The organism is Methylosinus sp. RM1 (assembly GCF_011378635.1).
In the GTDB taxonomy this organism is placed as follows: Bacteria; Pseudomonadota; Alphaproteobacteria; order Rhizobiales; family Beijerinckiaceae; genus Methylosinus; species Methylosinus sporium.
This window is the reverse complement of the sequence record NZ_WOVC01000024.1, coordinates 1-54741: the sequence shown is the minus strand read 5'-3', so window position 1 is coordinate 54741 and position 54741 is coordinate 1. Positions and strand designations below refer to the sequence as shown.

At 65.2% G+C, this 54741-nt stretch carries 57 protein-coding genes and 1 riboswitch (1 of these 58 only partly in view); of the genes, 29 read left to right on the top strand and 28 right to left on the bottom strand.

Annotated elements, in window-relative coordinates:
- On the top strand, positions 1-128 hold the 3' portion of the coding sequence (locus tag FMZ75_RS15495) for an SRPBCC family protein (RefSeq protein ID WP_108916498.1). The gene continues 418 nt to the left of window position 1, outside the view; 128 of the gene's 546 nt are visible here — the last part of the coding sequence; the start codon falls outside the window, past its left edge; the stop codon is at positions 126-128.
- Positions 125-1081 carry a YncE family protein gene (locus FMZ75_RS15490; protein ID WP_142863471.1) on the top strand — a complete coding sequence of 319 codons (957 nt, stop codon included), beginning with the start codon at positions 125-127 and terminating at the stop codon, positions 1079-1081. Before FMZ75_RS15495 ends, FMZ75_RS15490 begins: the two co-directional genes overlap by 4 nt.
- Here FMZ75_RS15490 and FMZ75_RS15485 read toward each other — a convergent pair.
- Together FMZ75_RS15485 and pstS are read right to left on the bottom strand one after the other, a co-directional pair.
- Positions 1062-2279, bottom strand: a complete 1218-nt coding sequence (locus FMZ75_RS15485; protein WP_166144026.1) for an FAD-dependent oxidoreductase — start codon at positions 2277-2279, stop codon at positions 1062-1064. The genes FMZ75_RS15490 and FMZ75_RS15485 overlap by 20 nt on opposite strands.
- A gap of 50 nt (positions 2280-2329) precedes the next feature.
- Positions 2330-3376 carry a phosphate ABC transporter substrate-binding protein PstS gene (gene pstS / locus FMZ75_RS15480; protein ID WP_166144024.1) on the bottom strand — a complete coding sequence of 349 codons (1047 nt, stop codon included), beginning with the start codon at positions 3374-3376 and terminating at the stop codon, positions 2330-2332.
- A gap of 249 nt (positions 3377-3625) precedes the next feature.
- On the opposite strand from pstS, the gene FMZ75_RS15475 reads away from it, so the two are divergent.
- Together FMZ75_RS15475 and FMZ75_RS15470 are read left to right on the top strand one after the other, a co-directional pair.
- Positions 3626-4033, top strand: coding sequence for an NADH:ubiquinone oxidoreductase subunit NDUFA12 (locus tag FMZ75_RS15475; RefSeq protein WP_108916561.1), 408 nt, complete (start codon positions 3626-3628; stop codon positions 4031-4033).
- Positions 4034-4150: 117 nt separating this feature from the next.
- A complete protein-coding gene (locus FMZ75_RS15470; protein WP_207783459.1) occupies positions 4151-4828 on the top strand; it encodes a DUF2155 domain-containing protein in 678 nt (225 codons plus the stop codon).
- On the opposite strand, the gene aat is transcribed toward FMZ75_RS15470, so the two are convergent.
- Together aat and FMZ75_RS15460 are read right to left on the bottom strand one after the other, a co-directional pair.
- Complete coding sequence (aat, locus tag FMZ75_RS15465; protein WP_166144022.1) at positions 4800-5507, bottom strand: leucyl/phenylalanyl-tRNA--protein transferase; 708 nt, start codon at positions 5505-5507, stop codon at positions 4800-4802. The two genes, FMZ75_RS15470 and aat, sit on opposite strands and share 29 nt — an antisense overlap.
- Positions 5508-5687: 180 nt before the next feature.
- Positions 5688-7637, bottom strand: coding sequence for an acyl CoA:acetate/3-ketoacid CoA transferase (locus FMZ75_RS15460; protein ID WP_108916504.1), 1950 nt, complete (start codon positions 7635-7637; stop codon positions 5688-5690).
- A 349-nt stretch (positions 7638-7986) separates the two neighbouring features.
- On the opposite strand from FMZ75_RS15460, the gene FMZ75_RS15455 reads away from it, so the two are divergent.
- Complete coding sequence (locus FMZ75_RS15455; protein WP_142863466.1) at positions 7987-8475, top strand: cupin domain-containing protein; 489 nt, start codon at positions 7987-7989, stop codon at positions 8473-8475.
- Here FMZ75_RS15455 and FMZ75_RS15450 read toward each other — a convergent pair.
- Positions 8454-8777: a hypothetical protein gene (locus FMZ75_RS15450; protein ID WP_166144020.1), complete on the bottom strand. Its 324-nt coding sequence runs from the start codon at positions 8775-8777 to the stop codon at positions 8454-8456. The genes FMZ75_RS15455 and FMZ75_RS15450 overlap by 22 nt on opposite strands.
- Positions 8778-8793: 16 nt before the next feature.
- A complete protein-coding gene (gene mdoH / locus FMZ75_RS15445; protein ID WP_166144018.1) occupies positions 8794-10587 on the bottom strand; it encodes a glucans biosynthesis glucosyltransferase MdoH in 1794 nt (597 codons plus the stop codon).
- A 106-nt stretch (positions 10588-10693) separates the two neighbouring features.
- Here mdoH and FMZ75_RS15440 point away from each other — a divergent pair, with 106 nt between their 5' ends.
- The 5 genes from FMZ75_RS15440 to FMZ75_RS15420 all read left to right on the top strand — a co-directional run bounded on the left by FMZ75_RS15440 (position 10694) and on the right by FMZ75_RS15420 (position 14891).
- The gene (locus FMZ75_RS15440) at positions 10694-11698 is read left to right on the top strand and encodes a zinc-binding alcohol dehydrogenase (RefSeq protein WP_207783458.1); all 1005 of its coding nucleotides are present in this window, start codon (positions 10694-10696) and stop codon (positions 11696-11698) included.
- 12 nt (positions 11699-11710) lie between these two features.
- Positions 11711-12109, top strand: a complete 399-nt coding sequence (locus tag FMZ75_RS15435; protein WP_142863463.1) for a 6-carboxytetrahydropterin synthase — start codon at positions 11711-11713, stop codon at positions 12107-12109.
- Positions 12106-13152: a glycosyltransferase family 4 protein gene (locus tag FMZ75_RS15430; RefSeq protein WP_166144016.1), complete on the top strand. Its 1047-nt coding sequence runs from the start codon at positions 12106-12108 to the stop codon at positions 13150-13152. Before FMZ75_RS15435 ends, FMZ75_RS15430 begins: the two co-directional genes overlap by 4 nt.
- A complete protein-coding gene (locus tag FMZ75_RS15425; protein ID WP_166144014.1) occupies positions 13149-13991 on the top strand; it encodes a methyltransferase domain-containing protein in 843 nt (280 codons plus the stop codon). The genes FMZ75_RS15430 and FMZ75_RS15425 overlap by 4 nt, the downstream gene beginning before the upstream one ends.
- A gap of 126 nt (positions 13992-14117) precedes the next feature.
- Positions 14118-14891 carry a DUF4261 domain-containing protein gene (locus FMZ75_RS15420; protein ID WP_108916510.1) on the top strand — a complete coding sequence of 258 codons (774 nt, stop codon included), beginning with the start codon at positions 14118-14120 and terminating at the stop codon, positions 14889-14891.
- 46 nt (positions 14892-14937) lie between these two features.
- Here FMZ75_RS15420 and FMZ75_RS15415 read toward each other — a convergent pair whose 3' ends face one another.
- Complete coding sequence (locus FMZ75_RS15415) at positions 14938-15477, bottom strand: cytochrome b (protein ID WP_142862976.1); 540 nt, start codon at positions 15475-15477, stop codon at positions 14938-14940.
- A 254-nt stretch (positions 15478-15731) separates the two neighbouring features.
- On the opposite strand from FMZ75_RS15415, the gene FMZ75_RS15410 reads away from it, so the two are divergent.
- Positions 15732-17231 carry a phosphomannomutase/phosphoglucomutase gene (locus tag FMZ75_RS15410; RefSeq protein WP_166144012.1) on the top strand — a complete coding sequence of 500 codons (1500 nt, stop codon included), beginning with the start codon at positions 15732-15734 and terminating at the stop codon, positions 17229-17231.
- 4 nt (positions 17232-17235) lie between these two features.
- On the opposite strand, the gene FMZ75_RS15405 is transcribed toward FMZ75_RS15410, so the two are convergent.
- The 3 genes from FMZ75_RS15405 to FMZ75_RS15395 all read right to left on the bottom strand — a co-directional run bounded on the left by FMZ75_RS15405 (position 17236) and on the right by FMZ75_RS15395 (position 19129).
- Positions 17236-17991, bottom strand: a complete 756-nt coding sequence (locus FMZ75_RS15405) for a TadE/TadG family type IV pilus assembly protein (RefSeq protein WP_142862978.1) — start codon at positions 17989-17991, stop codon at positions 17236-17238.
- Positions 17988-18584 carry a TadE/TadG family type IV pilus assembly protein gene (locus FMZ75_RS15400; RefSeq protein ID WP_246728997.1) on the bottom strand — a complete coding sequence of 199 codons (597 nt, stop codon included), beginning with the start codon at positions 18582-18584 and terminating at the stop codon, positions 17988-17990. Before FMZ75_RS15400 ends, FMZ75_RS15405 begins: the two co-directional genes overlap by 4 nt.
- A 77-nt stretch (positions 18585-18661) precedes the next feature.
- Complete coding sequence (locus tag FMZ75_RS15395) at positions 18662-19129, bottom strand: pilus assembly protein N-terminal domain-containing protein (RefSeq protein WP_142862980.1); 468 nt, start codon at positions 19127-19129, stop codon at positions 18662-18664.
- 226 nt (positions 19130-19355) lie between these two features.
- On the opposite strand from FMZ75_RS15395, the gene FMZ75_RS15390 reads away from it, so the two are divergent.
- The 10 genes from FMZ75_RS15390 (at position 19356) to FMZ75_RS15345 (ending at position 28359) form a co-directional block, all read left to right on the top strand.
- Positions 19356-19520: a Flp family type IVb pilin gene (locus tag FMZ75_RS15390; protein ID WP_018265749.1), complete on the top strand. Its 165-nt coding sequence runs from the start codon at positions 19356-19358 to the stop codon at positions 19518-19520.
- A gap of 139 nt (positions 19521-19659) precedes the next feature.
- Entirely contained in the window at positions 19660-19824 is a 165-nt protein-coding gene (locus tag FMZ75_RS15385) for a Flp family type IVb pilin (protein ID WP_142862981.1), read from the top strand.
- A 137-nt stretch (positions 19825-19961) separates the two neighbouring features.
- A complete protein-coding gene (locus FMZ75_RS15380; RefSeq protein ID WP_166144008.1) occupies positions 19962-20468 on the top strand; it encodes a prepilin peptidase in 507 nt (168 codons plus the stop codon).
- Between the two features lie 139 nt (positions 20469-20607).
- Positions 20608-21393: a Flp pilus assembly protein CpaB gene (cpaB, locus tag FMZ75_RS15375; protein WP_166144006.1), complete on the top strand. Its 786-nt coding sequence runs from the start codon at positions 20608-20610 to the stop codon at positions 21391-21393.
- 31 nt (positions 21394-21424) lie between these two features.
- On the top strand, positions 21425-22906 hold the full coding sequence (locus FMZ75_RS15370; RefSeq protein WP_246728996.1) for a type II and III secretion system protein family protein: 1482 nt from the start codon (positions 21425-21427) through the stop codon (positions 22904-22906).
- A gap of 23 nt (positions 22907-22929) precedes the next feature.
- Positions 22930-23655 (top strand): CpaD family pilus assembly protein, encoded by a 726-nt coding sequence (locus tag FMZ75_RS15365; protein WP_142862985.1) that lies wholly within the window; start codon positions 22930-22932, stop codon positions 23653-23655.
- On the top strand, positions 23655-24905 hold the full coding sequence (locus tag FMZ75_RS15360; protein ID WP_166144002.1) for a CtpF protein: 1251 nt from the start codon (positions 23655-23657) through the stop codon (positions 24903-24905). Before FMZ75_RS15365 ends, FMZ75_RS15360 begins: the two co-directional genes overlap by 1 nt.
- Positions 24906-24937: 32 nt before the next feature.
- Positions 24938-26371, top strand: coding sequence for a CpaF family protein (locus FMZ75_RS15355; protein WP_166144000.1), 1434 nt, complete (start codon positions 24938-24940; stop codon positions 26369-26371).
- 15 nt (positions 26372-26386) lie between these two features.
- Positions 26387-27358 (top strand): type II secretion system F family protein, encoded by a 972-nt coding sequence (locus tag FMZ75_RS15350; RefSeq protein ID WP_166143998.1) that lies wholly within the window; start codon positions 26387-26389, stop codon positions 27356-27358.
- A 29-nt stretch (positions 27359-27387) separates the two neighbouring features.
- Positions 27388-28359: a type II secretion system F family protein gene (locus FMZ75_RS15345; protein ID WP_166143996.1), complete on the top strand. Its 972-nt coding sequence runs from the start codon at positions 27388-27390 to the stop codon at positions 28357-28359.
- Here the strand turns inward: FMZ75_RS15345 and FMZ75_RS15340 are convergent.
- Positions 28331-29227 (bottom strand): tetratricopeptide repeat protein, encoded by an 897-nt coding sequence (locus FMZ75_RS15340; RefSeq protein ID WP_108916525.1) that lies wholly within the window; start codon positions 29225-29227, stop codon positions 28331-28333. The two genes, FMZ75_RS15345 and FMZ75_RS15340, sit on opposite strands and share 29 nt — an antisense overlap.
- Positions 29228-29293: 66 nt before the next feature.
- Complete coding sequence (locus FMZ75_RS15335; RefSeq protein ID WP_166143994.1) at positions 29294-30361, bottom strand: FUSC family protein; 1068 nt, start codon at positions 30359-30361, stop codon at positions 29294-29296.
- An 86-nt stretch (positions 30362-30447) separates the two neighbouring features.
- Between FMZ75_RS15335 and FMZ75_RS15330 the strand changes: the two genes are divergently transcribed.
- From FMZ75_RS15330 to FMZ75_RS15320, 3 genes are read left to right on the top strand one after another with little or no spacing between them, the layout of a single operon-like run.
- On the top strand, positions 30448-31842 hold the full coding sequence (locus FMZ75_RS15330; protein WP_166143992.1) for a M17 family metallopeptidase: 1395 nt from the start codon (positions 30448-30450) through the stop codon (positions 31840-31842).
- Entirely contained in the window at positions 31839-32687 is an 849-nt protein-coding gene (locus tag FMZ75_RS15325) for a C40 family peptidase (protein WP_166143990.1), read from the top strand. The genes FMZ75_RS15330 and FMZ75_RS15325 overlap by 4 nt, the downstream gene beginning before the upstream one ends.
- Before the next feature lie 18 nt (positions 32688-32705).
- Positions 32706-33158 carry a MaoC family dehydratase gene (locus tag FMZ75_RS15320; protein ID WP_166143988.1) on the top strand — a complete coding sequence of 151 codons (453 nt, stop codon included), beginning with the start codon at positions 32706-32708 and terminating at the stop codon, positions 33156-33158.
- A gap of 19 nt (positions 33159-33177) precedes the next feature.
- On the opposite strand, the gene FMZ75_RS15315 is transcribed toward FMZ75_RS15320, so the two are convergent.
- From FMZ75_RS15315 to FMZ75_RS15295, 5 genes are all read right to left on the bottom strand, one after another.
- Entirely contained in the window at positions 33178-33960 is a 783-nt protein-coding gene (locus FMZ75_RS15315; protein ID WP_108916530.1) for a phosphorylase, read from the bottom strand.
- Positions 33961-34063: 103 nt separating this feature from the next.
- Complete coding sequence (locus FMZ75_RS15310) at positions 34064-35692, bottom strand: ABC transporter ATP-binding protein (protein ID WP_166144036.1); 1629 nt, start codon at positions 35690-35692, stop codon at positions 34064-34066.
- Positions 35693-35700: 8 nt separating this feature from the next.
- Complete coding sequence (locus tag FMZ75_RS15305) at positions 35701-36843, bottom strand: ABC transporter permease (RefSeq protein ID WP_370464728.1); 1143 nt, start codon at positions 36841-36843, stop codon at positions 35701-35703.
- A 33-nt stretch (positions 36844-36876) separates the two neighbouring features.
- Positions 36877-37986 (bottom strand): microcin C ABC transporter permease YejB, encoded by a 1110-nt coding sequence (locus tag FMZ75_RS15300; RefSeq protein ID WP_108916533.1) that lies wholly within the window; start codon positions 37984-37986, stop codon positions 36877-36879.
- A 6-nt stretch (positions 37987-37992) separates the two neighbouring features.
- A complete protein-coding gene (locus tag FMZ75_RS15295) occupies positions 37993-39882 on the bottom strand; it encodes an extracellular solute-binding protein (protein WP_207783457.1) in 1890 nt (629 codons plus the stop codon).
- Between the two features lie 310 nt (positions 39883-40192).
- Between FMZ75_RS15295 and FMZ75_RS15290 the strand changes: the two genes are divergently transcribed.
- Positions 40193-41644 (top strand): NAD-dependent succinate-semialdehyde dehydrogenase, encoded by a 1452-nt coding sequence (locus tag FMZ75_RS15290; RefSeq protein WP_166143984.1) that lies wholly within the window; start codon positions 40193-40195, stop codon positions 41642-41644.
- Between the two features lie 5 nt (positions 41645-41649).
- Here the strand turns inward: FMZ75_RS15290 and FMZ75_RS15285 are convergent, their stop codons facing one another.
- Positions 41650-42081 carry a cupin domain-containing protein gene (locus FMZ75_RS15285; RefSeq protein ID WP_024879797.1) on the bottom strand — a complete coding sequence of 144 codons (432 nt, stop codon included), beginning with the start codon at positions 42079-42081 and terminating at the stop codon, positions 41650-41652.
- A gap of 137 nt (positions 42082-42218) precedes the next feature.
- Positions 42219-42424: riboswitch (cobalamin riboswitch) on the top strand.
- Positions 42425-42534: 110 nt separating this feature from the next.
- Between FMZ75_RS15285 and FMZ75_RS15280 the strand changes: the two genes are divergently transcribed.
- The 3 genes from FMZ75_RS15280 (at position 42535) to FMZ75_RS15270 (ending at position 45747) form a co-directional block, all read left to right on the top strand.
- Positions 42535-44559 (top strand): TonB-dependent siderophore receptor, encoded by a 2025-nt coding sequence (locus FMZ75_RS15280; protein ID WP_166143982.1) that lies wholly within the window; start codon positions 42535-42537, stop codon positions 44557-44559.
- A 24-nt stretch (positions 44560-44583) separates the two neighbouring features.
- Complete coding sequence (locus FMZ75_RS15275) at positions 44584-45147, top strand: hypothetical protein (RefSeq protein WP_166143980.1); 564 nt, start codon at positions 44584-44586, stop codon at positions 45145-45147.
- Positions 45148-45210: 63 nt separating this feature from the next.
- The gene (locus FMZ75_RS15270; RefSeq protein ID WP_166143978.1) at positions 45211-45747 is read left to right on the top strand and encodes a hypothetical protein; all 537 of its coding nucleotides are present in this window, start codon (positions 45211-45213) and stop codon (positions 45745-45747) included.
- A gap of 74 nt (positions 45748-45821) precedes the next feature.
- Here the strand turns inward: FMZ75_RS15270 and FMZ75_RS15265 are convergent, their stop codons facing one another.
- From FMZ75_RS15265 to FMZ75_RS15220, 10 genes are all read right to left on the bottom strand, one after another.
- A complete protein-coding gene (locus FMZ75_RS15265; protein ID WP_166143976.1) occupies positions 45822-46775 on the bottom strand; it encodes a hemolysin family protein in 954 nt (317 codons plus the stop codon).
- Positions 46768-47286 (bottom strand): rRNA maturation RNase YbeY, encoded by a 519-nt coding sequence (gene ybeY, locus FMZ75_RS15260; RefSeq protein WP_142862702.1) that lies wholly within the window; start codon positions 47284-47286, stop codon positions 46768-46770. Before ybeY ends, FMZ75_RS15265 begins: the two co-directional genes overlap by 8 nt.
- The gene (locus FMZ75_RS15255; protein WP_108916540.1) at positions 47283-48329 is read right to left on the bottom strand and encodes a PhoH family protein; all 1047 of its coding nucleotides are present in this window, start codon (positions 48327-48329) and stop codon (positions 47283-47285) included. The genes ybeY and FMZ75_RS15255 overlap by 4 nt, the downstream gene beginning before the upstream one ends.
- Positions 48326-49747 carry a tRNA (N6-isopentenyl adenosine(37)-C2)-methylthiotransferase MiaB gene (gene miaB, locus FMZ75_RS15250; RefSeq protein ID WP_166144034.1) on the bottom strand — a complete coding sequence of 474 codons (1422 nt, stop codon included), beginning with the start codon at positions 49745-49747 and terminating at the stop codon, positions 48326-48328. The genes FMZ75_RS15255 and miaB overlap by 4 nt, the downstream gene beginning before the upstream one ends.
- A 116-nt stretch (positions 49748-49863) precedes the next feature.
- Positions 49864-50652 (bottom strand): 1-acyl-sn-glycerol-3-phosphate acyltransferase, encoded by a 789-nt coding sequence (locus FMZ75_RS15245; protein WP_166143974.1) that lies wholly within the window; start codon positions 50650-50652, stop codon positions 49864-49866.
- Between the two features lie 57 nt (positions 50653-50709).
- The gene (locus FMZ75_RS15240; RefSeq protein ID WP_166143968.1) at positions 50710-51072 is read right to left on the bottom strand and encodes a hypothetical protein; all 363 of its coding nucleotides are present in this window, start codon (positions 51070-51072) and stop codon (positions 50710-50712) included.
- 149 nt (positions 51073-51221) lie between these two features.
- The gene (locus tag FMZ75_RS15235) at positions 51222-51728 is read right to left on the bottom strand and encodes a GNAT family N-acetyltransferase (protein WP_166143972.1); all 507 of its coding nucleotides are present in this window, start codon (positions 51726-51728) and stop codon (positions 51222-51224) included.
- Positions 51725-52420: a tRNA (adenosine(37)-N6)-threonylcarbamoyltransferase complex dimerization subunit type 1 TsaB gene (gene tsaB / locus FMZ75_RS15230; protein ID WP_142864709.1), complete on the bottom strand. Its 696-nt coding sequence runs from the start codon at positions 52418-52420 to the stop codon at positions 51725-51727. The genes FMZ75_RS15235 and tsaB overlap by 4 nt, the downstream gene beginning before the upstream one ends.
- 46 nt (positions 52421-52466) lie before the next feature.
- The gene (locus FMZ75_RS15225; RefSeq protein ID WP_108916544.1) at positions 52467-53018 is read right to left on the bottom strand and encodes a NifU family protein; all 552 of its coding nucleotides are present in this window, start codon (positions 53016-53018) and stop codon (positions 52467-52469) included.
- 128 nt (positions 53019-53146) lie between these two features.
- Positions 53147-53539, bottom strand: coding sequence for a hypothetical protein (locus tag FMZ75_RS15220; protein WP_142864711.1), 393 nt, complete (start codon positions 53537-53539; stop codon positions 53147-53149).
- Between the two features lie 408 nt (positions 53540-53947).
- On the opposite strand from FMZ75_RS15220, the gene fixJ reads away from it, so the two are divergent.
- The gene (fixJ, locus tag FMZ75_RS15215; protein WP_166143970.1) at positions 53948-54571 is read left to right on the top strand and encodes a response regulator FixJ; all 624 of its coding nucleotides are present in this window, start codon (positions 53948-53950) and stop codon (positions 54569-54571) included.
- The last annotated feature ends 170 nt before the right edge of the window (positions 54572-54741 follow it).

Genomic DNA, 54741 nt, shown 5'->3' with positions numbered 1-54741 from the left:
CCTTCTACCGCGGCTTCCCTAACAACGACCCGCCGCCGGAACTCTCCGACGAGGCGGCTCTGAAGGCCGTGACCGATCTCTACAAGGCTGGCCTCGCCTCGCTGAAGGCCAAGGTCGAAGGCAAGTGATCGTCAAATCCTGGGGCAGGGCGGCGCGCGCCGCCCTTCTCGGGCTCGCTCTCGCTTCGCCCGCGGGAGCGGACGAGGCTTTCGTCACCAATCAGGGCAGCGGCGATCTCACCATCGTCGATCTTTCGACCATGGCGCCCGTCGCGACCCTGCCGATCGGCGGCAAGCCGGCCGGCGTCGCCGTCTCGGCGGATGGCGCGCGCGCCTATGTGACCAGCCCGGAAGGCAAATATCTCTCCGTCGTCGACACGCGCGAGCGGCGCGTCCTGCGCAAGATCCCGCTCGAGGGCGGTCCGCTCGGCCTCGCCGTCGCGCCGGACGGCAAGCGCGTCTATGTCGCCGATATGTACGAGCAGCGGCTCTTTTCGGTCGATCCGGAGTCGGGCGTCGTCGCCACGGCGCAAGTCGGCGTCACGCCCTCGGGCGTCGCGGTGACGCCGGACGGCAGGACGATCCTCGTCGCGATTCGCGACGCCAATAAAATCGCCTTCGTCGATGCGGCGTCCTTTCAAAAGCTCGGCGAGCTCGAGGTTGGCCGCCATCCTTTCGGCGTCACCATCGACGCGGACGGAAAGCGCGCCTATTCCGCCAATGTCGAATCGGACGATATCAGCGTCATCGATCTTTCGAGCCGGCGCGTCATCGCCAGGGTGAAGGTCGGCAAGCGGCCCTATTGCGTGGCGCTGGCGCAGGGCAGGGGCTTCGTCACCGACCAATATGCGGAATCGGTCAGCGTCTTCGATCTTTCGACCTTCGCGCCGGTGGCGCAGGTGAAGGTCGGCGAATATCCAGAGGGCATCGGCGCGAGCCGGGACGGCAAGACCATCTATGTCGCCAACTGGTTCACCAATGAGTTCTGGTCGATCGCCGCCGACAGTTTGAAGGTGATCGCCAAGGCCAAGACCGGCGACGGCCCGCGCGCCTTCGGGGCTTTCATCCGCGCGATGAATTGACATGCTCCGGCCGCACGCCGAGGCCGACCAGCCGCGCCGGAATTTGCCGTAGGACCGGGAAGACGTCCAGAAGCCGCAGCGCCAATGGCGGGTCGAAAGGCTTGTCCGCGGCGAGCACATTGCTGATCACGCGATTTTGAATGAAGAGCTGCAGCCGCTGCGTCATCCGCGCCGGAAATTCCCGGCGCTTCTGCACGGCGCCGACATCTGCGTCGGTCAGCGTTCCATCGCGCAGCTTTTCGGCGAGCAGATTGGCGGTCGCCACGGCGTCCTGAATCGCCAGATTGACGCCCACGCCGCCGACGGGCGACATCGCATGGGCGGCGTCGCCGATGCAGAGCAGGCCCGGCCGGCTCCAATTCTTCAAGCGATCGACCTGCACGGTCAGCAGATTCACATCCTCCCAATCGCGCAAATCCTCGACGCGATCGGCGAGAAAGGGAACGCAATCGGCGATGGCGTGACGAAATTCGTCGATCCGGCGGCCGCGCAGCGCCTGCGCTCGGCCCTTGGGGATCACATAGCCGATCTGCCAATAGGCGCCGCGCTCGATCATCGCCACCATGCGCCCGGGCGCGATGCGGCCGAATGTCTCCTCCGGGTCGTCCGCCTCGCGCCGCAGCTTGAACCACAGCACATCCATCGGCGCGCCGAAATCCTCGACCTCGAGGCCCGCCGATTCGCGCATTCGCGACGTCCGCCCATCCGCGGCGATGGTGAGATCGGCTCGGATCTCGAGCGGCCCCTCCGGCCCCGTGGCGCGCACGCCGACGATGCGGCCGTCCTCCTCGACGAGGCCCTCGGCGGCGGTCTGCATCAGCAAGCGGAAATTTTGCAGCTTCTTCGCCTCGCCGGCGATGAAGTCCAGAAAATCCCACTGCGGCATGAAGGCGACGAATTTGCACAAGGTCGGCAGGCCGCGGAAATCTGCGATGACGAATTTGCGGTCCCCCAGAAAGGCCGAGAGCTGAAACGCCTTGCGATGCGGCAGTTTCAGAAACTCCTGCAGCAGGCCGAGCTCGAAGACGAGCTGAAGCGTCGAGGGGTGGATCGTGTCGCCGCGAAAATCACGCAGGAAATCCGCGTGCTTTTCGAGGACGATCGTCTCGACGCCGGCGCGGGCGAGCAGAAAACCCGCCATCAGCCCCGCCGGGCCGCCGCCGACGACACAGCATTTCGCGGAAATCGTCGCCGCCATCGGCCGCTCCCCGAATCGAAGGCCGCCAGCGGGCCCCTTCGCCTTTATGGTCAGTTCAGCAGCGGTTTTCCATTCGCATCCTTCACATTGGCCGCCCAGCTCTTGCGGATGAGAGTCACAACGGAGGGCGGCATGGGCTCGAAATCGAGCTCTTCGGCCGCCGCTGCGCCTTTGGCGAAGGCCCAGTCGAAGAATTTCAGGGCCTCCAGCGCCGCCGCCGAATCCTGCGGCTGCTTGGGCAGCAGAATGAAGGTCGCCGCCGCGATCGGCCAGGAGGCGGCGCCCGGCTGCCCGGTGAGCAGGCGGAAAAAGCCCGGCGCGCTCGCCCAATCGGCGTTGGCGGCGGCGGCCTCGAAGCTCTCCTTGCCCGGCGCGACGATCTTGCCGTCGCTGTTCACCAGGCTGACGGTGGTGAGCCGGTTCTGCCTGGCGTAGGCGAATTCCACATAGCCGATGGCGCCCTTCGTCGTGGCGACATTATTGGCGACGCCTTCATTTCCCTTGGCGCCGAGGCCGAGCGGCCATTCCACGGCGACGTTCTCGCCGACCTTCTCCTTCCAATCGGCGGAGACGCGGGAGAGATAATCGGTGAAGCAGAAAGTGGTGCCGGAGCCGTCGGAGCGATGCACGACGACGATCGGCTTCGCCGGCAGAGTGAGCTTCGGATTGCGGGCGCGGATCGCCGGATCGTCCCAAAGCTTGATCTCGCCGAGGTAGATGCGGGCGAGGAGCGGCCCGTCGAGGACGAGTTCATTGGCTCCGATCCCATCCAAATTGACGACGGGGGTGACGCCGCCCACCACTTGCGGCCATTGGATGAGCCCGGCGGCGTCGAGCTCCTTGGCCGTCAGCGGCTGGTCGGAGGCGCCGAAAGTGACGGTGCGCGCCTTGATCTGCCGTATGCCGCCGCCCGAGCCGATCGATTGATAATTGACGCGATTGCCGGTTTCCTTCGAATAGCTCTGCGCCCATTTGGCGTAGACGGGCAGGGGAAAAGTCGCGCCGGCGCCGGAAATATCGAGGGCGCGCGCGCTCCCCACGGAAAGGATCGCCGCCAGAGCGGCGTGAACAATGAGCCTCGAAGCCTTGGAAATCATGCAGCCATCCCTGGAATTCGACGCGAGCTTTTTTTCCGCGCGAGCCGAAAACCAATAGTCTCAGCTCCGTGCGGCGCGCCTTCGAGGGCGCGGCGGCTGTCGTCTTTCTGTCACACTCCTCCTTTTCCACGACTCGCGGTCAAAAGCAAAGCTCGCGTATCGGCGCATCGGGAAGTGGCGCGCCCGACTGGACATTGCGCCGTCTTGACGCAATAAGGAGCCACGCAAACATTCTTGGACGCTTCCGACATGTCCTACATCATTCGCTTCTTCACCTGGTGGAACCGGGCGACGCTCAGCACGGGCCTGTGGACGCTGCTCTATGGTGAGCGCGTCGGGACGGATGAGTTCGGCAACGTCTATTACCGCCGCCGCGGCGGCAAGAAGGACAAGGCGCTCGGCTTCGAGCGCCGCTGGGTCATCTATAAGGGCTATGCCGAGGGCTCGGCGACGCCGCCCGGCTGGTATGGCTGGCTGCACCACACGGTCGACACGCCGCCCACCCAGGAGAAATACGCGCCGAAGGAATGGGAGCTTCCCTATCGCCCCAATCTGACCGGCACTTCTGCCGCTTATCATCCGCCTGGTTCGATCCTGGCGGAGGGCCGCCGCGCTCCCGCCGGCGGCGACTATCAGGCCTGGACCCCAGAGGCTTGAGGCGAGGCGGCCGCGGCTTCGCCCGGACCATCGATCCGCCACGCTCTTCCTATTCAACGACGGCGCATGAGGCGCGGGCGGCCGGCCCGAGCCAGAGATCGGAAACGAGACCCGATTATGATCTCCCGCTGCTTCCGCCTGCGTTTCGCTCTGTCCGGGGCCGCCTTGCTCATTGGCCTCGGCGCGGCGGCCGCCGATCCGATCCGCAATCCGACCGCTATATTCGCCGGGCTCGACAAGACGACCGGCCGAATCATCAACTTCGACGTCGCTATAGACGAGACCGTGCAATTCGGCTCGCTGCAGGTGACGCCCCGCGTCTGCAACACGCGTCCCCAGACCGAAGCCCCGCAGACTACCGGCTTCGTCGAGGTCGACGAGCAGGATACGGGGAAGAACGAGGCCAAGCGGATTTTCTCCGGCTGGATGTTCGCCGCGAGCCCCGGCCTGCATGGCGTCGAGCATCCCGTCTATGACGTCTGGCTGGTCGATTGCCGCGGCGGCAAGGAGACGGTTCAGGCTCCCGCGAGCGAGCCCGCCGCTGCGGCGGCCCCGGCCGCTCCGCAGGAGAAGAAGCGCTCCCGCTCGCGCAAGGTGGAGCCAATCGCCCCCGTTCCGGTCGAGGCGGCGCCGATCGGGCCGCGCGATTCGGTTCCGCCAGAGGGCGCGAAGGCCACGGAGAGCGCCGAGCCCGCGGCCGCGGCGCCGGCCGAAAAGCCCAAGAAGAAGAAAAAGAAGCCGTCGGCTCAGCAGGCTCCGGCGCCCGCTACGGCTCCATCGCCTTTTCCGTTCTGATCTCCGGCTCCCGCCGCAATATGGCGACGATCTCGCGTCCGGGCACGGGCGAATCGTCCGGCCAAGCGGCGAAGCGGGCCGGAGCCGACAAAGCCTCTTCCAAAAGCCCATGATAGGCGTCGCGGCCGATCTCGATCGCCCCGAGCGAGGCCAGATGCGTGGTCATGAATTGCGTGTCGAGCAGGCGGAAACCGCCTTTGACCAGCCGCGCGACGAGATGCGCCAGCGCCACCTTGGAGGCGTCGGTCTCGACGTGGAACATGCTCTCGCCGAAAAAAGCGGCGCGCATGGAGACGCCATAGAGGCCGCCGACCAGCCGTCCCTCCCGCCAGCACTCGACCGTATGGGCGAAGCCCATGTCGAACAGCTTGCGATAGAGCCGCTTGATCTCGGAATTGATCCAAGTGTTCTCGCGCTTGGGCGCAGAGGCGGCGCAAGCCTCGATGACGGCGTCGAAATCCGTATCGACCCGGACCTCGAAATGGTCCGAGCGAATGGTTTTGGCGAGCGAACGCGAGACCTTGAACGCATCCAGCGGGAAAATGGCGCGCTCCTGGGGGTCGACCCAGAAAAGCTGCTCTTCGTCGGCGCTTTCCGCCATAGGGAAAAGGCCGATCGAATAGGCGCGCAGCAGGATCTGCGGCGTGATGGCGTAATCTGCGTGTGAAGGGCGCGACATTTCGCAGATTGTAGCGCAATGCGCGCCGGAATCGAGAGCGTTCCACTCCGGGGTGAACGGAGATCGAGCGCGAATGCGCTCGGCCCCCTCGTCTTCGTCGTTGCCCCCCGTCCAGCTATCGCTGGCCGACCCTCCCCCAGAAGGGGAGGGTGGATAGGCCCCGCCGCTCCTTCGGCGTCGTCAGCCCTCGCCGATCACCTCGAGGAAGCTGTGCGCATCCTCCTTGCGCTCGAAGACATGGGGAGCGATGCCGCGCTTGCTCAGCGCTTCCTTGAGCTTCAAGCGCAGGAAGGCGCTGGTCGTATAGCGCGTCGTCGTCAGATAATAGTTCTCCAGCATATATTGGATCATCTCTGCATAGTAATCATAGAGATGCTCGCTGATGCGGAAATTGTCGAGATTGACGACCTGATTGACGCGCTTGTCGATCTTCTGGCAGGCGTCGATCAGCATTTTGCGCAGATCGTCGATATCGCGCTTGGAGCGCGCGCTCCAGCCCTCGAGATTGAGGAACTGAATATTGCGATCGGCGTCATAGCTCACGCGATCCTGCAGATCGAGATTGAGCAGATCGGAGATCAGCCCCATCGGCTCGTCGATGAAGATGCGCCTGTCCATAGGGATCGGATGCTTGACGATGGGCTTGAAGTCCATATGCGGGAGAATGTCCCGCTCTATGTCTATGCCCGGCGCCACCTCGATCAGCTCTAGGCCTTCCTTCTTCAGCTGGAAGACGCAGCGCTCGGTGACATAGATCACCGGCTGCTCGCGCTTTTGCGCATATTTGCCGCTGAACGTCACCTGCTCGACGAATTTCAGGAACTTTCTCGCACGGCCTTCCTTGAGGATTTTCACCTCGCCGTCTTGAATCGCGATCTCGAGCCCGCCGGCCGTGAAAGTGCCGGCGAAGACGACGCTGCGCGCGTTCTGGCTGATGTTGATGAAGCCGCCGCAGCCGTTGAGGCGGCCGCCGAAACGGCTGGTGTTCACATTGCCCTGCTCGTCGCATTCGGCCATGCCGAGGCAGGTCATGTCGAGACCGCCGCCGTCATAGAAGTCGAATTGCGTGTTCTGATCGATGATCGAATCGGCGTTGGTGGCCGAGCCGAAGGAGGAGCCCGAGGCGAGCACGCCGCCAATGGCGCCGGCTTCCGTCGTCAGAGTGATGAAGGGCGTGAGCTTCTCTTCATTGGCGACTGCGGCTATGCCCTCCGGCGCCCCGACGCCGAGATTGACGACGCCATTGGGCGGCAGCTCGAAGGCGGCGCGGCGCGCGATGATCTTGCGCGCGTCGAGCGGCATTTTCGCCATGCTCTCGACCGGGACGCGGATCTCGCCGGCCAGCGCCGGATTGTACATGACGCCGTAATTCATGCGGTGCAGTTCGGGCTGATCGGCGACGACCACGCAATCCACCAGAATGCCCGGAACCTTCACATCCTTCGGGCGGATGGAGCCGGCCTCGACGATGCGCTCGACCTGGGCGATGACGATGCCGCCATTATTATGCGCGGCCATGGCCTGGGCGAGCACGTCCAGCGTCAGCGCCTCCTTCTCCATGCTGATATTGCCGGAAGGGTCGGCGCTGGTGCCGCGGATGAAGGCCACGTCGATCTTGGTCGCCGTGTAGAACAGCCATTCTTCTTCGTCGATGACGACATGCTTGACGATCTCTTCCGTCGTCACTTCATTGACGCGGCCGCCGCCGAAGCGCGGATCGACATAAGTATAGAGGCCGACCTTGGAGAAGAGGCCGGGCTGGCCGGCGGCGCAGGCGCGATAGAGCTGGGAAATGACGCCCTGCGGCAGGTTGTAGCCGAGAATCTTGTTCTCGGCGGCGGCCTGGGCGACCTTGGGCATACGGCCGAAATTGCCGGCGATGACCCGGCGCAGCAGGCCCTCGTGGTGCAGGCGGCCAGTGCCGAGCCCTTTGCTGTCGCCGGCGCCGGCGGTCATGATGAGCGTGAGGCCGCGCGGCCCGCCGGTCTCGACGAAGCGCTTCTCCAGCGCGGCATGCAGCGCCTCCGGAATGCAGCTCTGAACAAAGCCGGTCGTGGTCAGAACGTCATTTTCGCTGATGAGCGCAATCGCTTCGTCGGCGGTAATGACCTTGTTGTTCTTGTTGTTCATTTCCCTCTGGTTTCCTCCTCGCGGCCCGGCAGGGCGAAGGCCGCGGGCGCTCGTCTTTTCCCGCATCGCCATTCATGGGCGCCCGGTGTCGAACCGGCGCCGACACTAGAGTTTGCGACAGGGTTTCGCAATAGCGCCAGGAAACGGCCGCAGTCGCGAAAGCGCGCCAAATCCGTCCGGCGACTGGGTCTCGGCGTCGCAGCGAGGCGAGCGCATTGCGGCGCCGGAAAGCGCGTCTTCCGCGGATAAAATAACATTTATCTTATAGATTTTGGTGATTATGCTCCAGCCTTGGGCGGCGAGGCGCGGCCGCGCCATGCGATTTCCTACGGCGTCGACAGAGCAGACTATGAGCAAGCTCAGATTTCTCCTGGCGGGCGCCGCAGCGGCGACGCTCATCGCCCAGTCTTCCCGCATCGGCGCCGAGCCGGAAAAGAGTTTCGTCTATACGCCCGCCGACGAGGTCCCGTTCAAGAGCCCGCTCGGCCTCGGACCCGCCCAGGCGGTGCTCGCCGGCGATCCGTCCAAGCCCGGCCTCTATGTGGTGCGCGTGCGTTTTCCGCCCGGCCATCATTCCAACCCGCACTTCCATTCGCGCGATCGTTACGCCGTGGTGGTGAAGGGCACATGGTGGAACGGCGTCGGCGAGGAACTGGATTTCAAAAAGGCGCGGCCGGTGACGGCGGGCTCCTATGTGCTGCATCCGGCCGGCGGCGTGCATTGGGATGGCGCGGGCGAGGAGGAGGTCGTCATTCAGATCTCCGGCGAAGGGCCGGTGGAGACGACGCAAGTGGGGGCGCCGGGCGCTCCGCAGGGCTATTGGCCGAAGCCGAAGTGAGAGCGGCTGGTATCCAGCGAGGCGATGGAGCGTCGCTCCATCGCATTCATGGCGTGCGCCGCGGCGTCGGAAAGCGCCGAGACGCCCAATAGCAGAACGGCGGCGAGCGAGGCCGATACGAGAATGCGGAGCGCCGCGGGCAGAGGTTCGTCTGCGGCCGGCTGCGGCGCCACGACGACGAGGCGCGGCGCGATGCGCGGGGGGAGACGCCGGCCGTCCGCGCCCTTCGAGCGCAGCACGCGCAGCGAGGCGCGGAGCTCTTTTCTGAGCGCTTCGTCTTTTGCTCGAGCGTTCGCTTCCATCGGCCCTCATGCAGAATTAGCGATCGAACGCCGCGGGCGTCGCAACCGCTTCCGCCTCTTCTTTTCGCTCGGGTCGGCGCTGCAGCCGGCCGAAGATCGCGGGAGGCGCGAATTCTTCCGGGACGCCGCAGAGTCCCATGCGGGCGAACCAAGCTCCGAGATTAGGCGAAGCGCTGGCCAGCGCAAAGGGAATTGCGACGATATATCCGAAGGTCGAGGGCGCCGACCAGAGCGCCAGCGCCGGCGCCGAAACGGCGGCGAGCGAGAGAACCAGCGCGCCGAACAGGAATGCAGGGCGCAGCGCGCGCGCCGTCTCTCCTGCGTCCAGACCATGCGCGTCGCGTGTTTGCGCATCCCAGCCGGCCGAGCCGCCGCGCAGAATCATGCGCGCCAGCAGCAGAGTGACGCTGAAGCTCGTGACCGCGCCGATGACGAAGGAGGCGGCGATCTCCAGCCCTGCGCCGAGCGTCAGCCGCGCCGCGCCGCCATAGCGTCGCGCGCCGTCCGGCGTCAGCGCTATATCGGCGTAGCCGGCGAGCTTGGGCGCGAGATAGAGCAGGAGAAAGAGAAGATAGAGAGTCGCCGCCGACTGCGAAGGAAAATTCGAGACGTCCTGAACGAGCGGCAGCAGCGCGCCGAGCAGAATGATCGCCGTCCAGGCCGGCGCGCCGATGAACATGGCGATCGCCCAGACGAGCTGAAAGCGGCTCATCGGCAGGAGCCCGGGCAGAGCGAGCAGCTCGATATATTGCATATTGCCCCGGCACCAGCGCAGATCGCGGCGCAGGAATTCGAGCAGCGTCGGCGGATTTTCCTCATAGCTGCCGCTCTCCGCCGGCAGCACGCGCACCTCATAGCCGGCGCGCCGCATCAGCGCCGCCTCGATCTGGTCGTGCGAGAGAATATGGCCCCCGTCGGAGAGGCGCGGCAGGGCGCAATAGGCTGTGAAAGGCGCGATGCGCACCAGCGCATTATGGCCCCAGAAGGGGCCGCAATCGGCGCCCCACCAGGCCGCGCCCATCGTATAGGTCCGCATTCCGGCGCGCATCCCGAATTGAAAGATGCGCGCGAAGGCCGAGCGCGACGGCGCGCCGACGACGAGGCTCTGAATGATTCCGATGCGCGGATAGGCCTCGCCGATCCGCATGAGCCGCAAAATCGTCGCGCCGTCCATGAGGCTGTCGGCGTCGAGCGGGATCATGAATTCGTAAGCGCCGCCGAAGCGCTCGCAAAAGTCGCGGATATTGCCGGCCTTGTAGCCGATATTGTCGGCGCGCCGGCGATAATGCAGCTTCGGCGCGTCGGCGTCTTCCCTCTCGCGCCAGCGGGCGAATTCGGTCTCCTCCTGCGCGGCGATGCGCGCATCGGTGGTGTCGCTCAGCACGAACCAATCGAAGCGCGCGCCTTCGCCGGTCGCGTCGAGATCGGCCTTCATGGCGGCGAGGCGCGTCAGGGCGCGCGCTGCGTCCTCATTGCGGATCGTCAGCGTGATCGCGGCGCGCGTGCGGAGCCGGCGCCGCGTCTCCCCGGCGCGGGCGAAAGGCGCGACGCTGTCGAGCGGATGCAGACGAAAATGCAGCAGCCAGAAGCCGAGCGCCGCGTTGCAGACGCCGAGCACGCTCCACGGCGCGGCGATGCCGAAGGCGAGGAAGAGCGCCGCCTCGATGAGGCTCCAGCCGCCTTGTCCGAGAATATCGGCGAGCCAGATCAGCAGAGCGACATAGACGGCGGCGTTGATCGCGGCGACGATCAGGCGGCGTCGGAAGAGTTGGGCGCGGCTCTGAAGGCCGGCGGGGGCGGCGGCGGACATTCTCGTCGTCGTTTCCTATGCGAGCGCAGGAAAATCGGATGGAAAATCGGCTGGCGCGTCGGGCCGCCGTGCTCTAGCAATAGCGGCGCAGCATGAGGTTTGTAAATTGGGCGATTCACAAAAATCCTATCTAAATGGTGGGAATGATGCCCGCGCTCTGTGGATCGAGGCGCCGCGCGAGGCGCGCCTTCGCGCCGTTCCGCTGGCGCCGCCGGGGCAGGACGAGGCGCTGGTCGAAACGCTGTGGAGCGCCGTCAGCCGCGGCACCGAGCGGCTCGTCTTCGAAGGGCGAACGCCGCGTTCGGAATGGGAGCGGATGCGCGCGCCGTTTCAGGAGGGCGCTTTCTCCTTCCCGGTGAAATATGGCTATTGCGCCGTCGGTCGCGTGGCGGCGGGGCCGGCCGAGCTTTTGGGCCGCATCGTCTTCTGCCTCTATCCCCATCAGGACCGTTTCATCGCGCCCATCGCCATGTTGCGGCCGGTTCCCGAGGCGACGCCGGCGCGGCGCGCCACGCTGGCCGCCAATATGGAGACGGCGTTGAACGCTCTGTGGGATTCGGGCGCGGGGCCCGGCGACCGCATCGTCGTCATCGGCGCCGGGGTCGTGGGGATGCTCGTCGCCGCTCTGGCTGCGCGCCTGCCGGGCGCCGAGGTTCTGGCGTATGATCGCGAGACGTCCCGCGCGCAGATTTTGGAGAGTCTGGGCGCGCGATTCGTCGGCGCCGAGGCGCTGGAGGGGCAGGGGGCCGATGTCGTGTTCCACGCCAGCGCCTCGCCGGAGGGGCTGGCGCTGTCGCTCGCCGCGGCCGGACTGGAAGCGACGATCATCGAATTGAGCTGGTATGGCGAGGGTCAGGTGGCCGCGCCGCTCGGCGGCGCTTTTCACGCCAACCGGCTGCGGCTCGTCTCGTCCCAGGTGGGGCAGGTCGCGCCCTCGCGGCGGCCGCGCTGGACCTATGCCCGCCGACTCGACAAAGCGCTGGAGCTGCTCGCCGATCCGCGCCTCGACGCGCTCATCGCCGAGGAAATCGCCTTCGCCGACGCGCCGCGCGAGATCGCGCGTGTCCTCGCGCCCGGGGCGAGCGGCCTCGCGACCTTGTTTCGCTATTGAACGGAGAAGAAAATGTACGCAGTCGAAGTCCGCGACCACATTATGATCGCCCATAGTTTCAAGGGCGAACTGTTCGGCCCGGCGCAGCGTCTGCACGGCGCGACCTTCGTCGTCGACGTCGCCTTTTTCCGCGAGACGCTGACCGCCGACGAAGTAGTCGTCGACATAGGCCGCGCCCATGACGCGCTGAAGGCGACGCTGGCGCCGCTGAACTATCAGAATCTCGACGAGATCGAGCAGTTCGAGGGCCGGCAGACGACGACCGAATTTCTCTCGCGGCATATTTTCGACGCCATGGCCGCCGCTGCTCGCTCGGGCGCGCTGGGGCCGGGCGGCGAGGGGATTTCGCGCATTCGCGTGACCTTGCACGAATCCCATGTCGCCCGCGCCTGGTTCGAGGGGCCCGTGTGAGGCGAATCGTCTTCGCCATTCCCGGAGATTTGCGAGCCAGAACCGGCGGCTATGGCTATGACCGCCGCCTGCTGGCGGAGTTTGCGCGTCGAGGCGTCGCGGCCGTCCATCTCGCGCTGCCGGGCGGTTTTCCGCATCCGACAGCGGCGGAGGAGGCCGCCGTCGCCGAGATTTTCGAGCGAGAGCTCACCGTCGACGACGTCGCGCTCATCGACGGCCTCGCCTATGGCGCGCTCTCCGAGACGGCGATCGCGGCCATCGCCGCGCCGATCGTCGCTCTCTGCCACCATCCGCTCTGCCTCGAGGCGGGACTGTCGCCCGCCCGCGCGGCGGCTCTGCGCGAGAGCGAGCGCCGGGCGCTGGCGCTCGCCGCCCATGTGATCGCCACGAGTCCGCACACAGGCGAGACGCTGATTCGCAATTTCGGCGCGCCGGAGCGCAAGGTGACCATCGCTCGGCCGGGAACAGATCCGGCCGCGCGCGCAAGGGGCTCGGGCGGCGCGCCGGCGCTGCTCGCCGTCGGCTCGCTCATTCCGCGCAAGGGTTTCGATGTCTTGGTCGAGGCGTTGAGCGGCCTTGCCGATCTCGACTGGCGTCTCGCCATTGTCGGAGGCGCCGGCCATTCGCCGCGGACGGCGGCCGATCTCGCGCGGCTCATAGAGGCGAAAGGGCTCTACACGAGGGTCGCGCTCGTCGGCGAGCTCTCGGGGGAGGCGCTGGAGGCGGCCTATCGCGGCGCCGATGTCTTCGTCTCCTCCTCGCTGCATGAGGGTTACGGCATGGCGCTCGCCGAAGCGCTGGCGCGCGGATTGCCGATCGTCGCCGCGACCGGCGGGGCGGCGGGAGAAACCATCGCCGATTCCGCCGCGCTGAAAATTCCGTCGGGCGATGTGGCCGCGCTGCGCGAGGCGCTGCGCGCGATCGTCTCCGATCCGGCCTTGCGGGCGCGTCTCGGCGAGGCGTCCTGGCGGGCCGGACAGGCGTTGCCGCGCTGGGACGAGACGGCGCGCATCGTCGCCTCTGTCATAAAGGGGATCGCATGAGCGGCTTTTCGGCCGAATGGCTCGATCTGCGCGAGGGCGCCGATCACGCTGCGCGCAATTCCGCTCTGCGCGAGAGCGTCGCCCGCGCCTTCGCGGATCGCGAATCTTTGACCATCGTCGATCTCGGCTGTGGCGCCGGCTCCAATCTGCGCGGTCTCGCGGAACATTTGCCGGCGCGGCAGAAATGGCTCCTCGTCGATCACGATCCGGCGCTGCTGGCCGCCGCCCGCGCGCGCCTCGCCGCCTGGGCGGATGTGGCCGAGGGGGGAGACATTCTGTGTCTCGCCAAAGGCGCTCGGCGTCTCGAGGCAGAATTTCGAATCGCCGATCTCTCTGGCGGCGCGGGGGCGGCGCTGGCGGGGGAAGCCGACCTCGTGACCTCGGCGGCCTTTCTCGATCTCGTCTCGCCGCAATGGCTCGACAGATTTGCAGAGCAGATCGCGGCGCGCCGGCTGCCGCTCTATGCGATATTGAGCTATTCCGGCGAAGAGCGCTGGACGCCGCCCCACGCCGCCGATGCGCGGATGTTGGCTGCTTTCCATCGCCATCAGGCGGGCGACAAAGGTTTCGGCCCTGCGGCCGGGCCTCGCGCGGCGGGGCTTTTGGCGAAAGCGCTGGAGCGTCGGGGTTATGAGGTCGAGACCGCGCCGAGCCCCTGGCGTCTCGGCGCGGCGGAGGCGGCGCTGATCGCGGCTCTGGCAGAAGGTTCGGCGGCGGCCGTCGCCGAGACCGGCGAGGTTTCAGCGGAAACGATCGAGGATTGGCGCCGGGCTCGCCGAAAAGCGGCGGAATGCGAAATCGGCCATTCGGACATGTTCGCGCGGCCGAAGGGCGGATGAAGCCGTCGGTCGGAACCTCTGGAGCCTGCGCTCCAGGATGGCGCCATCTGTGCTAGAAATTCGCTGTTCCAGACGGCCGCTTCCGGCCTCTCGCAAGACCTGTCACCTTTCACCCGGAGCCCGGCAATGGCCGCCCCCAATGACACAATGCTCGCGCTTGTTCTCTCGAAGGACGGGCGGCTTCCCGAGGGGGAGGCGCTCGGCTCCGCGATCCGCCGCCATCTGCCGCAGGCGCAGACTCCCGAAAAAGACGTGCCCGGCGACACGAGCGTGTTTCTCGTCGATGGCGCGATAGCGGCGATCGGCGGCGTCACAGAGCCGGCGCCCATCGCCAAGGACGACCCCTGCGTCGCCTATGCCTGGCATTGGCAGGACGTCTGGCCAGCGATCGAAGGCCATGCCGGCCATGTGGTGGTGGCCGCGACCGGCGGCGCCGACGCCAAAGCGCGCGCGCGCCTGCTCGGCCGCGCCGTCGCGGCGGTGATCGAGGCGACGCCTTCCGCCTGCGCGGTGCATTTCGCCGGCTCAGACGCGCTTTGGCCGGCCGCGCTCGTCGCCGAGGCGGTGTCGAAGAGCGGCGACGAGCCGCCGGTTCCCTTCTGCGTGGCGGTGGCGCTCGGCCGCGATCCCGAGGGCGGCGTTTCGGCGATCACCAAAGGGCTGAACGCTTTCGGCCTGATGGAGATCGAGACCCGCGGCTATCGCGACGATCCGCGCGAGCTCAACGGCTTTTTGATCGATCTCGCGGCGTTTCTGATCGAGTCCGGGGATGTGCTGGGCGACGGCGACACCATCGGCCCCGACGCCGACACCAAAATCGTCGTGCGCCGGGAGGCCTCGGTCGTCGCGCCGGGACAGAATGTGTATCGGCTGTATTTCCCGACCCAAGGCCACGCCTGACGCCGACAGGGCGGGGCGAACGAACTCCGTCGCCCCGCCGCTTTCGCTATTTGCGCCACGAATCGGGAAGCATTCGCCAAATCACATCGTCGCCCGCCAGGCGGTGGCGGACCGCGCCGGCGATGTGCAGAACGATCAGCGCCACAATGGCCCAGCCCATGATTTCATGGAGCGAGAACAGCTGCTTCGACAAGGGCTCGTCCTTGGGCGCGAGCGCCGGAAGATGGCCGAGCCAGAAGAAGCTCGGCCGGAGCCCATAGGCCGACAGCGCCAGCCAGCCGACGAGCGGCGCCGCGAACATCAGCAGATACAACGTCAGATGCGTGGCGTTCGAGACGAGGCGCTCGACCGGAGCGATATTCCGGCCCGCTTCCGCCCGGCTGCGCAGCCGCGCGGAGAGGCGCGGAACCATCAGCGCCAGCACGAGGAGGCCCGCCGATTCGTGCAGCACGAACAAATCATCCTGCAACGGCCCTTTGTCGAGATCGGCCATGACGACGCCGATCGGCAGCAAAATCAGCAATAGAGCCGCGATGATCCAATGCAGCGCTTTGGCGAGCGGCGAGTAGAGCGGTGGGTCGAACATGAGAGGCTCCTTTCGAGATCGTCCATTGTTTCCGAACGCGCGATCGAGCGGCGCGGAAAAGCATGAGGCGAGAGCGGCACATTTCGATCATAAAAAAAAGGTTATAAGACCAGAGGGCGGGAGTCCCGCTCTATGTCCAGACGGCCTCCGCCGCGACGAGCGGAGGATTGTGGAAGGGCGCCGCGCCTTGGTATGCGGAGCGGCTCTTTTCCCTTATGTCCTTGCCCAACGCCCTTCGCCCTTCAGGAGATGCGATGTTTCCGACCCCCGTTTCCGATCTCGCCCCGAACACTTACGCCTATGAGACGACGCCGCTCGTGAAGCCGACGGGCTTTCGCGAATATGACGCGCGCTGGCTGTTCGAGAAAGAGCTCAACCTCATGGGGGTGCAGGCGCTCGGCCTCGGATTGGGCACGCTGCTGCATGAGATGGGCGTGCCGCTCGAGCTGGCGACGGGCCACGATTATCGCGCCTATTCGGCCTCCATCAAGCTCGCGCTGATTTCCGGCCTGATGGCCGCGGGCGTGCGCGTGCACGACATCGGCCTCGCGCTCTCGCCCATGGCCTATTTCGCGCAATTCGCGCTGGACGTTCCCGCCGTCGCCATGGTCACGGCCTCGCATAATGACAATGGCTGGACCGGCGTGAAGATGGGCGCGCAGCGTCCCGTCACCTTCGGCCCCGTTGAGATGACGCGACTCAAGGAGATCGTGCTCGCCGGCGCCTTCCGTTCCGCCGAGGGCGGCTCCTATCGCTATGTCGATAATTTCGGCGCGCGCTATCTCGACGATCTCGCCTCGGGCGTGAAACTCTCCCGCAAGCTGAAAGTGGTCGCCGCCTGCGGCAATGGCACGGCCGGCGCCTTCGCGCCCCAGCTGTTGGAGCGCATCGGCTGCGAGGTCGTGCCGCTCGACACCGAGCTCGACTATAATTTCCCGCATTACAATCCGAACCCCGAAGATCTGCATATGCTGCACGCCATGGCCGACAAGGTGCGCGAGAGCGGCGCCGATGTCGGGCTCGGCTTCGACGGCGACGGCGATCGCTGCGGCGTCGTCGACAATAAGGGCGAGGAGATTTTCGCCGATAAGATCGGCGTTATGCTGGCGCGCGATCTTTCCAAGCTGCATCCCGGCGCGACCTTCGTCGTCGATGTGAAATCGACGGGATTGTTCGCGACCGATCCAGAGCTGCTCTCGCGCAATGTGAAGGCCGATTATTGGAAGACCGGCCATTCCTACATCAAGCGCCGCGTCACGGAGCTCAAAGCGCTCGCCGGCTTCGAGAAGTCCGGGCACTTCTTCTTCAACGCGCCGGTCGGCCGCGGTTATGACGACGGCCTTCTGACGGCGGTGCATGTGCTGCAGATGCTCGATCGCAATCCGACCAAGTCCATGTCCGACCTCTACGCCGCTCTGCCCAAGACCTGGGGCTCGCCCACCATGTCGCCGCATTGCGCGGACGAGACGAAATATGGCGTCGTCGACAAGGTCATTGCGCGCTTCCAGAAGATGGAGGCCGAGGGCGTCGCCTTCACGGGACAAAAGATTCGCGATCTCGTCACCGTGAATGGCGTGCGCGTGACGACCGCCGACGGCACCTGGGGCCTGGTGCGCGCCTCGTCGAACAAGCCGGAGCTGGTCGTCGTCGTCGAGAGCCCGGTCTCCGAGGCGCGGATGCGAGAGATGTTCCACGCCGTCGACGCCGTGCTGCGCGAGAATCCGGAAGTCGGCGCCTATAATCAGACGATCTGATCGCTCACGGCGTGCCGGGCGTGCAATTGGTTCCGCTCGTCATGTAATATTGAATGTGATTGGGGCTGTAGGTGTTGCGCACCGGCGAATAGCTGGTGCGCGACATCTGCGGCGTCGCGGTCTTCAGCCAGGTGATCGTGCGGCTGAACGAGGGCTGATAAGTGTAGATCACATCGGCGACGATGATCGATCCGACGGTGGGCGTAACGCTCGTCGTCGTCGAGCCGCCGCCGGCGTTGGCCAGCGTCACCGATTTCGCGGTCGTATAGCTCGTCGGCATCGAGTTCGGGTCGACGGGCGCCACATCGGCGGCGTTGAGCTTGGCGACTCCGCCGATCTTGCAGGGTCGCAGCGCGCCGGAGTTTCTGGTGACGCTCCATTGCACGGTGGCCTTGTAGCCGCTCGTCTGAGTGGCGTCGGCGACGATGGCGACCTCGGAAATCGTCATCTTCAAATTGGCGCTCGGCAGCGGCGCCATCAGCGTCGTCGCGGCGGAGAAGATCGCTTTAATCGTCGTCTCGTCGATCCCTGCCTGGCCGGGATTCGAGCCGCCGGTCAATTGCTGCGCGGCGAGATCCGAGAGCGTATGCGCGACGAGCTCGACCTTTTGACTCGCGCGCTGCCCGAGCGCCAGCTCCGCGAGGCCGAGATAAACGACGAGGACGAGCGGCAGCATGAGCGCGAATTCGACCGCGGCGAAGGCGCGATTCTCCGCGAGGAGGGCGCGTGCGTCGCGGCGCTCGGCGCAGGGGCGGCTCACGTCGGCTCCACGCGAAAAGCGGCGACGCCGAACAAGAGATGCGTCCAGCGATTGCTGTAAGCGACCTCGCCGCTGGTCGTCTTGCCGAGCGTTATGCCGGTCAAAATTCCGCCGGTGAGAATGGCCGTGACCGCCGGCATGGGATAGACGATGCGCACCACGGCGATATGTCCGGGGGCCGGCATTGTGATCGTCGCGCTCGACGACGGAGGGGCGAGATAAAAGGCGTTGGAGGTGGAGGCGCTCGACCAGTCCGTTCCAGTGCCGACGTCGGCGATGTCGACGAGAAGCTTCGAGCAATCGAAGGATTTGCTCAGCGTGCCCGCGGCGACGGCGCCCGTCGACTGCCATGTGCAGACGTAATTATCGATGAAGCTCTGATAGGTCATGCTGCCGAGGCTGTGCGTCAGCACGGCGCGGCTCGCACGTTGGGTGGCGATCTGCAGCTGCTGGCTCTTGAAATAGACGATGCCGGTCTCGAAAATCGCGCCGAGCAGACCGAGCATCGGGACGAGCACCATAGCGAATTCGACCGCGAGCGCCGCGTCGCGATCGCGGCCGAATCGAATGAGGCTCGCTGTGAGGCTGCGCATCGCCTGTCGCGATGAATTCTCTTCTCCGCTCATGTCTCGAACCCATATGGCCCGAAAGGGCGTGTGACGCAGCTTTGTCAGCGCTTGGGCGATGAGGAGGCCTCGTGCTGCTTGACCGCTTCGAGAACGCGCGCCGTATAGTCCTTGTCGTCGCCGAGATCGACGGTCGGCGCGCAATCGGGCGCGCACGCATAGGATTCGCGTCGGGCGCCGCGCAGCACGACCAGCTTGTTCATAGGCTGAACCACGGTGATGGTTTCCTCGCCGACCTGATTGCCGGTCGGATCGAGCAGAATGAGATTGGTCGACCCGAAGCTTTTTCCCGTGACCACCATGAGACGATTTGTCTTCAGCATGGTCACATCGGCGACGAGCGGATTGCCGACGATCAGCGTCTGCGCTCCTTCCGGCATACGCACGACGCGAGCGTGATCGATATCGACGAAGACGCCGCGTCGCTCGCCGTCGCGCGCCACTGCGACGCCGGCCGAGACCGTCACGCCGACCAGCAGCGCCAAATAACCAGAAAAACGCGTCGAGCGCATCACGCACCTCTGAAACAATCCGTGCCTTTGCGAGGCTCCGGCTCGAGAAAACCACGTAATAGTGAATCATTGCTGAAAATGAGACGGAGCTGCGATTTCGCGCGGCGCGGTCGACAATGGGATTAACGCGTTTGCAAGAAGTTCTACGTAGGGTCTCGAACGGTCCGGCGAGCGTGTTCGACGAGCGCGCCGCGGGGATGCAGTCAATAGAGCGAGGAGCACGAGTATGAAGAGCTTGTTTTCGCGGTTCGTAAAGGACGAGTCCGGCGCGACCGCCATCGAATACGGCCTGATCGGCGCGCTGATTTCGGTCATCATCATCACCGCGGTGAAGCTCGTCGGCAGCAACCTGTCCCAGACCTTCAACAAGATCGCTCAGAATCTGAGCTGAGGTCGGGCGGGGGACGATCTCGTCGCCGCCGCGACGAGAGCTCGTCAGCGCTCGCAAATCCGCCGCAGGCCGGCTCGAACGGGCCGGCCGGCTCGGTCAGCCGGCGTCGAATTGCGACGCCAAATATCGGGAGTGGACGATGAAATCGTCGTTTTTGAAATTTCTCGACAATGAGTCCGGCGCCACGGCTATCGAATATGGCCTGATCGGCGCGCTGATTTCCGTTATCATCATCACGGCCGTGAAGCTCGTGGGCAGCAATCTGTCCGAGACCTTCAACAAGATCGCCCAGAACCTCAGCTGAGCGATCACGACTCGTGCGCGCGCGTCGGCTCCTCGCCGCGCGACGCGCGAATCGCGCGCGCTTTCGGCGCGCGCAACGCAAATTCGAGAGGCGCCTTTGTCGCAGATGAAAAAGGCGCGGCGACAGGAACGACGCTCATGATCGCAGCCGCCGCCGCGCTGATTCTCTTTCCGGCGCTCATGGCGTTTTCGGCCTTCGCCGATCTTCTCACAATGACGATACCCAACCGCGTCTCGCTGGCGCTCGTCGGCTTCTTCGCCGTCTTCGCCGCATGGGCCGCAATGCCGCTCGACAGCGTGCTCTCGCATGTCGCCTGCGGAGCGGCGGTTCTGGTGGCGACGTTTTTGATGTTCAATCGCGGCTGGATGGGGGGCGGCGACGCCAAGCTCGCCTCCGCAACGGCCTTGTGGCTCGGCTTCGAGCAACTCGCCGATTACGCGCTCGTGGCGTCTCTCGTGGGCGGCGCGCTCACTCTCGCGATCCTCGCTCTGCGCCGATACGAGCCGCGCTTCGTCGTCGATTCGCCCCGGCTCGCTCATTTGTGCGACGCGACCGAGGGGGTCCCATATGGAATCGCGCTGGCGATCGCCGGGATCGCGGTCTATCCGAATTCCCAGCTCTGGACGCTGCTCACGGCGGCGTGATTTGCGCGGAGCGCGAAAGCCGCGCCGCTGCGAATCCGGAAATGAGCCGGTCTCTTACCGGCGATTAACCATAATTTGACGTTTTTCCGCTTTCATTCGGATTGCTCCGTTCTAGCTGGGGCGATCGGACTGGAAGCAAATGAACAAGGCGCAGATCGTGGTTCTCGGCGTCGCTGTCGCAGCGGGCGGCGGAGCCTTTCTGATGATGAGCGGAACGGCTCCCGAGGCGCCGAAGATCGTTCAAATGATCCCCACGCAGCCGCAGACTGACAATGTCTTGGTGGCGACGCGCGATCTCTCTTACGGCACGGCGCTCGCGGAGCCGGACACAAATTGGATCGAATGGCCGATCGGGGCCGTGCCGCAGGGCGTGCTGCGCAAGAGCGAGGCGCCGAACGCCAAAGAGGAGCTGCGCGGCTCCTATGTCCGCAATCCGATCTCCAATGGCGAGCCGGTGCGGCGCGAGCGACTCGTCAAAGGGCCGACCGCCGGGCTGATGTCGACGCTGCTTCCTGCCGGACATCGCGCCGTCGCGATCGACATTTCGCCCAACACCACCGCCGGCGGATTCATACTTCCCAATGATCATGTCGATGTGATGCGCACATTCCGCGACGCCGATCGCGGCCGCGAAGGCGCTGCCGATCTCTCGTCGGAAATCATTTTGACCAATGTGCGCGTGATGGCGATCGGGCCGATCGTCGAGACCAAGAACGGCGAATCCGTCGTCACCGGGGCGACCGCCACGCTGGATCTCGAGCCGCGCCAGGCCGAGCTCGTCATTCTCGCGCAGCGCACTGGCCAATTGGCGCTCATGCTGCGCTCCATGGCGGACGCGCATGACGACGACAAGCAGGCGTCGGCGGCGGACGACTCGCTCACGGTCGTGCGCTTCGGCGTCCCGACAACCATGCGCACGCGGTGACGCGATGCTGCTCATCGAAGGACGGCGCCCTATGGCGAAAATCGAAAGCGGAACGAAGCGCATGAACGCCTCGGCGTGTCGTCTGTCGGGAGCCGCGGCTCTCGCGATCCTCGCGCTCACGGGCGTCTCGTTGGCGGCGGCTCCGGCATTCGCCCTGGAGAGGCCGGGAGTCGAAACGGGCTCGGACGCGCTGTTGTCGCGGCGCATCGCCATGGGCGTCGGCAAATCGATCATCGTCGATCTGCCGGCGGAGGCGTCTGAAATCGTGATCGGCAACCCCAAGGTCGCCAACGCCGTCGTTCGTTCGGCGCGCAAGCTCTACATCATGGGCGCGGAGACCGGTCAAACCACGATTTTCGCCATCGATCGCGCCGGGCGGCAGATCGCCAATCTCGAGATCAGCATTGGTCGCGACGTCGGCGAGCTCGGTCCTCTGCTGCGCGCCGCGCTTCCCAAATCGAACATTACGGCGCGCACGGTGAATGACACGATCATCCTCACGGGCACTGTGGAGTCGGCGGCCGAGGCGCAGCGCGCCGTCGACATCGCCAAAGGCTTCGCCGCCCGATCGGCTTCGTCGCAGGGCAATGGAGCGGGCGGTGAAGGGCTCGTCGTCAATGCGCTCACCATCAATACGCAAGATCAAGTGATGCTGAAGGTCACCGTCGCCGAGGTGCAGCGGCGCGTGATCAAGCAGCTCGGCGTTTCGGCGCAGAGCGCCGGCGAGACGATCCTCACCGGCGGCTGGGGCAAGCTGGTTCAGCAAAACCCCTTTGCGATAAATGGGGCGCTCACCACGAGCGCGTTGAGCCTCAACGGACCGAACGGCACGACTGCGACGATCCAGGCCTATGAGCGCTACGGCGTCTCGCGCATCCTCGCCGAACCGACCGTCACCGCGGTCTCGGGAGAGGCCGCCAAATTCACGGTCGGAGGCGAAGTCGCGGTGCCCGGCAACGGAAATTGCGTCAGCAGCTCTATCCTCTGCACCGTCGGCATCGTGTTCAAGCAATATGGCGTCTCGCTGAACTTTACGCCGGTGGTGCTCGCCGAAGGACGCATTCTTCTGCATCTGGCCACCGAAGTGACGGAGGTCGACTACCAAGGCGCGCAAACCTACAATGGCGTCACAGTTCCGGGCTTCAAGACCCGCAAGAACGAGACGAGCGTCGAGCTGCCCTCCGGCGCCTCCATCGCAACGGCTGGGCTCTTGCAGCAGAAGTCGGATCAAGCCGTCAACGGTCTGCCCGGCTTGCTCAATCTGCCCGTGATCGGGACGCTGTTTCGGTCGCGCGACTATCTCCGCAACGAGACCGAGCTGCTCATCGTCATCACGCCCTATATCGCGCGTTCGATCCAGGCGCGTGACGTGGCGCGGCCGGACGACGGTTTCGCGGACGCCACCGACCCGCAGGCATGGCTGCTCGGGCGCGTCAATCGGCTCTACGCCAATCCCCAACATCCGCAAGCGGTTCCGCGCCTGAAGGGCCGCATCGGCTTCATTCAGGACTGAGCGCGGGCGAGGAGCGGTCTCATATGTCTATCCGACTGAACAGCGCGAAACTCGAAGTCTTCGCGGTGAGGCTCGCCTGCCTCGCAGCGATGGCGCCGCTCGCCGGCTGCGGCGTGAACAGAACGTTGCCGCCGCGCGCCGTCGCGCAAGATTATCGCGACCGCCATCCCGTGGCGCTCGCGGACGCCAGCGTCTCGATCGATGTTTTTCCGTCGCAGGGTGTCGACTTTGCGACGACGGGGCGCATTCGCGACTTCGTTTTGCGATATCGGCGCTTCGGCCATGGCCAAATCACGCTTCTCGCGCCGACCGGCGCCAAGGACCAGCTCGCGGCGCGCAGCGGCGTCGACGCCGTGAGACGCATATTGGCCGAGAATGGCGTCTCGGGCGCCGTCTATGTCGCCTCTTATCCGGTCAGCGATCCCAATCTCGCCGCGCCGGTGCGGCTGTCGTTCCAGGGCGTTCGCGCGAAGGTCGCCGGACGCTGCGGCGAATGGCCGGCCGATCTCGCTTCGGCGAGCTCGCTCGAAGGCTGGGACAATACGACCTATTGGAATTTCGGCTGTGCGAGCCAGACGACATTCGCGGCGCAGATCGACGATCCTCGCGATCTCGCGGCGCCGCGCGGCGAAACGCCCGCCGATATCGAATCGCGAATGCGTGCGATCGGCAATGTGCGCAAAGGCGCGGATCCCGCGACCAATTGGCGCGTCAAGGGATCGAATATCAGCGGGGTTGGAGGCGGTTGATGAAAGAGCAGTCGGCAATAGCGGAAAGCGACGCGGCGCAGATCGCTCCGTTACCGCGCATTTCCGTGCAGGCGTTCTGCGAGACGCCGGAAGCCGTGGCGGTGATGAATTCGGCCGCCTTGGATCGCCGCATGGACAAGGCGCATGTCAAAGTCCATATGGGCGGCGTCGTCGCGGCGATCGAGGCGTTTCGATCGGCGCCGACGCCCAATCTGATCGTGCTCGAGGCCGTCGGCGAGCGTCATGCTCTCATTTCGCAGCTCGAGACTCTGGCGGAATCCTGCGATTCCGGCACAAAGGTCGTCGTGCTCGGCCATGTCAACGACATTTCGCTCTATCGCGCGCTGATAGCGCGAGGCGTCAGCGACTATATTGTCGCGCCGATCGATGTGCTCGGTTTCATCTCCCGTATTTCCGATCTCTACAACAACAGCGCCGAGGCGCTCGGGCGCATCGTCGCGATCGCCGGCGCCAAGGGCGGCGTCGGCGCCTCTTGCATCGCGCACAACCTCGCTTGGTCGATCGCGCGCGCGCTGCAGATGCAGACCGTCGTCGCCGATCTCGATCTGCCTTTCGGCACTGCGGGGCTCGACTTCAATCAGGACCCGCCGCAGGGCGTCGCCGAGGCGGTGTTCGCGCCGGATCGCGTCGACGCCAATCTCATCGACCGACTGCTGTCGAAGTGCAGCGATCAGCTGAGCCTGCTCGCGGCGCCGGCGACGGTCGATCGCCTCTATGATCTGCCGGAGACCGCCTTCGACGCGATCATCGACACGCTGCGGGCGACCGCGCCCTGCACCGTTCTCGACGTTCCGCATCAATGGTCCTCCTGGACGAAGCGCGTGTTGATCGGCGCCGACGAGGTGGCCATCGTCGCGGCGCCCGACCTCGCCAATCTGCGCAACGCCAAGACGCTCGTCGATCAGCTGCGCGCGGCGCGTCAGAACGATGCGCCGCCCAAGCTCGTCTTGAATTTCGTCGGCGTTCCGAAGCGCCCGGAGATCGCGGTGGCGGATTTCGCCAAGGCGATAGAGATGGAGCCATCGGCGATCATTCCCTTCGACCCGAAGCTGTTCGGAGCCGCGTCGAACAATGGACAAATGATCGCCGAGGTCGAGCCTGGCTCGAAGCTCATCGAGCAATTCGACGCGCTCGGCCGCGAGCTGACGGGGCGCGCCGTGAGCCGCAAGTCCAAGAGCGGATTGCTCGCGCCGCTGCTCGATCGTTTGTCGCGAAAGCTCGCCGGTTGACGAGCGACGCATAGGCGTTACGGGGAGATCGCATGTTCGGAAAGCGGACCAATGTCGGAGCGGCGCAGACAGGAGCCGCGCGGCCAGCGCAGCAGCCGGCGCCGGTGAGCAAGGCTCCGGCGCCGGTCGCGGAGCCGGTGATGGCGGTGGCGGCGCCTGCCGCCGAGCAAAAGCGCTCGGAGCAATATTACGTCACCAAAAGCATGATCTTCGGCGCGCTCATCGAGGCGATCGATCTCGCGCAGCTCTCCAAGCTGGAGCCGGAAAGCGCACGCGACGAGATCAGGGACATCGTCAATGAGATCGTCGCGATCAAGAATGTCGTCATGTCGATCGCCGAGCAGGAGGAGCTGCTCGAGGATATTTGCAACGACGTGCTCGGCTATGGTCCGCTGGAGCCGCTGCTCATGCGCGACGACATCGCCGACGTCATGGTGAATGGCGCCGCCAAGACCTACATAGAGGTGGGCGGCAAGATCCAGCTCACCAACATCCGCTTCCGCGACAATGCGCAGCTGATGAATATCTGCCAGCGCATCGTCAGCCAAGTGGGCCGCCGCGTCGACGAATCCTCGCCGATCTGCGATGCGCGCCTGCTCGACGGCTCGCGCGTCAATGTCATCGCGCCGCCTCTGGCGATCGACGGCCCGGCGCTCACCATTCGTAAGTTCCGCAAGGACAAGCTCACTCTCGATCAGCTCATCCGCTACGCCTCCATCTCGCCCGAAGGCGGCGAAGTGTTGAAGGTGATCGGCCGCGTGCGCTGCAATGTGCTGATTTCCGGCGGCACGGGCTCCGGCAAGACGACGCTGCTCAACTGTCTCACCAATTATATCGACACCGACGAGCGCGTGATCACTTGCGAAGACGCGGCTGAATTGCAGTTGCAGCAGCCGCATGTGGTGCGCCTGGAGACGCGTCCTCCCAATCTGGAAGGGCAGGGGTCCGTGACGATGCGCGATCTCGTCAAGAACTGCCTGCGTATGCGTCCCGAACGCATCATCGTCGGCGAGGTTCGCGGGCCGGAGGCGTTCGACCTTCTGCAGGCGATGAACACTGGCCATGACGGCTCGATGGGCACGCTGCACGCCAACTCGCCGCGCGAGGCGCTCGGCCGTCTCGAATCCATGATCACCATGGGCGGCTTCTCGCTGCCGGCCAAGACGATCCGCGATATGATCGTGTCGTCGATCGACATTATCGTGCAGGCGGCGCGCCTGCGCGACGGCTCGCGTCGCATCACCCATATCACCGAGGTGCTCGGCCAGGAGGCGGATGTCGTCACGCTGCAGGATCTCTTCGTCTATGAGATCCTCGGCGAGGACGCCAATGGGCGCATCATCGGCCGCCATCGTTCGACCGGCGTCGGCCGGCCGCGATTCTGGGAGCGCGCGCGCTACTATGGCGAGGAGAACCGGCTCGCCGCGGCGCTCGACGCCGCCTCAGTCATCGACGACGAAAATTGATCGCGGGACCAGACTATGGATCCTCAGTCGCTCCTTTCCGCAGCGCTCGTCATGCTCTCCGTCGGCGGAGTGATGTACGCATTCGTCTATCCCTATCTCTCCGGCGAGATACTGGCGCAGAAGCGGACGGCGGCGCTGATGTCGTCCACCGATCGGCGCCGCGACGCGCGCAATGGCGATCCGGCCAAGCGTCGCAAGGTGATTCAGGATAGTCTCAAAGATGTCGAGACCAAGAAAAAGGCGAAAGTGACGCTCGAGCAGCGTATCGCGCAAGCGGGGCTCACGACGACGCCTCCGATCTTTCTCCTCGCTTCCGCGGCCTTCGGCTTCGTCATCGCTTTCGTCGCTTTCGTGTTCAATTCCGATCTTCTCGTCGCGCTGGGCGCGGGCGTCGTCGCCGGCGTCGGCGCGCCGCATTGGCTGCTGGGCTTTCTGGCGAAGCGGCGCATCGCCAAATTCATCGCCGAGTTTCCGGGCGCCGTCGACATCATCATTCGTGGCGTCAAAGCCGGCCTGCCGGTCGCCGATTGCTTTCGCATGATCGCGGGCGAGGCGCCGGAGCCTGTGCGCAGCGAGTTTCGTCAGATCGTCGAGTCGCAGACGATCGGCCTGTCGATCGCCGAGGCGACGGAACGCTTCGCAGAGCGCGTTCCGGTGGCGGAAGCGTCGTTCTTCTCGATCGTGATCAGCCTTCAGCAGAAGGCGGGCGGCAATCTCTCCGAGGCGCTCACCAATCTCGCCAGCGTGCTGCGCGAGCGAAAGAAAATGAAGGCCAAGGTGAAAGCCATGTCGGCCGAGGCCAAGGCGTCCGCCGGCATCATCGGCAGCCTGCCGTTTCTCGTCGGGCTCGTCGTCTGGTTCACCAATCCGGCCTATATCGGGGTGCTTTTCAATACGACGGTGGGCAATATCATCATCGGAGCGAGCCTGCTCTGGATGGCGATCGGCGTCTTCATCATGCAAAAGATGATCGACTTCGATATTTGAGCGGTCGAGTCGAACGAAAGGTCTGGTTCATGGAGAAGATCGTCGAATTCGCGACCAATGGGCGGCTGGTTTTCAGCGTCCTCGTCGCAATGTCGGTCATCGCCACCATCTGGTCGATCGGCGCGACATTTCTGCAAGGCGACACATTGACGAAGCGCATGAAGAGCGTCGCCAATGAGCGCGAGCGCATCAGGGCGCGCGAGCGCGCGGCGGCCAAGGCCGACGGCGGCGGTCTGCGGCAGCAGCCCAAGCAATATATGAAGAATGTCGTCGACCGCTTCTCGCTGTCGACATGGCTCAACACCGACGACGCCAAGCTGCGCCTCGCCTCGGCCGGCTATCGCGGGCCGCAGGCGGAGGTGGCGTTTCTGTTCTTCCGCCTGGTGGCGCCGATCGCTTTCGCGCTCTTTGCGGTGTTCTATCTCGTCGTGCTCGACGATTCCGATTGGCCCTTGCTCACGAAAACGGGAATTGTGATCTTCGCGACCTATCTCGGCGTCAAGGCGCCGGAGCTGTTCATCAGCAATACGATCACCAAGCGGCAGGAGAGTATGCGCATCGCTTTTCCCGACGCGCTCGATCTTATGCTGATCTGCGTCGAATCCGGCATGTCGGTCGATCACGCATTTCGCAAAGTGGGACAGGAGATCGGCGTGCGTTCGGCCGCGCTGGCGGAAGAGTTCGCGCTGGCGACGGCGGAGCTCTCCTACCTGCCGGATCGTCGGCAGGCGTTTCAGAATTTGACGGCGCGCACCGGGCTCGAGAGCGTGAAGCAGATTTCGACCGTGCTCATTCAAGCCGAGAAATATGGCACGCCGCTCGGTCGCGCGCTTCGCGTCACCGCGCAGGAGAGTCGCGACATGCGCATGGCCGAGGCCGAGCGCAAGGCGGCGGCTCTGCCGCCAAAGCTCACTGTCCCGATGATTATTTTCTTCCTGCCGGTGCTGATGGTCGTCGTTATGGCGCCGGCGATCATTCAGGTGATGTCGCAGAGCTGGTGAGCGCGCCGAGCTTTCCGCGCGGCGCGGGCGTTTCGGCGCTCTTTCGCTTCGTCTTCTCGCTGTAGATCTGGATCTCGCGCCAGCTGTTGGATTGCGCGATCATCTGGCGGATGGAGGCGACATTGGCCGCAGCGTCGATCGGCGACAGATCATAGCGAGACCAATTTTCGGCCTCGTCGAACTTGCCTTGCAGCGCGAGCACGAGCGCGAGATTCTGGCGCACGCGCATGTCGGCGGCGGGCTGCGCGGCGGCCGTCAGCAATGTGCTCTCGGCCTGCGGCAGCTGCTTGGAGAGCGCGTAAGAGAGGCCGAGATTGGAGAGCACTTTCGGATCGTCGGGCTTGATCTTCAGAGCCGTCTGATAATAGTCGCGCGCTTCTTCATGATGGCCGAGCTGATCGGCGATCGAGCCCTGCGCGGAGAGCACCGACCAGTCCGGGCGTTCGGGAGTATGGGCGCGCGAGAGCACATCGGCCGCTTCGCGCAGGCGCCCCGCGTCGGCGAGCGATTTGCCATAGGCGCCGAGAACGGCGAGATCGTCGGGATAGCGAATGGCCAGCCCTTGCAGCACGGCGACGGCCTGGACATTGCGGTCGAGCGCGTGAAGCGCGCGCGCATATGTCAGAGCGACGGATTTGTTCTTCGGGTCGGCGTCGAAGCGATGGCCCCATTCCTCGGCGAAGCGGCGTAGCTGGGCTTCGTCGGTCGGCAGCTCGGCGCGTCGCGTCGCGCCGAGCGATCCGGCGCCGATCGATCCGGTGACGTCGGAGAACGGCTGGGCGCAGCCGGAGAGCGCGAGCAGGGCGCAGATCGCGAGCGCGCTCGGCGCGCTGCGGCGGCGCGACGCGACGAAATTGGACGAGAACATCGGGCGACCCTCTCTTGCGGTTGAACCGTCTGGGTCGAGCAATAAATCGTTAACCTTGCCGCTTCCTTAACGAGCGCGTTCGGCGATCCTGCGATCGAGCTCCTCGAGGTCGCCGCGCCATTGCTCGAGCGCGAAGCCGAGCGCGAAGACGTGCTCGACGCGTTCGACCGGCAGGCTGCGCAAAATACCTTCTTCGCGCAGTGTGGCGATCTCTCCCGAATAAGCGTCGAACGCCGCTTCCAGCGAGGCGCTGACGTTGGGCGCTCCCGCCGCGGTCAGCGCGGCGCCGCAATCGTGAAGATGGGCGGCGGCCGTTTCCGCGATCGCGGCGAGCGGCGCCTCGAGCCGCAGACGCAGCGCGTCGGGCAGAGGAGTGACCGCGGCGCGGCCGATCATCACGAGGTCGTGCCGCATTCGCAGCAAGGCGCGCAACAGCGGCGCGAGATCGGGTTCGGCGTCGAGGAAGGCGATGCGCTCATGGCGCGCTTCCTGCTCCATTTTGTCGAGGCGGGCGAAGGCGTCGCCGACGCCGCGCAGCAAATCGCGAATGGATTCTGGATCCTGCGGGCGCGCAAAGCCCGAAAACAGCACAGGCAGCGCCCTGGCCATGAGGTCGAGCATGTCGGCGCCGGCCTCGAGCGCGAGAATGCGCGCGCGCGCCGGAAAGACGAGATGCGACACGAACAGCGCCACCGCGCCGCCGAGCGCCACCTCGAGCACGCGATCATAGGCCGAGTGAAAGGCCGTGACATGCGTGATGGTCGGCGCGAGCACGACGATGACGCCGGTCGCCGGCGCCACGGAGAAGCGCGGCGTCAGCGCGGAGAGCAGGGCGAGCGGGGCGATGGCGAGGCCGAGCAGCAGGAGCAGCGCGAGCTCATGCGCGCCGGGCACGTAATTGGAGACGAGCCCGGCGTAGATCGCGCCGCCCAACGTGCCGAAGGAATAGTCGATCGTCGCCTTCACCGAGCGGCCGACGCTCATTTGCGTGAGGATGACCGCCGTCAGCACAGCCCATAAAATCATCGGTGTGCCGAGGAGATGGCCGATTCCGAGCGTCGCCATAGCGGCGATGGTGATCCGCGCGCCGAGCGCGAGCTGGGCGCGATAGCGGGAGAGCGGGCCGATTTCCATACGGGCTCCTATATCGTCTTCGTGTCCTTGGCGTCTTGGTGGTAAACAAGCCGCAAAGACGCGAATGAACAAGAAAAGAGGTTGAAATGAGCCGATTGGAGGATTGGACGGCGCAAGCGACGCCGATCGACTTCGTCGACAAAGAGAGCTGGCCGGTCGTCGCCGAGACCTTGCCGCCGGCCATCGCCGCTTTCGCGCGCGCTTGCGGCTTCGACGGCAAGGTCGGCGCGCATCTGCTCGCGCCGGGGCCGGATGGCGCGCCGGCGGTGGTTCTGTTCGGCGTGGAGGCGGCGGGGGCGCGTCATCGCGATCCTTTCCTTCCCGGCAAGCTCGCGACCTTGCTGCCGCCCGGCCTCTATCGTCTGCGCGAAGGCGTTTCGGATTCTTATGCGGCGGCGCTGGCCTTTCTGCTCGGCTGCTATTCCTTCTCGCGCTATGTCGCGCCCAAGAAGGAGCGCCCGCGCCTCTGCGCGCCGCAGGACGCCGATCGCGCGCGCATAGAGCGCGTCGCGGCTGCTCTCTCTTTCGGGCGCGATCTCGTCAACACGCCCGCCAATGATCTGGGGCCGGAGGCTCTGGCCGAGGCGGCGCTGGCGCTCGCCGCGCGACATGGCGCGCAGGCGCGCGTCATTGCGGGCGATGCGCTGCTGTCGGAGAATTTCCCGCTGGTCCATGCGGTCGGCCGCGCGGCGGCGCAGGCGCCGCGGCTCGTCGATATGTCCTTCGGGCCGGAAGAAGCGATGAAGGTGACGCTGGTCGGCAAGGGCGTCTGCTTCGACAGCGGCGGCCTCGACATCAAGCCGAGCAGCGCCATGCTGCTGATGAAGAAGGATATGGGCGGCGCCGCCACGGCGCTGGCTCTGGCCGATATTCTGATGGGTTCTTCCGCGCGCCTGCGCCTGCGGGTGCTGCTGCCCATCGTCGAGAACGCCATTTCCGCCGACGCCATGCGGCCGGGCGACATTTACCCGAGCCGCAAGGGTCTTTCCGTCGAAATCGGCAATACGGACGCCGAAGGGCGTCTCGTTCTCGCCGACGCGCTGGCGCTGGCGTGCGAGGAGGAACCCGATCTGCTGATCGATTTCGCGACGCTCACCGGCGCCGCGCGCGTCGCTCTCGGCCCGGAACTGCCCGCCTTCTATACGGGAGACGATTCTCTGGCGCTGGAGATCGAGACTTACGGGCGCAAGCTCGGCGATCCGGTCTGGCGGCTGCCTTTGTGGGAGCCCTATGATTCGCAGCTCGAAGGCAAAGCGTCCAATATCGTGAATGTGTCGTCGAGCGCACATGCGGGCTCGATCACCGCGGCGCTGTTCCTGCGCCGCTTCGTGACCAAGCCGGAGAAATGGGCGCATTTCGATCTCTTCGCCTGGAATCCTTCCGCCAAGCCGGGCCGACCGGAGGGCGGCGAGATTCAAACGGCGCGCCTCCTCGCCGAATTGATCGAGGAGCGCGCCGCGCGTTGGAGCGTGAAGGCATGAGCGAGAGCTTCGACAAAAGGCTGACGCCGGCGCGGCCCGATCTCGCCGCGCGTCATCTCGAGGGCAAGGTCGAGGCGGCGCGCTTCGTCGACGGGCGGCGGATGCAGGTGAAGGAAGGCGTCGCCGATCTGAAGCGCGAGCCGCGGCCGGACGCGCGGCTCGACACGCAGGCGCTCTATGGCGAGACGGTCATCGTCTATGACGATGAGGAGGGTTGGTCCTGGGTCCAGCTCGAGCGCGATTCCTATGTCGGCTGGATCGCCGCCAATGTTCTGTGGAGCCGGATCGAGACGCCGACGCATCGCGTCTGCGTTCCCCGCACCTTTGTTTTTCCGCGGCCAGAGATCAAGGACCCGCCCTTGCTGGCTCTGCCGCTCGGCGCGGATGTCGAGATCGTCGGCGAGCGCGACAAGTTTTTGATCGAGGCCGGCGGCGGCTTCCTCTATCGCTCGCATCTGACGCCGCGCGAGGCGCGCGTCGCGGATTTCGTCGCCATGGCGGAGAGTCTCATCGGCGCTCCCTATCTTTGGGGCGGCAAGAGCTGGCTCGGCGTCGATTGCTCGGGGCTGGTGCAGACCTCGCTCGCAATGGCCGGGATAGAGGCGCCGCGCGACACGGATTTGCAGGAGAATGGGCTCGGTCGCGCGCTCGCAGAGGGCGAGCCGTTGCGGCGCGGCGATCTCGTCTTTTGGAAAGGGCATGTCGGCATAATGCAGGATGCGGAGCGCCTGCTGCACGCCAACGCCTTCCATCTTCAGGTCGCGAGCGAGCCCTTCGCGCCGGCGCGCGAGCGGATTCTCGCTTCGGGCTCGGCGGTGACGAGCGTGCGGCGCCTCATCGAATGAGGGATTGGAGTGAGGGATATGCCCGAGCCGCTCTATCTCGAAGACCTCTTCGTCGATCAGCGCTTTCGCGCCGGGCCGATCGAGGTGACGATCGAAGAGATCAAAGCTTTCGCGAGCAAATTCGACCCGCAGCCCTTTCATCTCGACGAGGCGGCGGCGACGAGCAGTCTGTTCGGCGCCTTGGTTGCGAGCGGCTGGCACACCGCTTCCCTCACAATGCGGCTGCTGACGCAATGCGCGACTTTCTCCGGCGGGCTGATCGGCGTCGGCGGCAAGATCGAATGGCTGCGGCCGGTGCGGCCCGGCGATCTCTTGAGCGTCGAGGCGACGATCCGGCGCATCACGGCGTCGAAGTCCCGCGACGATCGCGGAATGGTCGCCATTCGCGTCGTTACCTCCAATCAGCTCGGCGAGCGGGTGCAATCGCTGGACGCCAATGTGATGGCCTTCCGTCGGCCGAATCCGACGTAACGGTCGCCGAGCCTCGGCGCTATTTGAATTTCTGAAAGGCGCGCAGCAGTCGTCGCAAGGCGACGAGGCTGGAGGTTCGACTGGGATCATAGGCCGGATTGCCGCCGGCGAAGCCCGCCGCATAGTCTGTGATGACGGCGGCGGCCGCGAAGGGCAGAGCGAAGCGCTTGGCCAGGATCGCCTCCGGCGCGATCGACATTCCGAGCGCATCGGCGCCGAGCATACGGGCCATTTTCACTTCGGCCGGGGTCTCGTAGCTCGGGCCGGAGAACCACATGAGCACGCCTTCGTTCAGCGTCACCCCGGCGCCGGCGCTGGCCTGCTTGAGCCGTCGCAGCAGCCTTTTGTCATAGGCGCCGTTCATATTCACGAAATTCTGCCCTGCGGCGCCGATGAGAGGGTTCAAGCCGCTGAAATTAATGTGATCGGTCACGCTGAAAATAGAAGAGGGCTGGAAATCCGCATTGGTCGAGACCGCGAGGCCGGTGGAGAGAAGTGCGCGCACGTTCAAATGCATCAATGTCTCGATCGGCGAAGACATGAGGCTCGGATCGCCGCTCTCGTAGAACTCCGAACGGCCCTTCAAGAACAGCATGGGCGCGCCTTCGACGAGGCCGATCAGAAGCTCGCCGCCCTCGATCTCGGGAAATCCCGGCAGCTCGGAATAGGGAATGGCGACCGCCTGCTCGCCGATATCGGCGGCGGCGAGAAATTCGCGTCCGAGCACGACCGCGGTTTCGATCGGCCCCAGAGGATTGCGCGCGCCGATGATATCGGCGGCGTCCCTTGCGCGCGTGCTCATGAATAGCCTCGAAAGAATTCGAATCGTCGCCGCCGAGTGTGACGAAGCCAAGACTTCGCCGCAAGGGCGCGCGTGATTTTTGCCCGCGCGGCTCTCGCCGCGATCAGGCCTTGTCGCCCGGGTGCGGCTCGGCCTCTATGCGGAAGGCCGCGGCGAAGAGTGCGCGCGTATAATCACTCTTGGGCGCGGCGAAGACCTCCGTCGCCGGGCCTTCCTCCACCACCTTGCCGTGGCGCATGACGATGAGATGCGCCGCCAGCGACTTCACCACCTTGAGATCGTGGCTGATGAAGAGATAGGCGAGGCTGTGCTTGGCCTGCAGCTCGCGCAGCAGATCGACGATCTGCGCTTGCACGGACATGTCGAGCGCCGAGGTCGGCTCGTCGAGCACGATGAATTTCGGCTTCAGCACAATGGCGCGGGCGATGGCGATGCGCTGGCGCTGACCGCCCGAGAATTCATGCGGATAGCGATCCATCATGGCGGGATCGAGCCCCGTCTCGGCCAGCGCCTTGGCGACGATCTCGCGCGTCTCCTCGAAGGAGAGGCCGCGCATCTGCACGCCGAGGCCCTCGGCGACGATCTCGGCGACCGACATGCGCGGCGACAGCGAGCCGTAAGGGTCCTGGAAGACGATCTGCATGTCGCGGCGTAGCGGGCGCATTTCCGCGACCGATTTCGCGTCTATGCGCTCTCCGAGATAGAGGATCGGCCCCTCCGAGCGGATGAGTCGCAAGAGCGCGAGGCCGAGCGTCGTCTTGCCGGAGCCCGATTCGCCGACGACGCCGACCGTCGAGCCGCGGCGCACCGCGAGGGTGACGCCATCTACCGCCTTGATATGGCCGACGGTGCGGCGCAGGAAGCCGCGCTTGATCGGAAACCAGACCTTGAGATCATTGGCGGCGACGAGCACGGGCTCGTTCTCGTCCTCCACCGGCGGCGCGCCTTTGGGCTCGGCGGCGAGCAGCGCCTTGGTGTAGGGGTGCTCGGGCGCGGAGAAGACTTTCTCGACATCGCCCTTCTCGACGATACGGCCGTGCTGCATCACGCAGACATCGTCGGCGAAGCGCCGCACCAGGCCGAGATCATGGGTGATGAAGAGCATGGCCATGCCATAGGTCTTCTGCACGCGCTCCAGCAGAGCGAGAATCTGCGCCTGCACGGTCACGTCGAGCGCTGTCGTCGGCTCGTCGGCGATGAGCAGGTCCGGCCGATTGGCGAGCGCCATGGCGATCATCACACGCTGGCGCTGGCCGCCCGACAATTGATGCGGAAAAGCGGTGAGACGCTCGGATGGATTGGGAATGCCGACCTCGCCGAGCAGCTCCACGACTCGCGCGCGGATTTTTTCCGCGCCGCGCGCGCCATGCAGCTCGAGGATTTCGCCGATCTGCTGCTCGATCGTCTGCAGCGGATTGAGCGAGGTCATCGGCTCCTGGAAGACCATTGTGATCTTCGCGCCGCGAATGGCGCGCAGCTCGGCGTCCGATGCCTTCAGAATATCTTCGCCGGAAAAGTCGATGCGTCCCGATGTGTGGATCGCCGCCGGCGGCAGCAGCCGCACGATGGAGAGCGCGGTGATGGATTTGCCGGAGCCGGATTCGCCGACGAGCGCCAGCGTGCGCCCACGTTCGACCGAGAAGGAGACTTTATCGACCGCGAGCGTCTCCTTGCCGCCTTGCGAGAAGGCGACGGAGAGATCGCGGACGTCGAGGAGGGGAGAAGAGCCCATGCGATCGTTCACCGGAAGGTCTTTCGCGGGTCGAAGGCGTCGCGCACCGCTTCGCCGATGAACACCAGAAGCGAGAGCATCAGCGCGATGATGACGAAGCCGGTGAGGCCGAGCCAGGGCGCCTGGAGGTTGGATTTGCCTTGCAGCAGCAATTCGCCGAGCGACGGCGAGCCCGGCGGCAGGCCGAAGCCTAAGAAGTCCAGCGAGGTCAGCGTCGTGATCGAGGAATTGAGAACGAAGGGCAGGAAGGTCAAGGTCGCGACCGTGGCGTTGGGCAGAAGATGCCGCGTGATGATGCGGAAATTGGAGAGGCCGAGCGCGCGTGCGGCGTTCACATATTCGAAATTGCGCGCGCGCAGAAATTCCGCGCGCACCACATGCACCAGCGACACCCAGGAGAACAGCAGCAATATGCCGAGCAGCACGAAGAAGCCCGGCGCAAGAAAGGAGGAGACGATGATGAGCAGATAGAGCTGCGGCAGCGACGACCACACTTCGATGAAGCGTTGGAAGACGAGATCGATCCACCCTCCGAAAAAGCCCTGCACCGCGCCTGCGGCGACGCCGACGATCGAGGAGATGCTCGCCAGAATGAGGCCGAACAGCACCGATAGTCGGAAACCATAGAGCAGACGCGCGACGACATCGCGGCCTTGGTCATCCGTGCCGAGCCAATTCCATTCGATCGCCGAGCAGCCGAGATGCGCTTTCTCTGGTCCGAGCTTCTTGGCCGCGGCGGCCTCGCATTGGGCCTTGGTGAGCAGCCATGTCGGCGGCGAGGGCGCGGGCGTCGGCAGATCGAGATTATGCGTGTCGTAGGAAAAGTGAATCGGCGGCCAGATCATCCAGCCATTGGCCTCGATCTCTTTCTCGATCGTCGGATCGCGATAGTCCGTGCGCGCGAGAAAGCCGCCGAATTTCTCTTCCGGATAGTCCTTGAAGATGGGGAAGAGCAGCTCGCCCTTGTAATAGGCGAGCGCGGGCCTGTCATTGGCGAGGAAGTTGGACGCCAGCGACAGCAGAAAGAGCGCCATGAATGTCCAGAAGGACCAATAGCCTCTGGAATTGGCCTTGAAATTCTGCAACCGGCGGCGGTCGATCGGCCGCAGGTGAAACAGCCCGCCGCCCGGAATTTCCGGCGCGAGCTTCATCGTCGGGGCAGGGATGCTGGTCTCGTTCATCGGTCAGACCTCGCGCGTCTCGAAATCGATGCGCGGATCGATCCATGTGTAGGTGAGGTCGGAGAGGAGATTCACCACGAGGCCGAGCAGAGCGAAAATATAGAGATTGGCGAACACCACCGGATAATCGCGATTGACGATGGATTCGTAGGAGAGATAGCCGAGCCCGTCGAGCGAGAAGATGGTCTCGATCAGCACCGAGCCGGTGAGGAAGGCGTGCACGAAGGCGCCCGGAAAGCCGGAGACGACGATGAGCATGGCGTTGCGGAACACATGGCCATAGAGCACGCGATTTTCGGTGAGGCCCTTCATGCGCGCCGTCTGCACATATTGCTTACGGATCTCGTCGAGGAAGGAGTTCTTGGTCAGAAACGTCTGCGTCGCGAAGGCGCCGAGCGTCATGGCGAGCACGGGCAGGCAGATGTGCCACAGATAATCGCCGACCTTGCCGATGAGCGACAGCTCCGAGAAATTCTCCGAGACGAGGCCGCGTAACGGGAATATCTGCCAAAATGAGCCGCCCGCGAAGAGCACGATGAGCAGCATGGCGAAGAGGAAGCTCGGAATCGCATAGCCGATGATGACGAGATTGGAGGTCCAGGCGTCGAAGCGCTCGCCGTCGCGCACCGCCTTGGCGATGCCGAGCGGAATGGAGACGGAATAGGAGATGAGCGTCATCCATAAGCCGAGCGACATTGAAACGGGCAGCTTCTCGCCGATGAGCTTCAGCACGCTCTCGTCACGGAAATAGCTACGGCCGAAGTCGAAGACGGCGTAATTCTTCACCATCAGCAGGAAGCGTTCCCAGGCCGGCTTGTCGAAGCCGAACTGCTTTTCCAGCTCGGCGATGAATTTGGGATCGAGCCCCTGCGCGCCGCGATATTTGGAGGCGCCTTCCGCGCCGGCGCCCGGCGTCGCCGCGCCGCCGCGGCCGACATCGCCGCCGCCGCCGGAAAAGCGCGAGGTCGCGCCCATGTCATAGCCCTGCAGCTGCGCGATGACGCGCTCGACAGGGCCGCCCGGCGCGAATTGCACAATGGCGAAGGAGATGAGCATGATGCCGAGGATCGTCGGGATCATCAGCAAAAGGCGTCGCAGAATATAGGCGGCCATATTCGTTCAACGCCCCGTGTAGTTGATCTTGCGCGCTTTGGCGTCGTCCCACCACCATGTCGCGGCTATGCCCGGGTCGAAGCGTGGGTAGCGCTCCGGGCGGCCGAACACATCCCAATGGGCGATCCAATGCGTCGGCTTGTAATAATGCGGAATCCAATAATAGCCCGCGATCAGCACACGATCGAGAGCGCGGCAGATTGCGACGAGCTCGGCGCGCGAGTTTGCGAGCAGCGCCTTTTCGATGAGGGCGTCGACGACCGGATCGGCGACGCCGATCACATTGCGCTCGCCTTTGGTTCCCGCCGCTCGGGAGCCGAACATGACGCGCAGTTCCTCGCCCGGCGAATAGCCCATGCGCGGGCGCTCCATGATGATGTCGTAGTCGAAATCGTCGAGCCGCGCCTTGTATTGCGCGGAGTCGACGATCCGGATGCGCGCATTGACGCCGATAAGCTTCAGATTTTTGACGAAGGGCTGAGTGAGACGTTCGAAGAAGCTCGAATTATAGAGAAATTCGACTTCGATCGGTTTGCCGCTCGGCAGGCGCGTCACGCCGTCCCTGCGCGTGCACCCGGCCTCGGTCAGCAGATCGATGGCCTTGCGAAGCAGATTGCGGTCTTGACCAGATCCATCGGAGACGGGCGGCTGGAAGGGCGCATCGAAGACTTCTTTCGGCAACTGATCGCGAAACGGCTCCAGCAACGCGAGCTCGGCGGGCGTCGGCGGACCTACCGCCTCGAGGTCCGAATTCTCGAAATAGGAGCTCGTCCGCTTGTAGGAATCATACATAAGGTTGTGATTGGTCCACTCGAAGTCGAAAGCGTAGCCGAGCGCCTTGCGCACGCGCGGATCGGAAAAAACCGGCCGGCGAATGTTCAAAAACCAGCCTTGAGAGTTGGAATTGTTGTAGTCGGGGATTTCCTCGCGCTTGACGCGCCCCTCGCGAAAGGCGGGGAAGTCGTAGCCTGTCGCCCAAATCGCGGAAGTGAACTCCTCGTGCGCGGTGAAGGAGCCGGCTTTGAACGCCTCGAAGGCGACGTTGCGATCAGCGTAATAGTCGAAGCGGATCACGTCGAAATTGGCTTGGCCGACATTGACCGGCAAGTCTTTCGCCCAATAGTCCGGCACGCGCTCGAAGGATATGAAACGGCCCGGGTTGAAGGGCCCGACCTTATAGGCCGAAGAGCCGAGAGGCGGCTCCATCGTCGTCTCGTTGAACTTGTGTTTCGTATAAAATGCTTTGGAGAAAATCGGCTGACTGGCGACCACGATCGGCAGGTCGCGCGTGCGACTCGGCGCGAGCTTCACGACGAGAATGTCGTCTGCGATCGCCGTCGCGCTCACGAGGTCGCGCAGCGATTGCGAGATCGACGGATGGCCCTCATTCTTCAAAATATCGAGAGAGAAGGCGACGTCATGGGCAGTGAGCGGCGAGCCGTCATGAAAGCGCGCTTCTCTGCGTAGCATAAAAGTGTAGGTGAGCTTATCGGCGGAAATGCGGACCTGCTTGGCGACGAGGCCGTAGAGCGCGTCGCGCTCGTCGAGGCTGCCTGCCATCAATGTATCGTAGACGAGTCCGATGCCCGCAGCCGGATTGCCGCGCAAAATATAGGGGTTGAGCGAATCGTAGCTGCTCGTCTCGGGCGGCGGCGGCTCCATCACCAGCGTTCCGCCCTTGGGCGCATTGGGGTTCACATAGGCGAAATGCGGAAAATCGGCGGGCTCGGCGAGCTCGCCGAAAATGGAGAGCCCATGGCTCTCGGTCTCGCCCGGGGCTGCTTCGGCGAGGGCGGGGCGCATAGCCCATCCCGGCAGGGCCAGCCCCGCGAGGCTCGAGATGGCGGCGAGCGCCCGGCGGCGCGTCACGGGAAGAAAATTGCGTGTTTCAGCCAAGGTGATCTCGCTTTCGGGGCGTCATGACTGGCGCGAGCGCGGCAGCTTACGCGAATCCCGCGATTATGTCGGATTTTCAGGATGAAGCCATATGAGATTGCGGTCGCCTCCCATATGACGCGCGAGCCGGGGCAGCGGTTCCGCCTTCCGCGGGAGAGCGCCGGATAGGCCCGGAAAGCGCCGCTTTTCGGGCAGCGGAACCGCGGGCGGGCCTCTCCCCGAGCGATTTGCGGAAGCTAAATGTTGTGTCCGCTGGCCAAGGCGCCGTATTCGATGGCCCCTTTCGTATCGCGTCGGGAGCGCAGCCGAGATGACCAGAGAGCCCCGCCCGTTCCGCCATCAGGCCTTCATCGACGGCGCCTTCGTCGCCGCTGACAATGGCGCGACCTTCGCCGTTCGCGATCCGGCTACGGGCGCGGTATTGGCCGAGGTCCCGGACCTGGGCGCGGCCGAGACGCGCCGCGCGATCGAGGCCGCCGAGCGCGCTTTGCCCGGCTGGCGCGGCAAGCTCGCCAAGGAGCGGGCGCAAATATTGCGACGCCTGCATGATCTGCTGCTCGCCGATCAGGAGCGCCTCGCGCAGATCATCACCGCAGAGCAGGGCAAGCCGATCGCCGAGGCGCGCGGCGAGATCGCCTATGCCGCGGCCTATTTCGACTGGTTCGCGGAGGAGGGTCGCCGCGTCTATGGCGACGTAATTCCGCAGCAGGCGCGCGAGAAGCGCATTCTCGTGTTCAAGCAGGCGATCGGCGTCACCGCCGCGATCACGCCCTGGAACTTCCCTTCCGCCATGATCGCGCGCAAGGCCGGCGCGGCGCTCGCCGCCGGCTGCACGATGGTGGTGAAGCCGGCCGAGCTGACGCCGCTCTCGGCCATAGCGCTCGCCGAGATCGCCCAGCGCGCCGGCGTGCCGGACGGCGTGCTCAATGTGGTGACGACCAACGACCCCGCCAGCGTCGGCGTGGAGCTGACCTCCAATCCGACGGTGCGCAAGATCAGCTTCACCGGCTCGACCGAAGTGGGGAAAATTCTTCTGCGTCAGGCAGCGGAGAATGTGCAGAAATGCTCGATGGAGCTGGGCGGCAACGCGCCTTTCATCGTCTTCGCCGACGCCGATGTCGATCTCGCGGTGAAGGGCGCGCTGGCGACCAAATATCGCAACAGCGGCCAGACCTGCGTCTGCGCCAATCGCTTCCTCGTGCATAGGGATGTCGCCGAGGCCTTCGGCGCCAAGCTCGCCGAGGCTGCCTCCAGGCTGAAGGTCGGGCGCGGCGTCGAGCCCGGCGTCGTCGTCGGCCCGCTGATCGAGGAGGCGGCGGTGGAGAAGGTCGAGCGTCTCGTCGCCGACGCCCGCGCGCGCGGCGCGAAAGTGCTGACCGGCGGCGGACGCCATGAGCTCGGCGGCAATTTCTATGCGCCGACCGTGCTCTTCGATACGCGGCCGGACATGCAGATCTTCGCGGAGGAGATTTTCGGCCCCGTCGCCGCGATCACCACTTTCGAGGATGAAGCGGAGGCGATCCGCCTCGCCAATTCGACGCATTATGGCCTCGCCGCTTATTTCTACAGCCGCGACATAGCGCGCGTGTTCCGCGTCGCAGAGCAGCTCGAGTTCGGCATGGTCGGCGTCAATGAGTCGCTCATGTCGAGCGAGGCGGCGCCTTTCGGCGGCGTGAAGCAGTCGGGCATGGGACGCGAGGGCTCCAAATACGGCATAGAGAGCTATCTCGAGATCAAATATGTCTGTCTCGGCAATATGTGAGGCGCTCAGCCCGCGCGATTCGGCGTGCCCAGCACGTGCACGTCGGGCGCGATCATCACATTGTCGAAACGCTGCGTGAACATCGGCGCCGCGAAGAAGGCGACGGCGCGCAGCGTTTCCTCGCCCGTGTTGACGAGATCATGCCGTAGCGGCGTAGGAATGACGAAGACGTCGCCTGGCCGCACATGATGGGTGACGCCGCCCTCGGCGCGCAATTCGCCGGAGCCGCCGAGAATATATTGCGTCTCCTCGGTGGCGTCCGTGTGCCAGCCGAGCCGTCCGCCGGGCTCGATCTCATAGACGATGGTCGAGGATTGCGTCGCGCCATGCTCGCCGCAGGAGGCGAAGGCGCCGGCCCAACGCACGCTCGGATCGTCCACGCCGCCGACTTTGGCGCGCGGCAGGTCATTGGTGGCGACGAGGTGAATGGCGCTCATTGATCTTCTCCGAAATTCTAATCGAATTTTCCATTGGGCGAGAGACCCGGGACGAGACCCGCCGCCGCAGTCCCAACGCGCCGCGCGCGGCTTCGTTCCGAACATGCGAGCGGGCGCTTGACACGGCGGCGCGGCGCGGCTCTATTGAAAGGGATGGTTCCCTCTCGAGGGATCAAAAGGGAATGCGGTGAACGCCGGCGACGGCGCGAAGCCGCGGCTGCCCCCGCAACTGTGAGCGGCGAGCCGAGGATCAAACGAGCCACTGGAGCCATGCGCTCCGGGAAGGCGATCCGAAGGCGCTGACCCGCGAGCCAGGAGACCTGCCATCAGTCGTGGTCACGCGCGATAGCGTCGGGCGGGGTGCACCGAGGCGGCCGAGACCCTTTTCGCTTTGCGCGAGAGGGTCGCGACCTTTCGCAGTGACGGCCCACGTCTGCTGCGAGTCGCTCAGCAATGTCTTCCCTGTCCCATCGGGCCGCCCTCGCGGGCGCCGCTTCTCGTTTTGCGCTTTTTTCCGCCGTGCTTCTCCTTCCCGCTCGCGCCGCGGGACAGGAGGCGCTTCCCGCCGTCGAAATCGGCGCGGCGACCATCGTCTCCGCCGATCGCGTCGAAGAGCGCGTCGACAAATCCTCCTCCGCCGTCACCGTGATCCCTTCCGCGCAGATCGAGAAGCGCGGCGCGAGCGGCCTCACCGAGGCGCTGCGCGGCGCGCCGGGCCTCGATCTCTATGAGACCGGCGGCCCCGGCGCGCAGACCTCCGTGTTTCTACGCGGTGCGACGCCCGGTCAGACGCTCGTCCTCGTCGATGGCGTGCGCATCGGCGATCCGTCCTCGACCGACGGCTCCGTCGATCTCGGCGGCCTCGTCGCCACGGACATAGAGCGCGTGGAGGTGCTGCGCGGCCCGCAGTCGGCGCTCTATGGCTCCGACGCGATGGGCGGCGTCATTCACATCGTCACGCGCAAAGGCGAGGGGCGGCCGCGCGCGTCTCTCTCCCTGGAAGGCGGCTCCTATGGAACCGGACATTTGCGCGCGCGCGTCTCGGGAAGCGAGGGTCGCTTGTGGTACGCATTCGCGATCGATGCGCTGACGATCGACGGTCATCCGCGCTATGGCTATCGCATCGCGCGGCCGCTGACGATCGGCGACGGCAAGACGCCTCTGCCGCCTCTGCCGCCCAATGATCCGACCAGAAAAGGCGGCGCCAGCGCGCGCCTCGGCTATCGCGTGAATGAGGATGTCGCGGTCGAGGCCGGCTTCTTCGGCTATGACAGCGCCATCCGCTTCGACAATCCCTATTCCTTCTCGGCGATCGACGTCTATGATCCGCAGAACCATCAGCACGCGACATTCGCGCAAGGGTATGCGCGCGTCGACGCCGACATGTTCGACCGCGCATTGCACAATCGCTTCACTCTGTTCGGCAATGTGACGAACCGCGACGTCTGGCAGGCGCGCTCCTGCTATGATGCGAGCTACGACGCCTATAATTGCCGGCGCGGCTATCGTGGAACGCGGCGCGGCTTCGAATATCAGGGCGATCTGACTCTCGGCGGCTTCGGCCTGCTGACTTTCGGCGCGCGCAATGAGACGGAGTCGGTCCGCACGTCGCAGGACCCGGTTCCGCCGACCACATTCACGCCGATCGACGCGGTGCAGACGACGCATTCCGGCTTCGCGCAGCATAAGCTCACAATGTTCGATCGCGTCGATCTCTCCTATGGCGGACGTATCGACGCTGTCGATCAGAACCGCACATTCGCGACATGGCGCGCGACCGCCGCTTATCGTCTCGAGGAGACAGGAACCAAATTGCGCGGCAGCGCCGGCACGGGCGCGCGCGTCGCCTCGCTCTATCAGCGCTTCAGCCAATATGGCGATCCGGCTCTCGCGCCGGAGACGAGCGTCGGATATGACGTCGGCGTCGATCAATCCTTGTTCGGCGAGCGTCTCTACGCGTCTCTGTCGCTGTTCGAAAACCGCTTTCGCGACCTCATCGAATTCGGCCGCGCGCCGAGCTGCAGCGCAACGCAGGCCTTCGGCTGCTATTACAATGTCGGCCGCGCGCGCACGAAAGGCGTCGAATTTTCCGGCGAGGCGATCGTCGTTCCCGGCGAATGGCGCTTGCGCGCGAGCTACACGCATCTCGCCGCGGAAAATCTGACGACGCATCGCAGCCTGTTCCGGCGGCCGCGCGACAAGGCGACGGGCTCCCTCATCTACACGGGAATTGCAGGGCTGGAGCTCGAGGCGCGCCTCGCCTTCGTCGGGCCGAACCCCGATTACGACTATATTTTCTCGCAGCGCGTGACGCTCGCGCCTTACGCAAAGCTCGATCTCTTCGCCGATTACAAGATCGACGAGCGCATGTCTGTGTTCGCGCGGATCGAGAACGTCAACGATGCGCGCTATGAGGAAGTCTACAACTACGGAACGGCGGGCCGCTCCCTCTATTGCGGCGTGAAATTCAGCTGGTGACGCGGTTTCAGGGAGAATGAACCGATGACGGATGCGACGCCGCAACGGCGCATGGAGTCGGATGGAACGCCGGTCGATGTCTTCGCTTTGCCGACCGACGCGCAGAGCCTGGAAGCGCTCTTGCGCGATCTCTTCGAAAATCATTGGCGCGAGATCGTGTTCGGGCCGATCATTCAAGGCGCGGCCTTCGAAATTCACGTCGATCATGCGCCGACGCATATCGGTCTTCTCGACGGCTATCTCACCATCGCTTTCGGGCAGACGCATTTTCACGTCTGCATCGGCGAGACAAAAGGACCGCGCAGCCGGCCGACGCCGCCTGCGCTCGCGCAGCATAGGCGCACGGCGCGCGCGGAGCTGCATCGGCGCTTCTCGGGGACATGCGTTCCAATGTCCTGGAGCCTGCAATTGTTCAATGGCGCGGATGAGCAGCAGTTCGCCGTGCTCTTGCCCAATCCGTTTCTGCATCCAGAAACGGAGAAAGTCCTGCGTGAGCCCGATTGGTCGCGGCTTTCATTGTGGGACGCGCTGCGGGCGCGCTGGCTCGGTCTCGTCGAGCCTGATCCGCTCGATCGGTCCGCGCGTTGATCTTCGGCATTGATCTTCGGCAGAGCAGGGCGTCCGGCCCGGCTCGTTAAAAAGGAGCATCGCATGACAAGGCTTTCACTTCCCATCATCGATGAGCGCAATCTGCTCTGGAGCGGCGCGCTCATTCTCGCAGCCGCCTTCTTCTCGCTGGCTTTCGCTTGCGCGGCGCCGCTCGCGGGCTTCGCCGCCATTGCGGCGCTGACGAGCACGCGGCGCAATGCGCTGGCGCTGACGGCGGCGGTCTGGCTCGCCAATCAGCTCGTCGGCTTCACCATGCTGCATTATCCATTAAATTTCGAGACGCTCGCCTGGGGCGGCGCGCTTGGACTCATCGCGCTCCTCTGCTGCGAGACCGCGCGTTTCGCCGCGCGCATGTCGATCGGCGCCGGCGCGCCTTTCGCCGCGCTCGCCGCGAGCTTTCTCGTCTATGAGGGAACGCTCTTCGCCATCACCCGCGCCATCGGTGGCGATGTTTCGCATTATGCGCTCGCCAGCGTCGCGCGAATCTTCGCCATCAACGCCTGCGCCTTCTTCGGCCTCTGGGCCGCGGCGCTGGTCTGCTCGACGATCGTCGCGTTGCGTCCTGCACGTCACGCCTGACGCGCGTCACAGACGCCGAGAATGCGAGCGCTATCCGATCCAAACGGATCGGGTAGCGTTTCCGTGGGAGAAGCCTATTTCGGCGCATGAACCCGCAGCCGCGCGACGCGGCGCGGATCGGCCTCGACGATCTCGAACTCCCAGCCTTCCACCGGCGCGGGCACGATCTCGCCGCGCATCGGCACATGGCCGGCGAGCGAGGCGACGAGCCCGCCGAGCGTCGTGACCTCGGCTCCGTCGTCCTCCGGCGCGAAATCGACGCCGAGCCGCTGCGACACTTCCTCGAGATCGGCCTTGGCGTCGATGAGATAGACTCCATCGGAAACGGCCTCTATGCGCGGCTCCTCGTCGACGTCATGCTCGTCTTCTATATCGCCGACGATCATCTCGACGATGTCCTCCATCGTCACGAGGCCATGCGTGCCGCCATATTCGTCGATGACGAGCGCGAGATGCGTGCGCGTCGCCTGCATCTTCACGAGGAGATCGAGCGCTGGCATGGAAGGCGGCACATAGAGCACCGGCTTCAGCACGGTGACGGTGGAGAGCTCCGCGGAAAAATCGATCGCGGCGAGCGACACGGTCGCCGCATGTTCGCCGGGCGCCGGCGCTTCCGCCGTCACCGGTTCGGCGCGCTCGGCGAGCGAGGCGAGATAATCGACGAAATCGCGAATGTGGATCATGCCGCGCGGATCGTCGAGCGTGTCGCCATAGACGGGCAGGCGAGAGTGGCCGGCGTTGCGGAACAGCGCCAGCGTCTCGCCGAGCGTCGCGTCCTGCGCGGCGGCGACGATGTCGGCGCGCGGGATCATCGCGTCGGCGACGCGCAGATCGTGCAGGGCCAGCACATTTCTCAGCAGCACGCGCTCATGCGGCGTCACATCGCCGGCGGCGCCCTCCAGCGCCTCCTCTATATCCTCGCGCACCGAGGGCGAGCCCAGCCCGATGAGCGCGCGCAGCCGATCGACGATGCCGCTTCGCTGCTCGCGCCTCGTGGCCGCGTGCTCGCCATTATCCGTCCTAGACATCGCCGTTCGATTTTCCTTTGGATGAAGTCTCCGCCACGGGCTCGGAGCCTTCGTAAGGATCGTTGAGGCCGAGCGCCGCGGCTATGCGGCGCTCCAGAGCCTCCATCTCTTCGGCCTCCCGTGGAGTTTGGTGGTCGTAGCCGATCAGATGCAGAAATCCATGAATGAGCAAATGGGTGAGATGCGCTTCGAAGCTCTTGTCTTGCTCCACCGCCTCGCGCGCCACTGTCTCATGCGCGATGACGATGTCGCCGAGCGCCATGCGGCGCGCGAGCGGACCGGGCGTCTCGAAGGAGAGCACATTGGTGGGCTTGTCCATGCCGCGCCATTGCGCGTTCAATTCGCGAATCGTCGCGTCATCGGTGAAATTGACGCTCAGCTCGCAGCCCGGCGCGAGCGGCGCCGCCGTCTGGGCGACGCACTCGCGCACGGTACTCTGCGTCAGCTCGTCGAGCCCGGCCTGCTGGTCCCAGCAGGGCGCGGTGACGATGATGTCGATCGCGACGCTCATGGTTCTCGAGGCTTCGCCTTCTCCCGCCCGGCGGCTTCATAGGCCCCGACGATTTGCCGCACGAGGTCGTGGCGCACCACATCGCCCTCGGCGAACTTCACTCTTCCGACGCCCTCTATGTTGGAGAGCAGCGCGATCGCCTCGCTCAATCCGGACTTTTGGCCGGGCGGGAGATCGGTCTGCGACGGGTCGCCATTGACGATCATACGCGATCCGTCGCCGAGTCGGGTAAGAAACATTTTCATTTGCATGGAGGTGGCGTTCTGCGCCTCGTCCAGCAGAACGCAGGCTTTGGTGAGCGTGCGGCCGCGCATGAAGGCGAGCGGCGCCACCTCGATCATGCCGGTTTGAATGCCGCGCTCCACCATGCGCGGGTCCATGAAATCATGAAGGCCGTCGTAAATGGGTCGAAGATAGGGGTCGACCTTCTCGCGCATGTCGCCGGGCAGGAAGCCCAAGCGCTCGCCGGCCTCCACCGCCGGGCGCGAGAGGATGATGCGCTCGACCGCTCCCTGCTCGAGCAGCGAGACCGCATGGCCGACGGCGAGCCAGGTCTTGCCCGTGCCGGCGGGCCCTTCGGCGAAGACCAGCTCATGGCGCTTCAACGCCCGCAAATAGAGGTCCTGGGCGAGATTGCGGGCGCGCACCGGCCCGCGTCGGCGCGTCGAAATCTGCTCGAAGACGGCGCGGCCGGGCTCCGCCTCGGGAAAGAGGCTGCCCTGGCGGGCCGATTCCTGAATAGCGCCATCCACGTCGCCGAGCCCCACATTCTGGCCGAGCTGCACCCGGCCATAGAGAATTTCCAGAACGCGGCGGGCGTGTTCGCAGGACTCCGAGCGACCCTTGAGCGTGACATGATTTCCATTGGCGAAGCAGGAAACGCCGAGCCGCCGCTCGATCTTGGCGAGATGCTGGTCGTAGAGGCCGAAAACGAGCGAGGCGTAACGATTGTCCTCGAAGGCGAGCGTGACTTCCGCCTCCGGCTCGCCCGAGCGCGGCGCATCCGGCTGTTCGAAGACCCGTCTCTCGCGGTCGAGCGTCACAGGGCGGCCTCCCTCGCATCATTTGGGATCGCGCGGCCGGCGATGCGTCCGGCGAGCGAATTGGAGCCGGCGGCGACGATCGTCACCGGCAGCGTCTTTCCGATCAGCTCCGCGCCGCCCATTGCATGAACGGGCTGCATATAGGGGCTCTTGCCGGCGATCTGACCCTCGTGCCGGCCGGCTTTCTCGAACAAGACCTCGACCGTGCGGCCGACAGTGGCGGCGTTGAACGCCTGCCGCTGCTCCTCGACCAGCGTCTGCAGAATGGCGAGCCGCTCGGATTTGACGCTCTCGTCGATCTGATCCTCGCGCTCGGCGCCCGGCGTGCCGGGACGCGGCGAATATTTGAACGAAAATGTGGATGCGAATCCGACAGCGCGAATGAGCTCCAATGTCGCCTCGAAATCCGCGTCCGTCTCGCCGGGAAAGCCGACGATGAAGTCGGACGAGAGTGCAATATCCGGCCGCGCCGCGCGCAGCCGCGCGACGATGTCCAGATAGAAGCTCGCGTCATGGCGCCGGTTCATCGCCTTCAAAATGCGATTCGAGCCCGATTGAACGGGAAGATGCACGAAGGGCGCCAAAAAGGGAAGCTCGGCATGGGCGTCGATCAGCTCCTGCGTCATGTCGACCGGGTGGCTGGTGGTGTAGCGCAGCCGCGTGACGCCTTCGATACGCCCGAGCCGCGCCAGCAGCCGGGGCAGGGACCAGGGCGCGCCATGCTGGTCCGTCCCGCTATAGGCGTTGACGTTCTGGCCGATGACGGTCAGCTCGCGCACGCCGGCGGCGGCTAGCGCCTCCGCCTCCTCGATGATCTCAGACGGACGTCGCGAGACCTCGGCGCCGCGCGTGTAGGGCACCACGCAGAAGGAGCAGAATTTGTCGCATCCTTCCTGAGCGGTGACGAAAGCCGTGACGTCGCGCACGCGCTTGCCCTCGGCCGCCATGCGGCGCAGCGCCGCGAATTTGTCGGCGACGGCGAAATCCGTCTCGGCGAGGCGTTCGCCGGCCTCGGCGCGGGTCAAAAGATCGGAGAGGCGATGATAGCTCTGCGGCCCGACGACGAGATCGACCGCGCGCTGGCGGCGCAGCACCTCCTCGCCCTCGGCCTGGGCGACGCAGCCGGCGACGATGATTTTATAGTCGCGCCCCTCGGCGCCGCGCTCGCTCTTCAGCTTGGCGAGACGGCCGAGTTCCGAATAGACCTTGTCGGTCGCCTTCTCGCGAATATGGCAGGTGTTGAGCACGACGAGATCGGCCTCGTCCTCATCGGCCGCTTCCGCATAGCCGCGCGCCGCGAGCAGGTCCGCCATGCGCGTCGCGTCATAGACGTTCATCTGGCAGCCATATGATTTCACATAGGCTTTTGTTTTGCCAAGCGATTCCGCGTCTCCGCGGGACTGCGATGCGGGAGCGATCGGCTTAGATGCGGCGTCGGTAATCTCAATTCTCCTGGCGGAACTCTCTCGAGCTGCACGATCGCGTGTTCTCCGAAAACCGCTTCGCGCTTTTCGGAGAACACGCCCCGGCGATATTACGCGCGCTTGCCGCCCGCCGCCGAGAGATCGGCCGCCAAGAGTTCGCGCACGCTGGCCTCTGTCGCGGCGGCGAGAGCCTTGCGGTCGCCGGAGCTCGGGTCCACCGCCTCGCCCCATAGTATATGACATTTCGCGCCGCCGCGCTTCATCAGACTCCACAAATGCGGGAGAAAAGTCATATCGCCATACCAGCCGACGTCGAGCCGCTCGCCTGTGCTCGAGCGCCGCGTATAGACGATCGCGGTCGGAACGAGCGTCGGCTTCGCCGCATCCTGGTTGGACTCGGCGAGCCCGCTCAGCATGGCGAAATGCGATGCGTTGAATTTCAGCACGCCTGCGCCGTCGCTCGAGGTTCCCTCGGCGAAGACGACGACGTCGTCGCCCGCCCGCAGCCGCTCGGCCAGCGCCGCATTGACGATCGGGATCGCCCGCCGATTGCCGCGCTCGACGAAGACCGTGCCCTGCAGCCGGGCCAGAAAGCCGAGCACTGGCCAGGAGGCGACCTCGGCCTTGGCAAGAAAGACGAGTGGATACAGGCTCGCGAGCGCGATGATGTCGGTCCAGGACACGTGATTGGCGACGACGAATCGCGGGCTGGAGCCACCTGGCGCGCCGCTCTCGCGGACCTCTATGCCGATGATCCTGCACATGACGCGGCAAAAGCCGGTCTGGATGCGACGGCGCAGCTCCCAGCGGCGCCGTCGCGCCAGCCACTGGATAGGAACGAAGACGACGAAGGCCCCGGCCATCGCCAGGACGAAAGTGATCGCGCGCAGATAGGGCATGGCCCTCTTTCCAACGCGCGAGCGACAGTTTCGTGACGGAAATTTCCGCGCGGCGCTTCAGTCGATCCAGCGCGACCTCATGCAGCCGTAGAATCGGTCCTGCAGCGCATTGCCGCGCGGATAATCGCCGGCTCTGAAGGCCGCCCGAGAGGCGGCGTCGAACCTGTAGCAATTGCGCCAGTGGCCGAGGCCGCCGTAGCCGGAGCGGCCCTGATGGCGGGGCTCCCATCTTCCTGCGCCATAACCGCCTCCGCCATAACCGCCGCCGCCATGGCCCCCTCCGCCATAGCCTCCTCCGCCGCCCATCATTCCGCCCGCGTAGCTCGGCGACACGGCGAGCGCCGTCGCGAAAAGCAGGGCGACGCCGAGTGGCGACAGCTTGGGGGCGGAAATCGACGCGGACGAAGTTCTCGTGGACATGACGATCCCTTTCCATGGCCATGGGGGCTGCGTTGCGATGAGCCTAGTTGGGGCGGCGTCGTCCGCTGGCAAGACGTCGATATGTCGCGAGGCCCGCGCGGGGCGTTGCCGTCGTCCCCCGAGCGCCGGCTTTCAAAAACAAAAAGGCTCTAAAGCTCGCACCGCATCGTCAGCGCCGCCTGACGCTCGCCGTTCGGACGCTGATAATAGTTCTCGCGCCGGCCGATCGTCTTGAATCCCAGCCTCTTATAGACCTTCAGCGCCGCGGCATTGTCCTCGCCCACCTCGAGGAAAACGAGCCGCGCGCCGCCGCGCTCGAGATTGGTCATATGGGCCGCGAGCAGCGCGCGACCGAGGCCCGCCCCGCGACGGGCCGGATCGACGGCGAATGTCAGAATCTCGGCGTCCGGCGGCAGCAGCCGAGACAGCGCCATGCCGCCCATCTCGTCCTTGAGCAGGCGCTCGTTCATCGCGCCGTCGGCGAGAATGGTGCGGTCCGTCAAAAGGCTCTCGAAATCGATCTTGGACCAGGGAAAGGCGAAAGAGGCCGCGTGGATCTTGGCGCAATCATAGGCGTGATCGGCGCCGATGGGGCGGATCACATAATGGGGCCTCGGAAAGAAGGTCGAGAACAAGCTCATGACGGCGCCGCTCATGCCTCGGCCGGGGCGTCTTGCAGCGGGCGCTGCTCCGAGGGCTTGGCGTCCGGCGCCTTCAGATAGAGCGGGCGGGCGGGGGCCGTCGCCGGATCGGCGACGAGGCCGAGCCGCGCGACATAGGCGATATCGGGCGCCGGCGCGCGGCTGGCGACCTCCGCCTCGAGGCCGGCGAGCCGCGCCTCCTCCGCCAGCAGCGGCGCGCCGGAGCCGATCAGCCGCAGCGGGCCCGAGCCGAGCGCGCGCAGCGCCTCATGGGCGCCGACGCGTCGCGGCGACAAGAGCGTGCGGCCATCCGGCCCATAGGCGGTCACATAGACTTGGCCATGGCGGGCGTCGATCGCCGCCGCCACCACGCCGTCGAAGGGGACGAGCACATGAGGCGCCGCCAGCGCCGCCAGAGTGGAGACGCCGACGATCGGCGCCTTCACGGCGAGGGCGATGGCCTGGCCCGCCGCGAGACCGATTCGGATGCCGGTGAAGGAGCCGGGCCCGACCGTGACCGCCACCCGTCCGATGGAGGCGAAGCCGCCGCCCGCCGCGGCGACGACGCGCTCGACGAGCGGCAGCAATTCCTCGGCGTGGCCGCGCTCCATCGGCGCCGTCTCGATAGCGATTGGATCCGCGGCGCCCAGATCGAGCACGCAGGCGGAGACGGCGGGAAGCGCCGTGTCGATGGCGAGGATTCTCATTGCCGGCGGATTATGACGGGTTTCGCGCGGCTTTCAAAGCGGCGTCTCAAACCTGCTGCACCGAGCTCACCTGGGGCACGAAATGGCGCAGCATATTCTCTATGCCGTTCTTGAGCGTCGCGGTGGAGGAGGGGCAGCCGGAGCAGGAGCCCTTCATCGCCACATAGACGATTCCGTCGCGAAAGCCGCGGAAAGTGATGTCGCCGCCGTCATTGGCGACCGCCGGCCGCACCCGCGTCGCGATCAGCTCCTTGATCTGCGCCACCGTCGCGGCGTCGGCGGGATCGAAGAACTCCGCCGGAGCGGCCTCGGCGCCGTCGATGACGATCGGCTGGCCGGAGCTGAAATGCTCCATGATCGTGCCCAGAATGGCCGGCTTCAGATGCGCCCATTCGGCGCCCGTCTTGGTGACGGAGACGAAATCGGGGCCGAACATCACCGCTTCGACGCCGTCGATCGACAGCAGCGCGCCGGCGAGCGGCGAGGCGGCCGCGGCTTCCGGCGAGCGGAATTCGCGCGCGCCCTCGGCGAGGACGGGGCGGCCGGGCAGAAACTTCAGCGTGGAAGGGTTGGGCGTGGTCTCGGTCTGGATGAACATGTGTCTTCTCCGCAGCGTCCGGTTCAAGGCCGGCGTGGCGATGGCGCCGCTTCTCTAGCACAAAATCCGCCGCGCGGCAGCCGAGCCTCGCGCACGACGCCTCACGCCGGGCGCGCACAATGGCGTGCTCAGCGGGCGGGGCGGGCGCGCAAAATGCCGAGCAGCGTCGCGCTATGCTCCGAGCGCCGCGCGCGCGCTTCGCCGATGGGCGCGAAATCGGAGATGTCGGGCGCGATTTTGTCGGAGCCTTCGAACATCAGCAGGCCCGTCTGTGTGACGATGATGTCGCCTTTGCGCAAGGTCGGATCGTCGAGGCGCGCATCTTGGCGCGCGTCGCGCGTCTCGACGGCGCGCTCGCGATCGGCGACGACGCGCGTCGCGAAAGCGTCGTAACGCTCGCGTGCTTCGTCTATGCGAAGCAGCCATTCGACGCGCGCATCCTCATCGCGCGTCGCTTCCGCCGCGGCGGGAGCGAGCATCGCGAGCGCCGACAATCCACAGTAGAAAAATGCTCTCGTCATCGCCATTGCGCGAAAATGGAACGAAGCGTGATGCGTTGCGCGAATATTATTCGAACGCTCGCTTGTGATTCGCGCATGCTCGATTCCCAGCTACGTGTATTCCCCAGTTTGTCAATCCCCGCCCTGCCCAGAATAATGGTTATAGCGCGGGTCACGCCGAACGAAACTCGGCGCAGACGTCGTTCGCTCGGCCTTTCCGCGCTTGGTTATTCCGGGGCTTTTGATGATGATCTGTCTGTCGCTGCGCGATGCGATCCCATGCTTCGCGTTCCCTGTGTCGGCGCGTCGAGACGCGCGACGCGCTTGTTCCACTCGAGACGAAGGATGACCATGGTTCAGCCGCCTCCGCTGACGAGCGCGCTCGTCGACGAGTCGTCTCGTCGAATTTGTGCCCTTCCGCAAGAACGGATGAGCAGAGACGCCACGATTCATATCGTCGACGACGACGACGCCGTTCGCGATTCTCTCAGTCTTCTATTGTCGACGGACGGCTTTCGGGTCCGGGCGCATGAGAGCGCCAGCCGATTTCTCGCTTCCGTCGATTCCGGCGATACGGGCTGCGTCGTGACCGACGCGCGTATGCCGGAGATGACCGGCATAGAGCTGCTGGAGGCGATGAAGGCGCGGCATTTGTCGCTGCCGGTCGTCGTCATCACCGCTTATGCCGATGTGTCGCTCGCCGTGCAGGCGATGAAGCAGGGCGCTTTCGACTTTCTCGAAAAGCCTTTCGACAATGAGGCGCTGATCGCCTGCGTGCGCCTCGCGCTCGCCTATGAGCGGGAGGAGCAGTTCCGCGCCGCCGAGACGCAGACGATCGAGGCGCGTCTGCAGACGCTCACCGCGCGCGAGAGCGAGGTGCTCGAGCGTCTCTTGCACGGAATGCCGAACAAGGTCATCGGCCGCGAGCTCGGCATCAGCGTCCGCACGGTGGAGGTTCACCGCGCCAATGTGATGCTGAAAATGAGCGCCGGCAGCCTCTCCGAGCTCGTGCGCATGTCATTGGCCGCCGAGCAGGCGCGCGGCAAGGGCTGACCCGCGCCCGGCGATTTTCCAGCATACGAAGGACGCGCCGGTTCCTCGGCGCGTCCTTTTTGTTAACCACGTCCTGTAGCGCATGGGACACAGGGGGGCGATAAAGCGCGGGCGTTGCGTGGAAGGCCTTGTCTTCGACATAGAGACGGGGTCATTTGGGCGCGCGGCGA

Bases quoted from the DNA above. Each gene is read 5' to 3' on its own strand.
- FMZ75_RS15485 (WP_166144026.1), bottom strand. From the start codon at position 2,279: ATGGCGGCGACGATTTCCGCGAAATGCTGTGTCGTCGGCGGCGGCCCG.
- pstS (WP_166144024.1), bottom strand. From the start codon at position 3,376: ATGATTTCCAAGGCTTCGAGGCTCATTGTTCACGCCGCTCTGGCGGCG.
- FMZ75_RS15475 (WP_108916561.1), top strand. From the start codon at position 3,626: ATGTCCTACATCATTCGCTTCTTCACCTGGTGGAACCGGGCGACGCTC.
- FMZ75_RS15470 (WP_207783459.1), top strand. From the start codon at position 4,151: ATGATCTCCCGCTGCTTCCGCCTGCGTTTCGCTCTGTCCGGGGCCGCC.
- aat (WP_166144022.1), bottom strand. From the start codon at position 5,507: ATGTCGCGCCCTTCACACGCAGATTACGCCATCACGCCGCAGATCCTG.
- FMZ75_RS15460 (WP_108916504.1), bottom strand. From the start codon at position 7,637: ATGAACAACAAGAACAACAAGGTCATTACCGCCGACGAAGCGATTGCG.
- FMZ75_RS15455 (WP_142863466.1), top strand. From the start codon at position 7,987: ATGAGCAAGCTCAGATTTCTCCTGGCGGGCGCCGCAGCGGCGACGCTC.
- FMZ75_RS15450 (WP_166144020.1), bottom strand. From the start codon at position 8,777: ATGGAAGCGAACGCTCGAGCAAAAGACGAAGCGCTCAGAAAAGAGCTC.
- mdoH (WP_166144018.1), bottom strand. From the start codon at position 10,587: ATGTCCGCCGCCGCCCCCGCCGGCCTTCAGAGCCGCGCCCAACTCTTC.
- FMZ75_RS15435 (WP_142863463.1), top strand. From the start codon at position 11,711: ATGTACGCAGTCGAAGTCCGCGACCACATTATGATCGCCCATAGTTTC.
- FMZ75_RS15425 (WP_166144014.1), top strand. From the start codon at position 13,149: ATGAGCGGCTTTTCGGCCGAATGGCTCGATCTGCGCGAGGGCGCCGAT.
- FMZ75_RS15420 (WP_108916510.1), top strand. From the start codon at position 14,118: ATGGCCGCCCCCAATGACACAATGCTCGCGCTTGTTCTCTCGAAGGAC.
- FMZ75_RS15415 (WP_142862976.1), bottom strand. From the start codon at position 15,477: ATGTTCGACCCACCGCTCTACTCGCCGCTCGCCAAAGCGCTGCATTGG.
- FMZ75_RS15410 (WP_166144012.1), top strand. From the start codon at position 15,732: ATGTTTCCGACCCCCGTTTCCGATCTCGCCCCGAACACTTACGCCTAT.
- FMZ75_RS15400 (WP_246728997.1), bottom strand. From the start codon at position 18,584: ATGCGCAGCCTCACAGCGAGCCTCATTCGATTCGGCCGCGATCGCGAC.
- FMZ75_RS15395 (WP_142862980.1), bottom strand. From the start codon at position 19,129: ATGCGCTCGACGCGTTTTTCTGGTTATTTGGCGCTGCTGGTCGGCGTG.
- FMZ75_RS15390 (WP_018265749.1), top strand. From the start codon at position 19,356: ATGAAGAGCTTGTTTTCGCGGTTCGTAAAGGACGAGTCCGGCGCGACC.
- FMZ75_RS15385 (WP_142862981.1), top strand. From the start codon at position 19,660: ATGAAATCGTCGTTTTTGAAATTTCTCGACAATGAGTCCGGCGCCACG.
- FMZ75_RS15380 (WP_166144008.1), top strand. From the start codon at position 19,962: ATGATCGCAGCCGCCGCCGCGCTGATTCTCTTTCCGGCGCTCATGGCG.
- cpaB (WP_166144006.1), top strand. From the start codon at position 20,608: ATGAACAAGGCGCAGATCGTGGTTCTCGGCGTCGCTGTCGCAGCGGGC.
- FMZ75_RS15370 (WP_246728996.1), top strand. From the start codon at position 21,425: ATGGCGAAAATCGAAAGCGGAACGAAGCGCATGAACGCCTCGGCGTGT.
- FMZ75_RS15365 (WP_142862985.1), top strand. From the start codon at position 22,930: ATGTCTATCCGACTGAACAGCGCGAAACTCGAAGTCTTCGCGGTGAGG.
- FMZ75_RS15360 (WP_166144002.1), top strand. From the start codon at position 23,655: ATGAAAGAGCAGTCGGCAATAGCGGAAAGCGACGCGGCGCAGATCGCT.
- FMZ75_RS15355 (WP_166144000.1), top strand. From the start codon at position 24,938: ATGTTCGGAAAGCGGACCAATGTCGGAGCGGCGCAGACAGGAGCCGCG.
- FMZ75_RS15350 (WP_166143998.1), top strand. From the start codon at position 26,387: ATGGATCCTCAGTCGCTCCTTTCCGCAGCGCTCGTCATGCTCTCCGTC.
- FMZ75_RS15345 (WP_166143996.1), top strand. From the start codon at position 27,388: ATGGAGAAGATCGTCGAATTCGCGACCAATGGGCGGCTGGTTTTCAGC.
- FMZ75_RS15340 (WP_108916525.1), bottom strand. From the start codon at position 29,227: ATGTTCTCGTCCAATTTCGTCGCGTCGCGCCGCCGCAGCGCGCCGAGC.
- FMZ75_RS15335 (WP_166143994.1), bottom strand. From the start codon at position 30,361: ATGGAAATCGGCCCGCTCTCCCGCTATCGCGCCCAGCTCGCGCTCGGC.
- FMZ75_RS15330 (WP_166143992.1), top strand. From the start codon at position 30,448: ATGAGCCGATTGGAGGATTGGACGGCGCAAGCGACGCCGATCGACTTC.
- FMZ75_RS15325 (WP_166143990.1), top strand. From the start codon at position 31,839: ATGAGCGAGAGCTTCGACAAAAGGCTGACGCCGGCGCGGCCCGATCTC.
- FMZ75_RS15320 (WP_166143988.1), top strand. From the start codon at position 32,706: ATGCCCGAGCCGCTCTATCTCGAAGACCTCTTCGTCGATCAGCGCTTT.
- FMZ75_RS15315 (WP_108916530.1), bottom strand. From the start codon at position 33,960: ATGAGCACGCGCGCAAGGGACGCCGCCGATATCATCGGCGCGCGCAAT.
- FMZ75_RS15310 (WP_166144036.1), bottom strand. From the start codon at position 35,692: ATGGGCTCTTCTCCCCTCCTCGACGTCCGCGATCTCTCCGTCGCCTTC.
- FMZ75_RS15305 (WP_370464728.1), bottom strand. From the start codon at position 36,843: ATGAAGCTCGCGCCGGAAATTCCGGGCGGCGGGCTGTTTCACCTGCGG.
- FMZ75_RS15300 (WP_108916533.1), bottom strand. From the start codon at position 37,986: ATGGCCGCCTATATTCTGCGACGCCTTTTGCTGATGATCCCGACGATC.
- FMZ75_RS15290 (WP_166143984.1), top strand. From the start codon at position 40,193: ATGACCAGAGAGCCCCGCCCGTTCCGCCATCAGGCCTTCATCGACGGC.
- FMZ75_RS15285 (WP_024879797.1), bottom strand. From the start codon at position 42,081: ATGAGCGCCATTCACCTCGTCGCCACCAATGACCTGCCGCGCGCCAAA.
- FMZ75_RS15280 (WP_166143982.1), top strand. From the start codon at position 42,535: ATGTCTTCCCTGTCCCATCGGGCCGCCCTCGCGGGCGCCGCTTCTCGT.
- FMZ75_RS15275 (WP_166143980.1), top strand. From the start codon at position 44,584: ATGACGGATGCGACGCCGCAACGGCGCATGGAGTCGGATGGAACGCCG.
- FMZ75_RS15270 (WP_166143978.1), top strand. From the start codon at position 45,211: ATGACAAGGCTTTCACTTCCCATCATCGATGAGCGCAATCTGCTCTGG.
- FMZ75_RS15265 (WP_166143976.1), bottom strand. From the start codon at position 46,775: ATGTCTAGGACGGATAATGGCGAGCACGCGGCCACGAGGCGCGAGCAG.
- ybeY (WP_142862702.1), bottom strand. From the start codon at position 47,286: ATGAGCGTCGCGATCGACATCATCGTCACCGCGCCCTGCTGGGACCAG.
- FMZ75_RS15245 (WP_166143974.1), bottom strand. From the start codon at position 50,652: ATGCCCTATCTGCGCGCGATCACTTTCGTCCTGGCGATGGCCGGGGCC.
- FMZ75_RS15240 (WP_166143968.1), bottom strand. From the start codon at position 51,072: ATGTCCACGAGAACTTCGTCCGCGTCGATTTCCGCCCCCAAGCTGTCG.
- FMZ75_RS15235 (WP_166143972.1), bottom strand. From the start codon at position 51,728: ATGAGCGGCGCCGTCATGAGCTTGTTCTCGACCTTCTTTCCGAGGCCC.
- tsaB (WP_142864709.1), bottom strand. From the start codon at position 52,420: ATGAGAATCCTCGCCATCGACACGGCGCTTCCCGCCGTCTCCGCCTGC.
- FMZ75_RS15225 (WP_108916544.1), bottom strand. From the start codon at position 53,018: ATGTTCATCCAGACCGAGACCACGCCCAACCCTTCCACGCTGAAGTTT.
- FMZ75_RS15220 (WP_142864711.1), bottom strand. From the start codon at position 53,539: ATGACGAGAGCATTTTTCTACTGTGGATTGTCGGCGCTCGCGATGCTC.
- fixJ (WP_166143970.1), top strand. From the start codon at position 53,948: ATGAGCAGAGACGCCACGATTCATATCGTCGACGACGACGACGCCGTT.